63 protein-coding genes (1 of these 63 only partly in view) are annotated in these 57671 nt (G+C 36.2%); 13 read left to right on the top strand and 50 right to left on the bottom strand.

Translation table 11 applies throughout. From position 1 onward, the window contains the following. The 11 genes from murG to panE form a co-directional block, all read right to left on the bottom strand. On the bottom strand, positions 1 to 18 hold the 5' portion of the coding sequence (gene murG, locus V7S50_RS02290; protein WP_016086554.1) for an undecaprenyldiphospho-muramoylpentapeptide beta-N-acetylglucosaminyltransferase. The gene continues 1077 nt to the left of window position 1, outside the view; 18 of the gene's 1095 nt are visible here — the first part of the coding sequence; it begins with the start codon at positions 16 to 18; the stop codon falls past the left edge of the window. A gap of 104 nt (positions 19 to 122) precedes the next feature. Then, positions 123 to 1214, bottom strand: coding sequence for a stage V sporulation protein E (gene spoVE / locus V7S50_RS02285; protein WP_060632038.1), 1092 nt, complete (start codon positions 1212 to 1214; stop codon positions 123 to 125). A 90-nt stretch (positions 1215 to 1304) separates the two neighbouring features. Next, the gene (murD, locus tag V7S50_RS02280) at positions 1305 to 2657 is read right to left on the bottom strand and encodes a UDP-N-acetylmuramoyl-L-alanine--D-glutamate ligase (protein ID WP_242252045.1); all 1353 of its coding nucleotides are present in this window, start codon (positions 2655 to 2657) and stop codon (positions 1305 to 1307) included. Continuing rightward, entirely contained in the window at positions 2658 to 3632 is a 975-nt protein-coding gene (gene mraY / locus V7S50_RS02275) for a phospho-N-acetylmuramoyl-pentapeptide-transferase (protein ID WP_000893058.1), read from the bottom strand. A gap of 22 nt (positions 3633 to 3654) precedes the next feature. Further along, the gene (gene murE / locus V7S50_RS02270; protein ID WP_242252047.1) at positions 3655 to 5130 is read right to left on the bottom strand and encodes a UDP-N-acetylmuramoyl-L-alanyl-D-glutamate--2,6-diaminopimelate ligase; all 1476 of its coding nucleotides are present in this window, start codon (positions 5128 to 5130) and stop codon (positions 3655 to 3657) included. A gap of 208 nt (positions 5131 to 5338) precedes the next feature. Continuing rightward, positions 5339 to 7255: a stage V sporulation protein D gene (locus V7S50_RS02265; protein ID WP_063221176.1), complete on the bottom strand. Its 1917-nt coding sequence runs from the start codon at positions 7253 to 7255 to the stop codon at positions 5339 to 5341. A gap of 82 nt (positions 7256 to 7337) precedes the next feature. Continuing rightward, positions 7338 to 9488, bottom strand: a complete 2151-nt coding sequence (locus tag V7S50_RS02260; protein ID WP_435817075.1) for a penicillin-binding protein — start codon at positions 9486 to 9488, stop codon at positions 7338 to 7340. Positions 9489 to 9509: 21 nt separating this feature from the next. Then, the gene (gene ftsL / locus V7S50_RS02255; RefSeq protein WP_063221178.1) at positions 9510 to 9872 is read right to left on the bottom strand and encodes a cell division protein FtsL; all 363 of its coding nucleotides are present in this window, start codon (positions 9870 to 9872) and stop codon (positions 9510 to 9512) included. Between the two features lie 15 nt (positions 9873 to 9887). Next, a complete protein-coding gene (gene rsmH, locus V7S50_RS02250) occupies positions 9888 to 10820 on the bottom strand; it encodes a 16S rRNA (cytosine(1402)-N(4))-methyltransferase RsmH (RefSeq protein ID WP_063221179.1) in 933 nt (310 codons plus the stop codon). A gap of 368 nt (positions 10821 to 11188) precedes the next feature. Beyond that, a complete protein-coding gene (gene bshC / locus V7S50_RS02245) occupies positions 11189 to 12805 on the bottom strand; it encodes a bacillithiol biosynthesis cysteine-adding enzyme BshC (RefSeq protein ID WP_098555028.1) in 1617 nt (538 codons plus the stop codon). A 79-nt stretch (positions 12806 to 12884) separates the two neighbouring features. Then, positions 12885 to 13775, bottom strand: a complete 891-nt coding sequence (gene panE / locus V7S50_RS02240) for a 2-dehydropantoate 2-reductase (RefSeq protein WP_242252048.1) — start codon at positions 13773 to 13775, stop codon at positions 12885 to 12887. Positions 13776 to 14150: 375 nt separating this feature from the next. On the opposite strand from panE, the gene V7S50_RS02235 reads away from it, so the two are divergent. Next, positions 14151 to 14624: an N-acetyltransferase gene (locus V7S50_RS02235; protein ID WP_063221181.1), complete on the top strand. Its 474-nt coding sequence runs from the start codon at positions 14151 to 14153 to the stop codon at positions 14622 to 14624. A gap of 34 nt (positions 14625 to 14658) precedes the next feature. On the opposite strand, the gene V7S50_RS02230 is transcribed toward V7S50_RS02235, so the two are convergent. The 3 genes from V7S50_RS02230 to V7S50_RS02220 all read right to left on the bottom strand — a co-directional run bounded on the left by V7S50_RS02230 (position 14659) and on the right by V7S50_RS02220 (position 16030). Then, entirely contained in the window at positions 14659 to 15165 is a 507-nt protein-coding gene (locus tag V7S50_RS02230; RefSeq protein WP_242252049.1) for an RsfA family transcriptional regulator, read from the bottom strand. A 129-nt stretch (positions 15166 to 15294) separates the two neighbouring features. After that, entirely contained in the window at positions 15295 to 15468 is a 174-nt protein-coding gene (rpmF, locus tag V7S50_RS02225) for a 50S ribosomal protein L32 (RefSeq protein WP_001984764.1), read from the bottom strand. A gap of 61 nt (positions 15469 to 15529) precedes the next feature. Next, on the bottom strand, positions 15530 to 16030 hold the full coding sequence (locus tag V7S50_RS02220; RefSeq protein WP_000872144.1) for a YceD family protein: 501 nt from the start codon (positions 16028 to 16030) through the stop codon (positions 15530 to 15532). A 153-nt stretch (positions 16031 to 16183) separates the two neighbouring features. Between V7S50_RS02220 and V7S50_RS02215 the strand changes: the two genes are divergently transcribed. Next, the gene (locus tag V7S50_RS02215) at positions 16184 to 17425 is read left to right on the top strand and encodes a nucleotidyltransferase (protein WP_286676875.1); all 1242 of its coding nucleotides are present in this window, start codon (positions 16184 to 16186) and stop codon (positions 17423 to 17425) included. Positions 17426 to 17450: 25 nt separating this feature from the next. Here V7S50_RS02215 and V7S50_RS02210 read toward each other — a convergent pair whose 3' ends face one another. Together V7S50_RS02210 and V7S50_RS02205 are read right to left on the bottom strand one after the other, a co-directional pair. Next, positions 17451 to 18476, bottom strand: a complete 1026-nt coding sequence (locus V7S50_RS02210) for a SepM family pheromone-processing serine protease (RefSeq protein WP_242252051.1) — start codon at positions 18474 to 18476, stop codon at positions 17451 to 17453. After that, on the bottom strand, positions 18469 to 19260 hold the full coding sequence (locus V7S50_RS02205; protein ID WP_063221185.1) for a patatin-like phospholipase family protein: 792 nt from the start codon (positions 19258 to 19260) through the stop codon (positions 18469 to 18471). Before V7S50_RS02205 ends, V7S50_RS02210 begins: the two co-directional genes overlap by 8 nt. A 113-nt stretch (positions 19261 to 19373) precedes the next feature. Between V7S50_RS02205 and ylbJ the strand changes: the two genes are divergently transcribed. Then, on the top strand, positions 19374 to 20603 hold the full coding sequence (gene ylbJ, locus V7S50_RS02200; RefSeq protein WP_242252052.1) for a sporulation integral membrane protein YlbJ: 1230 nt from the start codon (positions 19374 to 19376) through the stop codon (positions 20601 to 20603). Here ylbJ and coaD read toward each other — a convergent pair. Next, on the bottom strand, positions 20595 to 21086 hold the full coding sequence (gene coaD, locus V7S50_RS02195; protein WP_000200598.1) for a pantetheine-phosphate adenylyltransferase: 492 nt from the start codon (positions 21084 to 21086) through the stop codon (positions 20595 to 20597). The genes ylbJ and coaD overlap by 9 nt on opposite strands. After that, positions 21083 to 21649 carry a 16S rRNA (guanine(966)-N(2))-methyltransferase RsmD gene (gene rsmD, locus V7S50_RS02190; RefSeq protein WP_242252053.1) on the bottom strand — a complete coding sequence of 189 codons (567 nt, stop codon included), beginning with the start codon at positions 21647 to 21649 and terminating at the stop codon, positions 21083 to 21085. Before rsmD ends, coaD begins: the two co-directional genes overlap by 4 nt. Before the next feature lie 586 nt (positions 21650 to 22235). Between rsmD and V7S50_RS02185 the strand changes: the two genes are divergently transcribed. Continuing rightward, complete coding sequence (locus V7S50_RS02185) at positions 22236 to 22625, top strand: DUF7147 family protein (RefSeq protein WP_001972633.1); 390 nt, start codon at positions 22236 to 22238, stop codon at positions 22623 to 22625. Between the two features lie 54 nt (positions 22626 to 22679). Here the strand turns inward: V7S50_RS02185 and V7S50_RS02180 are convergent, their stop codons facing one another. The 6 genes from V7S50_RS02180 to V7S50_RS02155 form a co-directional block, all read right to left on the bottom strand. Further along, complete coding sequence (locus V7S50_RS02180; RefSeq protein WP_002080814.1) at positions 22680 to 22946, bottom strand: YlbG family protein; 267 nt, start codon at positions 22944 to 22946, stop codon at positions 22680 to 22682. 126 nt (positions 22947 to 23072) lie between these two features. Continuing rightward, complete coding sequence (locus V7S50_RS02175; RefSeq protein ID WP_000634353.1) at positions 23073 to 23525, bottom strand: YlbF family regulator; 453 nt, start codon at positions 23523 to 23525, stop codon at positions 23073 to 23075. Positions 23526 to 23641: 116 nt separating this feature from the next. Then, the gene (locus V7S50_RS02170; RefSeq protein ID WP_060633175.1) at positions 23642 to 24214 is read right to left on the bottom strand and encodes a histidine phosphatase family protein; all 573 of its coding nucleotides are present in this window, start codon (positions 24212 to 24214) and stop codon (positions 23642 to 23644) included. 82 nt (positions 24215 to 24296) lie between these two features. After that, positions 24297 to 24542 (bottom strand): YlbE-like family protein, encoded by a 246-nt coding sequence (locus tag V7S50_RS02165; protein ID WP_001200991.1) that lies wholly within the window; start codon positions 24540 to 24542, stop codon positions 24297 to 24299. Positions 24543 to 24553: 11 nt separating this feature from the next. Beyond that, entirely contained in the window at positions 24554 to 25003 is a 450-nt protein-coding gene (locus V7S50_RS02160; protein ID WP_309259263.1) for a YlbD family protein, read from the bottom strand. Positions 25004 to 25189: 186 nt separating this feature from the next. Then, the gene (locus V7S50_RS02155; protein ID WP_242252056.1) at positions 25190 to 26224 is read right to left on the bottom strand and encodes a CAP domain-containing protein; all 1035 of its coding nucleotides are present in this window, start codon (positions 26222 to 26224) and stop codon (positions 25190 to 25192) included. Between the two features lie 206 nt (positions 26225 to 26430). On the opposite strand from V7S50_RS02155, the gene V7S50_RS02150 reads away from it, so the two are divergent. Further along, the gene (locus V7S50_RS02150; RefSeq protein ID WP_063221190.1) at positions 26431 to 26796 is read left to right on the top strand and encodes a YugN family protein; all 366 of its coding nucleotides are present in this window, start codon (positions 26431 to 26433) and stop codon (positions 26794 to 26796) included. 36 nt (positions 26797 to 26832) lie between these two features. Here the strand turns inward: V7S50_RS02150 and ctaG are convergent, their stop codons facing one another. The 6 genes from ctaG to ctaB form a co-directional block, all read right to left on the bottom strand. Beyond that, positions 26833 to 27738, bottom strand: coding sequence for a cytochrome c oxidase assembly factor CtaG (gene ctaG / locus V7S50_RS02145; RefSeq protein WP_242252057.1), 906 nt, complete (start codon positions 27736 to 27738; stop codon positions 26833 to 26835). A gap of 85 nt (positions 27739 to 27823) precedes the next feature. Beyond that, complete coding sequence (ctaF, locus tag V7S50_RS02140; protein ID WP_000985703.1) at positions 27824 to 28156, bottom strand: cytochrome c oxidase subunit IVB; 333 nt, start codon at positions 28154 to 28156, stop codon at positions 27824 to 27826. Between the two features lie 4 nt (positions 28157 to 28160). Beyond that, the gene (gene ctaE / locus V7S50_RS02135) at positions 28161 to 28784 is read right to left on the bottom strand and encodes a cytochrome c oxidase subunit III (RefSeq protein ID WP_242252058.1); all 624 of its coding nucleotides are present in this window, start codon (positions 28782 to 28784) and stop codon (positions 28161 to 28163) included. After that, complete coding sequence (gene ctaD / locus V7S50_RS02130; RefSeq protein WP_179958627.1) at positions 28784 to 30619, bottom strand: cytochrome c oxidase subunit I; 1836 nt, start codon at positions 30617 to 30619, stop codon at positions 28784 to 28786. Before ctaD ends, ctaE begins: the two co-directional genes overlap by 1 nt. 60 nt (positions 30620 to 30679) lie before the next feature. Continuing rightward, positions 30680 to 31729, bottom strand: coding sequence for a cytochrome c oxidase subunit II (gene coxB / locus V7S50_RS02125; protein ID WP_000745271.1), 1050 nt, complete (start codon positions 31727 to 31729; stop codon positions 30680 to 30682). 93 nt (positions 31730 to 31822) lie between these two features. Then, positions 31823 to 32746: a protoheme IX farnesyltransferase gene (gene ctaB / locus V7S50_RS02120; RefSeq protein WP_063221193.1), complete on the bottom strand. Its 924-nt coding sequence runs from the start codon at positions 32744 to 32746 to the stop codon at positions 31823 to 31825. A 498-nt stretch (positions 32747 to 33244) separates the two neighbouring features. Between ctaB and ctaA the strand changes: the two genes are divergently transcribed. Next, a complete protein-coding gene (gene ctaA / locus V7S50_RS02115; RefSeq protein ID WP_063221194.1) occupies positions 33245 to 34180 on the top strand; it encodes a heme A synthase in 936 nt (311 codons plus the stop codon). An 80-nt stretch (positions 34181 to 34260) separates the two neighbouring features. Here ctaA and pyc read toward each other — a convergent pair whose 3' ends face one another. The 3 genes from pyc to V7S50_RS02100 all read right to left on the bottom strand — a co-directional run bounded on the left by pyc (position 34261) and on the right by V7S50_RS02100 (position 39635). Then, positions 34261 to 37707, bottom strand: coding sequence for a pyruvate carboxylase (gene pyc / locus V7S50_RS02110; RefSeq protein WP_098555035.1), 3447 nt, complete (start codon positions 37705 to 37707; stop codon positions 34261 to 34263). Between the two features lie 333 nt (positions 37708 to 38040). Then, entirely contained in the window at positions 38041 to 39222 is a 1182-nt protein-coding gene (gene ftsW / locus V7S50_RS02105; protein ID WP_242252059.1) for a putative lipid II flippase FtsW, read from the bottom strand. A gap of 125 nt (positions 39223 to 39347) precedes the next feature. Beyond that, positions 39348 to 39635, bottom strand: coding sequence for a YlaN family protein (locus V7S50_RS02100; RefSeq protein WP_000135695.1), 288 nt, complete (start codon positions 39633 to 39635; stop codon positions 39348 to 39350). Positions 39636 to 39785: 150 nt separating this feature from the next. Here V7S50_RS02100 and V7S50_RS02095 point away from each other — a divergent pair, with 150 nt between their 5' ends. After that, entirely contained in the window at positions 39786 to 40283 is a 498-nt protein-coding gene (locus V7S50_RS02095; protein ID WP_242252060.1) for a peptidyl-prolyl cis-trans isomerase, read from the top strand. Between the two features lie 47 nt (positions 40284 to 40330). Here the strand turns inward: V7S50_RS02095 and V7S50_RS02090 are convergent, their stop codons facing one another. Together V7S50_RS02090 and V7S50_RS02085 are read right to left on the bottom strand one after the other, a co-directional pair. Next, on the bottom strand, positions 40331 to 41659 hold the full coding sequence (locus V7S50_RS02090; protein WP_336375961.1) for a PhoH family protein: 1329 nt from the start codon (positions 41657 to 41659) through the stop codon (positions 40331 to 40333). Positions 41660 to 41905: 246 nt separating this feature from the next. Further along, positions 41906 to 42361 carry a pyridoxamine 5'-phosphate oxidase family protein gene (locus tag V7S50_RS02085; RefSeq protein WP_063223161.1) on the bottom strand — a complete coding sequence of 152 codons (456 nt, stop codon included), beginning with the start codon at positions 42359 to 42361 and terminating at the stop codon, positions 41906 to 41908. Positions 42362 to 42506: 145 nt separating this feature from the next. Between V7S50_RS02085 and V7S50_RS02080 the strand changes: the two genes are divergently transcribed. After that, positions 42507 to 42707, top strand: a complete 201-nt coding sequence (locus V7S50_RS02080) for a YlaI family protein (protein ID WP_060632065.1) — start codon at positions 42507 to 42509, stop codon at positions 42705 to 42707. A 35-nt stretch (positions 42708 to 42742) separates the two neighbouring features. Here the strand turns inward: V7S50_RS02080 and V7S50_RS02075 are convergent, their stop codons facing one another. The 3 genes from V7S50_RS02075 to typA form a co-directional block, all read right to left on the bottom strand. After that, positions 42743 to 43018 (bottom strand): hypothetical protein, encoded by a 276-nt coding sequence (locus V7S50_RS02075; protein ID WP_063223160.1) that lies wholly within the window; start codon positions 43016 to 43018, stop codon positions 42743 to 42745. A 14-nt stretch (positions 43019 to 43032) separates the two neighbouring features. After that, the gene (locus V7S50_RS02070; protein ID WP_063223159.1) at positions 43033 to 43335 is read right to left on the bottom strand and encodes a YlaH-like family protein; all 303 of its coding nucleotides are present in this window, start codon (positions 43333 to 43335) and stop codon (positions 43033 to 43035) included. Positions 43336 to 43486: 151 nt separating this feature from the next. Continuing rightward, positions 43487 to 45331, bottom strand: coding sequence for a translational GTPase TypA (gene typA, locus V7S50_RS02065; protein ID WP_063223158.1), 1845 nt, complete (start codon positions 45329 to 45331; stop codon positions 43487 to 43489). A gap of 140 nt (positions 45332 to 45471) precedes the next feature. On the opposite strand from typA, the gene V7S50_RS02060 reads away from it, so the two are divergent. Continuing rightward, a complete protein-coding gene (locus V7S50_RS02060; RefSeq protein ID WP_000400129.1) occupies positions 45472 to 45651 on the top strand; it encodes a DUF5325 family protein in 180 nt (59 codons plus the stop codon). A gap of 44 nt (positions 45652 to 45695) precedes the next feature. Here the strand turns inward: V7S50_RS02060 and V7S50_RS02055 are convergent, their stop codons facing one another. Then, positions 45696 to 46487, bottom strand: a complete 792-nt coding sequence (locus V7S50_RS02055) for an inositol monophosphatase family protein (protein WP_242252062.1) — start codon at positions 46485 to 46487, stop codon at positions 45696 to 45698. An 88-nt stretch (positions 46488 to 46575) separates the two neighbouring features. Further along, positions 46576 to 46764, bottom strand: a complete 189-nt coding sequence (locus tag V7S50_RS02050) for a hypothetical protein (RefSeq protein ID WP_001250168.1) — start codon at positions 46762 to 46764, stop codon at positions 46576 to 46578. A 206-nt stretch (positions 46765 to 46970) separates the two neighbouring features. Here V7S50_RS02050 and V7S50_RS02045 point away from each other — a divergent pair, with 206 nt between their 5' ends. Further along, complete coding sequence (locus V7S50_RS02045; RefSeq protein WP_063223156.1) at positions 46971 to 47597, top strand: YktB family protein; 627 nt, start codon at positions 46971 to 46973, stop codon at positions 47595 to 47597. 80 nt (positions 47598 to 47677) lie between these two features. Here the strand turns inward: V7S50_RS02045 and V7S50_RS02040 are convergent, their stop codons facing one another. Beyond that, entirely contained in the window at positions 47678 to 47947 is a 270-nt protein-coding gene (locus V7S50_RS02040; RefSeq protein WP_063223155.1) for a UPF0223 family protein, read from the bottom strand. A gap of 365 nt (positions 47948 to 48312) precedes the next feature. Between V7S50_RS02040 and speA the strand changes: the two genes are divergently transcribed. Together speA and V7S50_RS02030 are read left to right on the top strand one after the other, a co-directional pair. After that, on the top strand, positions 48313 to 49785 hold the full coding sequence (gene speA, locus V7S50_RS02035; RefSeq protein WP_242252064.1) for an arginine decarboxylase: 1473 nt from the start codon (positions 48313 to 48315) through the stop codon (positions 49783 to 49785). A gap of 75 nt (positions 49786 to 49860) precedes the next feature. Next, entirely contained in the window at positions 49861 to 50691 is an 831-nt protein-coding gene (locus V7S50_RS02030; protein ID WP_242252066.1) for a protein-glutamine gamma-glutamyltransferase, read from the top strand. 39 nt (positions 50692 to 50730) lie between these two features. On the opposite strand, the gene V7S50_RS02025 is transcribed toward V7S50_RS02030, so the two are convergent. From V7S50_RS02025 to V7S50_RS02010, 4 genes are all read right to left on the bottom strand, one after another. Next, positions 50731 to 50859, bottom strand: a complete 129-nt coding sequence (locus V7S50_RS02025) for a GapA-binding peptide SR1P (RefSeq protein ID WP_063223152.1) — start codon at positions 50857 to 50859, stop codon at positions 50731 to 50733. A gap of 45 nt (positions 50860 to 50904) precedes the next feature. Continuing rightward, entirely contained in the window at positions 50905 to 51033 is a 129-nt protein-coding gene (locus tag V7S50_RS02020) for a GapA-binding peptide SR1P (RefSeq protein WP_060632074.1), read from the bottom strand. 59 nt (positions 51034 to 51092) lie between these two features. Next, entirely contained in the window at positions 51093 to 51221 is a 129-nt protein-coding gene (locus V7S50_RS02015) for a GapA-binding peptide SR1P (protein WP_060632075.1), read from the bottom strand. Positions 51222 to 51415: 194 nt separating this feature from the next. Continuing rightward, a complete protein-coding gene (locus tag V7S50_RS02010; RefSeq protein ID WP_060632076.1) occupies positions 51416 to 51712 on the bottom strand; it encodes a DUF3055 domain-containing protein in 297 nt (98 codons plus the stop codon). 127 nt (positions 51713 to 51839) lie between these two features. Between V7S50_RS02010 and V7S50_RS02005 the strand changes: the two genes are divergently transcribed. Then, on the top strand, positions 51840 to 52232 hold the full coding sequence (locus tag V7S50_RS02005) for a DUF1885 family protein (protein ID WP_097950712.1): 393 nt from the start codon (positions 51840 to 51842) through the stop codon (positions 52230 to 52232). Position 52233: 1 nt separating this feature from the next. Here the strand turns inward: V7S50_RS02005 and V7S50_RS02000 are convergent, their stop codons facing one another. The 5 genes from V7S50_RS02000 to pdhA all read right to left on the bottom strand — a co-directional run bounded on the left by V7S50_RS02000 (position 52234) and on the right by pdhA (position 57595). Next, a complete protein-coding gene (locus V7S50_RS02000; RefSeq protein ID WP_063223150.1) occupies positions 52234 to 52461 on the bottom strand; it encodes a hypothetical protein in 228 nt (75 codons plus the stop codon). Between the two features lie 236 nt (positions 52462 to 52697). Then, positions 52698 to 54110 carry a dihydrolipoyl dehydrogenase gene (gene lpdA, locus V7S50_RS01995; protein ID WP_063223149.1) on the bottom strand — a complete coding sequence of 471 codons (1413 nt, stop codon included), beginning with the start codon at positions 54108 to 54110 and terminating at the stop codon, positions 52698 to 52700. A gap of 5 nt (positions 54111 to 54115) precedes the next feature. Beyond that, positions 54116 to 55405 carry a pyruvate dehydrogenase complex dihydrolipoyllysine-residue acetyltransferase gene (gene pdhC / locus V7S50_RS01990; RefSeq protein WP_242252069.1) on the bottom strand — a complete coding sequence of 430 codons (1290 nt, stop codon included), beginning with the start codon at positions 55403 to 55405 and terminating at the stop codon, positions 54116 to 54118. Between the two features lie 93 nt (positions 55406 to 55498). Beyond that, complete coding sequence (pdhB, locus tag V7S50_RS01985) at positions 55499 to 56476, bottom strand: pyruvate dehydrogenase complex E1 component subunit beta (protein WP_000068166.1); 978 nt, start codon at positions 56474 to 56476, stop codon at positions 55499 to 55501. A 3-nt stretch (positions 56477 to 56479) separates the two neighbouring features. After that, complete coding sequence (pdhA, locus tag V7S50_RS01980) at positions 56480 to 57595, bottom strand: pyruvate dehydrogenase E1 component subunit alpha (RefSeq protein WP_000536893.1); 1116 nt, start codon at positions 57593 to 57595, stop codon at positions 56480 to 56482. Positions 57596 to 57671 lie beyond the last annotated feature (76 nt).

Genomic DNA, 57671 nt, shown 5'->3' with positions numbered 1-57671 from the left:
ACTTACTAATACTCGCACTACTAACTCCTCCGCTTCTCTTTTCTTATTTCAGTCGTATTTATTTCTATATACATCATGTTTCTTCGCGCACATACGAAAAACCCTGTCTTATAAAACAGGGTTTAGTAGCGAGAATGGCGACTTATATTTAATAATACACCTACTGCCATTAACATTAATGTCAAACTCGATCCACCATAACTTAAAAACGGCAAAGTAATACCCGTAACAGGCATCAATCCTGTTACAACACCCACATTAATCATTACTTGAATCGCAATCATCGCCACAATACCTACTGCTAAAAACGTACCATATAAATCTGGCGCTCCTAAAGCTATACGAATCCCACGCCATAATAATAGACTAAATAATAATAACACAAATGAACCACCAATAAAACCTAATTCCTCGGATAAGATTGCAAATATAAAGTCTGTTTGTGGTTCAGGTAAATAAAGAAACTTTTGTCTACTTTGTCCAAGTCCGAGCCCAAATAATCCACCAGGCCCAATTGCGAGTAACGATTGAATAATTTGAAATCCACTTCCAAGCGGATCTGACCACGGATCTAAATATGATGTAATACGTTTCATTCGATACGGTGCTGATGCAATTAGCCCTACAAATCCTGCTATACCTAGCAAACCAAACATTGCAAAGTGAAAGACCCTTGCTCCCGAGATAAATATCATAATGATACATGTCCCAACCATTACCGTTCCTGTGCCAAGATCTGGCTGTAACATAATCATCCCAAAAGCAAGAAATACAAAACCAAGAGCTGGTAGTAAACCACGTTTAAAAGAGGTAATTAATTTTTGTCGTTCCGCTAAAAATTTTGCTAAGAAAATAATCATCGCAAACTTCATAAATTCTGACGGTTGAATGGAAAATGCCCCGATTCCAATCCAACTTCGCGCTCCTCCTCGGACAAGTCCTACCCCTGGAATAAGAACAAGAATAAGAAGAATGAAGCAAACTAGCAAAATTACTTTTGAATACGTACGCCACACCCAATAATCAATTTTCATGATAAAAAACATAGCCATTACACCAAGACTTGCAAATAACAATTGCCTTTTTGCAAAAAAGAATGAGTCCCCCATTTTATAAGAGGCCCAAACCGCACTCGCACTATACACCATAATCATTCCGATTGTTAACAACGCAAGTGTAACGATGATGAGAATAAAATCAGGCGTTTTCTTCATTACCCATAAACACCACCTCTTTAGGCAGAAACTTTTGCCCTATGTAACAAAACATCAGTAGGTGTTAGCCTACTGATGTTTTGATTTACTTTATATAAGTTTATGCACAGCTTGTATAAAAATGTCTCCTCTTTCTTCAAATGTTTTAAATTGATCCCAGCTTGCACATGCTGGAGAAAGAAGAATTACATCGCCATCTGTAGAATGAGCATAAGCTTTCACTACCGCTTCATCTAAAGTATCGACACTTTCAATTGTACCTAATCCCGCTTTTTCTGCAGCTCTTACTAATTTTGGAGCTGTTTGTCCAAATGTTACAATTGCTTTTACATTTTTGAAATACTGAATTAAATCATCGAATTCATTTCCACGATCAAGCCCACCTGCTAATAACACAATCGGTTGTGTAAACGCAGATAAAGCTTTCTCAGTCGCTAACATATTCGTTGCTTTTGAGTCATTATAAAACTTACGGTTGTTAAGAGTTGTTACATATTCTAAACGATGTTTTACACCTGTAAAACGTTTTAACACCGCCGTAATCGCTTCATTAGAAACACCCAGTAATTTTGCGATACTCATCGCCGCTAAAATATTTTCTAAATTATGCTGACCAGGTAAAACGATATCGCCTACTTCAACAACTTTTTCACCTTTAAAATAAAGAGCATTATCTTTTATACACGCACCATCTTCAATTTCTTTCGTTGTCGAGAATAGTACTTTTTGTCCTTTACTATAAGCAGATAGAGCCATCACATCTGCATCATCTGCATTTATTACACTATAATCATTTTCTGTTTGGTTTTTAAAAATATTTGCTTTCGCTAAACCATATTCCTTCTTCGTCCCATGATAATCTAAGTGGGCCTCAAATAAATTTAAAAACGCAGCAATTTTAGGTTGGAACAATTCTACTCCCATCAATTGGAACGATGAAAGTTCTGTAACTACAACTTCATTTTCTTTTGCATCCTGTGCTACTTCACACGCTACAGTTCCAATGTTCCCTGCAATTACAGGATGCTTTTGTCCTTCTTTTAGCATTTCAAATGTAAGCATTGTCGTCGTCGTTTTACCGTTAGATCCCGTAATCCCAACAAATGGTGCTTCTGCGATACGATATGCTAATTCAACTTCCGTAACAATTGGAATTTGCTTTTCTTTCGCAGCAACTAATATTGGATTAGAATACGGGATTCCTGGATTTTTTACTACAAGAGAAATATTTCTCTCTAATAACTCTAAAGGATGACCACCGCATACAACGTCCATTCCTTTTGCTTGTAATTCTGCAGCAAGTACATTTTCTGCTAAAGGCTTTCCGTCATTTACAATAACATTTGCCCCTAATTTTTGTAACAACGTAGCTGCTGCATAACCACTTTTTGCAATGCCTAATACAAGAATATTTTTATTTTGAAATTCAGTTACAGTTTTCAATTACATCCACACCCCGATATAAATTCCTAACACAGCTAATAAAAATCCTACAGACCAAAACGTCACAACAACACGCCACTCTGACCAACCACATAATTCATAATGATGGTGTAATGGACTCATTTTAAAGACACGTTTTCCTGTTGTTTTAAACGAAATAACCTGAATAATAACAGATAAAGTTTCCATTACGAATACGCCACCAATAATTACAAGTAGCAATTCTTGTTTTAATAAAATTGCTACAGCTGCAATGGCTCCCCCTAAAGCTAAGGAACCTGTATCTCCCATAAACACTTTCGCTGGATTTGCATTAAATACTAAAAATCCAAGTACAGCTCCTACAACTGCCATACAGAATATCGCTACTCCAAACTGCTCTTGTGCTACAGCAATAATACTAAACGCTCCAAATGCAATAGCCGCTGTTCCTGATAATAAACCATCTAAACCGTCAGTTAAGTTAACTGCATTTGATCCACCAATAAGCATAAATAGTACAAGTACAAAATAAGCCCAACCTAATTCAAACTTAACATCCGTTCCCGGAATCATGATGTATGTGTGGAACGCTTGCCCTTTTCCAATTAAAAAGAATGCAATAGCAATAACAAGCTGACCTACTAATTTTTGTTTTGATGTTAAACCAAGGTTTCTCTTCTTAACTACCTTTATGTAGTCATCTAAAAATCCAATTAATCCGTAACCAAATGTCACTAATAATAATAACGAAACCTCTGCACCTAAATGATTAAACTTAATCGCCATAATAAGTGAAGTTACCATCATAGATACATATATGACAATACCACCCATTGTTGGAGTCCCTGATTTTTTTTGATGTGACTTTGGTCCCTCATCACGAATGCTCTGTCCGAACTTTAATTTCCTTAAAAATGGAATAAACAATGGCGAAAGGGCAACAGAAATTAAGAATGCTACCCCAGCCGTTACTAATAAACCTTGCTCAAGCACATGTAGTCCTCCTCTCATGTTGTTACTCTTCGTTGTTTAAACGCTCTGTAATTGCTTCTTTAGCGACTTCACGATCGTCAAAATGATGAACGTCTTTTCCAATAATTTGATACGTTTCATGACCTTTACCAGCAATAATAATGATGTCTTCAGCTTTCGCGTTAGCAATTGCATGGCATATCGCTTCTTTTCTATCAATAATCACTTCATAATTATTCCCATTTGCACCCTGTACCATATCATCTAAAATAGCCCCCGGCTCTTCACTTCTTGGATTATCTGAAGTGTAAATTGCATGAGTTGCATATTTTGTTGCGACACTTGCCATGATTGGTCTCTTTGTACGATCTCTATCACCGCCACAACCGACGATACAATATACGTCACCTTTTGCAAACTGTTTTGCTGTTTTCAATACATTCTCTAAGCTATCTGGCGTATGTGCATAATCAACAATAACTGTATAATTTTGTCCACCATCAACCACTTCAAAACGTCCTGGAACTCCAGCTAGATTCTTTATCACATCAATGACCGTTTCTAAACTTACACCGGAAACAAGTCCTGCCGCTGTTGCCGCTAGTACGTTATATACATTAAATTTCCCAATCAATTTCATCGTAACATTTACACTTTCATACGGTGTTACAAGCGTAAACGTAGTTCCACCACTCGTCATAACGATATCTTTGGCCATAATATCACTTGTTGTATCAATTCCATACGTTACAACAGTTGCTGCAGTACTTCTCATGTACTCCTCTGTTACAGCATCATCGTTATTCAGTACCGCGTACTTTTCACGATTATGGTTATAACTATTGCCAAGTTGTGCAAATAACAACCCTTTGGCATGTTTATATTCTTCCATCGTTTTATGATAGTCTAAATGATCTTGTGTTAAATTTGTAAACACTGCTACATCGTAATCACATCCGTGTACACGACCAAGATCTAAAGCATGCGACGAAACTTCCATTACTGTGCTATCCACACTGTGTTCAACCATTTTTGAAAACGTCTGTTGAAGTGTTAGTGCATCTGGCGTTGTATTTTTCACCTCAAATGTTTCATCACCGATTTTCATATTAATCGTTCCAATTAGCCCTGTTTTATGACCATGTGCGCGCATAATCTCATCCATAATATGCGATGTTGTTGTCTTTCCATTTGTACCTGTAATTCCGATTAAATGTAACTTGTGCGTTGGTTGACCATAAAAATAATCAGCTAAAACCGCTAACGAACGAAAAGTATTTTTCACAAGTACAACTGGAACGTCAACATCAATTGGTCTTTCCGCAACAATAGCAGCCGCTCCTTGTGCCGCTGCTTGCTTAGCAAAATCATGGCTATCAACCGTATACCCTTTCATACATACAAATAAGCTTCCTTCTTTCACTTTACGTGAATCAGCTTCTATAGATGTGATTTCTGGATTTTCTTTTGGAACAACTGGAAAATCATGCAAACATGATACAAGTGTATGCAACTTCATTTCACTAAACCCTCTCTACATTGTGTATTTATCTCTTTTTTTAATAAGCAACACGCTACCTCCTAATTATGTGAAATAGGAGGTAGGTGCTACTGTGTCTAATAAATAGACCTATTTATAACTGAAACCCTTACGGCCTCAAATTAAGTAACTCTTCTATAAAGAACTCACTTCCACCAATTGTACCATAAAACGTACTAGGTTACCTTTAATTCCCGAAGTAAATTCTAATTTTTGAGCCTTCTTTCACTTTAGCTCCTGCTTCTGGGGATTGTTTAATGACTTTCTCTCCATCTCCACTTATATCAAGCTTCAAATCGACGAGTTGCGTCTGTAAGTCTTTCTTTTTCATACCAATTAAATTCGGAACTTCCACAGTTGGTATATCGCCCCATTTATATTCTCTCTCAACTTGTTCTTTTCTCGGTTTCACTCCCATAACAGGAAGTGCATCCCGAAGAATATTCCCAACAATTGGAGCTGCTACTACTCCACCAAATTGCGTTACACCTTTCGGATTATCAACAGCAACATAGACAACAATTTCCGGATCATCTGCTGGAGCAAAGCCGATAAAAGATACTATATAATTATTCTCTAAATATTTACCATCTTTCACCTTTTGAGCCGTACCTGTTTTTCCACCTACACGATACCCATCAATGAAAGCACCTTTACCAGATCCCTTTGCTACAACATTCTCTAATGCATACCGAACTTTTTCTGAAGTTTCCTTGGAAATAACTTTTCTTTTTTCCACAGGTGTCTTTTTACTTACAACTTGATTATTTTTCGGATCAATAAATTCTTTAGCTATATACGGTTGATACAATGTTCCACCATTTACAGCCGCCGCTACTGCTGCTACTTGTTGAATTGGTGTTACAGAAACGCCTTGACCGAATGAAGTGGTTGCTTGTTCGACTGGACCGACTTTATCTAAATTAAATAAAATCCCACTACCTTCACCTTGCAAATCGATTCCGGTTTTCTGCCCAAAACCGAAATTACGAATGTATTTAAACAATCGGTCTTTACCAAGACGATCACCCAGTTCAATAAATCCCGGGTTACAAGAGTTTTGAACTACTTCTAAAAACGTTTGGCTACCATGGCCTCCCGCTTTCCAGCATTTCAATCTAGCTCCACCAACTTCAGCTGCTCCATCATCATAAAACGTATCTTTCTCTAAGTCTACTAAATTTTCATTCAAGGCTGCGGCTAACGTAATGATCTTAAATGTTGAACCAGGCTCATACGTACTCCATACCGGTAAATTTCTATTATACACTTCTGGAGAAACACTTTGAAAATCCGCTGGATCAAAGCTCGGCCGACTCGACATACCTAAAATTTCACCATTTTTCGGATTCATTGCGATCGCAATCATACCATCTGGATTATATGTCGACTCTGCAATATTCATTTCTCTTTCCATAATTCTATTAATACGTGCATCAATTGTTAAACCTAAATTCAAACCAGCTTCTGGTTTTTTGAAATCATCGCCAACATTAGGCATCCTTTGTCCTTTTGCATCCGCAAAAAAACGCACATGACCATCATCACCATTTAGCTCTTTATCATAATATTTTTCTAGTCCCATAAGACCTTGGTTATCACTACCTGCAAACCCTAATACGTGTGATAGAAAGTTTCCAAATGGATAGTACCGGATAGAGTCCTCTGCGATATAAACACCTTTCAAACTTAATCCTCGTACCTCTTTCGCTTTATCATGTGATATTTTCCTTCCGCCTTTATCTAACCTTACAATCGATTCTTTTTTTGTAATTCGCTTATAAACCTCATCTTTTTCCACACCTAATACTGCAGCTAACTTCTCTGCAGTCTCTGCTGGTTTTTCAATTTGCCTCGGTACAACAAAGACAGTTGGGGCACTTTTATTTGTGGCAAGTTCCACACCATTTCGGTCTAAAATTTTCCCACGTTCAGGTTCAAAAGTAATATTACGACTCCATGAATCCTTCGCACGATCCGTTAACATATTGCCAAGAAAAAATTGCACATATCCAAGACGAATATCGATGATAGTGAAAATAAGTATACCTGATATGAGTATAAAAATAAGTCGTTTTCTAACTGTTACATTTGATACACGCATATTGGAACAAGCCTCCCTTACGCCTAGCTTGTTCCAAATATATGCTTGTACTTATTTAATTAGAACTTCTTCTCTTTTACCATTACGGTTTTTCTGCTTCTTGTTGTGGTTCAAGTGGCGGTACAAGTGTTACACCTAACTCTGTACCAGGTTGTAACAATGTTCCTTCTGCCACACTTTGTTCGGTTACATATCCGGTACCAGTAGGTTTTAGGTTAAGCTTTAATGTTTTTGCTAAATTCATAACATCACGCAGTGCCCAGCCTTGTATATTTGGCATTGTAGGTTTATCTCCTACTAAGAAAACTCGGTCACCCTTCAATGTTTGCTCAGTCGCTTTCGGTACTTGTTGCTGTACTTTCCCTTCACCTAATACGATTGGACGAAGTTTTGCCTTTTCAATGGCTTTTTTCGCTTCTTCCATCGTTTTTTCTGTTACATCCGGAACAGCAGTTTGCTGCTCTTTCACATATTTCTTCGGATCTTTCACTTCATTAGGCTTAATCTTTAAATACTCTAAACTATTTTTTGTTACATATTTAAAAATATCAGCTAAAGGCTGTGCGCCATTCTCATCATCTTTCAATTTTGGCTGTTTAACAGCTACATACACAACAAGTTGTGGATCGTCCATAGGTGCCATCCCTAAGAATGAGAATATATAATTCTCTCTTCCTGTCATATAGCCACCTTTTCCATCCGGAATTTGTGCTGTCCCTGTTTTACCACCAACTGAATATCCATCGACTTTATAAGCAGTTCCTGTTCCTTTCGGCGATGTAACAACGCGTTCTAATAACTGTCTTACTTGCGCTGCTGTTTCTTTTGTAACAGGTTTCCCCACTTCTTCTGGCTTATGTTCTAATTTTACTTCTCCTGTTATTGGATCTACAATTTTATCAATTGTATAAGGCTTCATCATTTTCCCATCATTTGCAATAGCAGTTGCAGCTTGTACAAGCTGAATTGGTGTTACAGTAGAACCTTGCCCAAAAGCTGTTGTTACCTGCTGTATTTGCTGATCGAATACAATGGTATTTGAACCTTCACCAGGTAAATCAATATTCGTTTTTTCATCTAATCCAAAGCTATGAATATATTTCCGGAAACGTTCTGGACCAAGTTTTTGATCCCCTAAAATTGCAAACGCTACGTTGGAAGAACGCTCTACCCCTTCATCAAACGTGATAGATCCCCATCCAGCACCGCCGTTATGATCTTTTATTTTTCGGTTCCCGACAGGATATGTACCAGACTGATAATAATCTTGTCCCTTATACACACCTTCATTAATAGCTGCTGCTAGCGTGAAAATTTTCATTGTTGATCCAGGTTCAAATGCATTTGCAATTGCGTCATTGAAGAAATATTCAATTTGACGATCATTTGGATCATAACTAGGTTTACTAGACATCCCTAATATTTTTCCTGTTTTTGGATCCGCAACAATCCCTATTAAATTTTCTGGTTCATAATGTTTACTCGCTTCTTTCATCGCATCTTCTAAATAACTTTGAATACGTTGATCTATCGTTAAATACGCGTTATCTCCGTTTTTAGGTGCCTCTACGTTCACTTTTCCACCATCTAGCGATACACCCTTACGATCCCCTGTATAAGCTACTTTTCCGTTAGAAGCACTTAAATATTTATCCAAACTTTGTTCTAAGCCAAATTGACCTACCGAGGTTCCCTTTTCATTCGGCTTCGCATGACCTATAACGTAAGATGCAAAATCACCGTTTGGATACACTCTTGCATTTTCAGTAATAAAAGATATTCCCGGTAATTTCAATGCTTCTATTTGTTCTTTCTGTTCTTTCGTCAAATCTTTACCTAGCGTTCCAAATTCGACTTGACTTTTATCTTTTTTATTTAATGTAGCTAAAATCTTCTCTTCATCTTTTCCGAGTACTCCCGCAATTTTCTTTGCAGTGTCCTCTTTATTCTCAACCGGCTTCGTACCTTTTAGTTCCGCTACAAGTTTATAAGAGTTTGCATCTTGCGCTAACACATGACCGTTTTGATCATAAATCGTCCCGCGGTTTGCTTCCAGTACTCCTGTTTTACTATGTTTTTGCTTAGCAAGTTCATTCAAATCCTGATTATGCACTGTTCCTGTCGCTTGTATGTAAAAAAATCGGGCTAATAACAGCAAAAAGAGCAGGAGGAATAAAATCATAAAATACCCTGCTCCCTTATTGGTATGAAATTTAGTCATATTTCTATTCATTTTCCCTTCACACCTATTGCCTTATTTGAGGCCTTTCACATTATTCGCATTAATTTCTAGCCCGTGTTTTTTTGCAACTTCAGCGATTCGTTCATAACGACTTAACTTCTCTACTTCAGCCTGTAATTCTTGATTTTCTTTTTGCTGCTGCACAATTTTTTGTTCTATCGTCGCTGCTTCTACATTAACTTGATAAAGGCCTGCTTTATTTCCAATAAACGCTACACAGGCATACAATAAAAAGCCAATAAACGCTACATACAACAGTTTTTCGATTCTTGTAATCTTCGCTTTAGCTTTTGGCTGGGCCATCTGCTGTGGGGGCGTTTGAATCTGTACCTCTTCTTGCGCTTGTTGTTTGTACTTTACAGCTAAGTTACTCATACCTCTCTCCCCTTTTTATCGTTTTTCAGCGATTCTCAATTTCGCAGAACGCGCTCGATTATTTTCTTCTAACTCTATATCAGAAGGTAAAATCGGTTTTCTTGTAATAAGCTTTAATTTCGGTTTAAATTCATCAGGAATAATTGGTAATCCTGGCGGCAATTGTGGCGTTGTACTATTTCTCTTAAACGTTGTTTTACAAATACGATCTTCTAAAGAATGGAATGTTATAACACTAACCCTTCCACCTGGCTTAACCATCTCAATTGCAGATTCCAACGCTTCCTCAAATACTTTCAATTCATCATTTACAGCAATACGGATTGCTTGGAACACTCGCTTCGCAGGATGTCCGCCCGTTCTACGAGCAGGAGCTGGAATCCCCTCTTTAATTAGTTCTACTAATTCCCCTGTCGTTTCAATAGCTTTATTCTCACGATATGCTTCAATTTTTCTTGCTATTTGTTTTGAAAATTTCTCTTCCCCATACTGGAAGAAAATTCTTACAAGTTGTTCATATGACCAGCTATTTACAACATCATATGCTGTTAATGGGGCATCTTGATCCATTCGCATATCTAACGGTGCATCATGATGATAGCTAAAGCCACGCTCTGGTGTATCTAATTGTGGAGATGAAACTCCTAAATCAAATAAAATACCGTCTACTTCTGTTATACCTAATTCGTGTAGTTTTTCAGATAAATAACGAAAATTACTCTTTACTGTTATGAATTGCTCACCGTATGAAGAAAATTTTTCTTTCGCATTTTGAATTGCTATCTCATCTTGATCAAACGCGATTAATTTTCCACCTTCAGTTAATTGGGATAATAAATAAGAACTATGTCCTCCTCCCCCCAGTGTACAATCTACATATGTACCATCTGGCTTTATATCTAAGCCGTCTACTGTTTCCTTCAAAAGCACTGTTACGTGTTTAAACATTGTTGCACCTACTCTTTTTCCAATTAATTATGTTGAATGCATCTCCTCCTCTAAACGCATATTTCACGATTAGAGAACGACATACTATGAAAGAACGACTCATTTAACTTGCCTACAAAGGCAGCATACTATACAAATCGCTATTTTCTTTTATTATATACTAAATTTTATCATCTTTTGCGGGAATTTAAACAAAAAACTGTCGAAAAAGATAATAATACGTTTACATTTTGTGCTATTTTGTCATATATTTAAGTATCCTGCATAATTACGATATTCACCATTTTCAGATTGATAATTCAGAAAAATTTCACTTCACAGTAAATTCAACGAGATAAAAATAAAATCCTGCTCCGAAGAGCAAGATTCTATAGTTTTATCACATGATGTTTTCCATCCCAAGAAAACGTTTTTTCCATTACACGATCAATGAAATCCAAACCGAACTGATTTAAATAGTAACATACATTCCACACTCGCTCTTGCGGCGCTTCTAATGGACGAAGTGCAAATTGTATGCGGCGGAATTTATTTAGCTGTACTTCATGTTTTTTCTCAACATTTCTTTTCAACATTCTTTCCAACAGCTCAATTTGTTCATTAATTTTGAATTCATTTTTCCCTGCAAACCCACTTAACCCCGGATCTATTTTCTTCACAAACTGTTGTAATGACGCATGAATATCCATTATTTCTTTTTTCGCCTCTACAAATCGTTCATCTATCGGTTCCTCTATTTGATTAGATAGCCAGTTTTCACGCAAATTATCTATGTTATTTACAAACGGATCACTCTCTTGCAATTGTAAATCGTGTAAATCTGTCGCTATATCCCTCTCTATATAAGTGATTGTAATACGCGGAACGACAGGTGGCATTCGGAAACCGATAGTATGGAAGACTTGTTGCAATTCACTCCAATAAGCTAATTCCCCCGGACCTCCAATAAACGCCAGCGTAGGGAATACATACTCTTGCATAAGGGGGCGCGTTACAACATTATTACTAAAACGTTCCGGGCTTCTTTCCATCTCTTCAATCAATTCTTCATACGAAAAGGAATACGCTCCATCTTTCCCAACAAACTTCCCTTGATCGTCTTCAAGTAACACTCGCTCGTCATCAATTTCCATGAATATATGCACTGCATTAGACTTCGTTTCAATAATCGGTTTATATCCTAATTCTTTAATTACTTCCTGTTGGTTATGAAGCCCCTCTTGCACTTCTTTATACTTACCTACAATCTGTTTGAAAAACGGCAATTCTAATTTTCTTAATTCTGGATGATGCGAATCGACAAGAATTAAACCAGAATTCACGAACATTTGCATAATAAGATGAGCAAAGAAATCTACATACGTATTCGATTTCCCTAAAGAATCATCAATAAATTGCAGTACATCCTTTGTAAAATTCGTTTCAGGGTATGTTTTGAAAATTTCTTCAATCCACTTTCTACAGTCTTCCAGAGAAAGCTCGGACTCTGAAGCACTCGCTTTTTTCGGATTACGATCATGAAAAATAGTCTTTTTTATTTTTTTATTCTTCGTTACAAAAGTATGATTAATTTCATCCATATCATGGTCTTCACCAGCAATCCAGAAAACAGGAACAACTTTAACACCTAAACTTTCTTCCTTTTCCCTCGCAAGCTGTAAAACTGAAATAATTTTATGAATTGTATAAAGTGGTCCAGTTAATAACCCGGCTTGTTGTCCAGCTATAACAACATATGTATTTTCATCTCCAAGCGCTTTTACATTTTGAATTGTAGCTTCTCCCGCTTGTAATTTTGTATTATATTCTAATAAATGCGCTACTAAATCTTGGCGGAAAAACTCCCTCTCACGCAAATCTTGTACACGTTGTTTAAAAGCATCTTCTGTTAACATATAATCAAAACACGACTGTATCTCTTTTTTACCGTTCATATAGTCCGCTACAACACCTTGTTGCGGAACAGAGATTTCTTTTATCTCCATATAATTCTTCCTTTCGTATCCTGTTCTCTCACCAATCCACATTGTAGTCAATGTTTCACGTAAAAGCAAAGAATTACACTTATACTTTTACTTCTAATCCTTTTATTGCATCGAATAAAAATTGAAGTGTCGGAACGGATTGTTGTTGTTTCTTAGCTTCTTCTAATACATATCCAACAATCGCACCAATTTCCGTTTGTCTATTCGCTCTTACATCCGCTAGCATAGACGATGTATTATGAGACGTTCTTTCACATACGTGACGTACCATTTCCCACACCATTTCTTTTTCTTCTTTAACAAGAAAAACGACTTCCTGAAACACTTGCTCCATCATCCGATGAAAAAATGGGTTCGTAATCAGCTCTCCGTTCTGGACTTGTAATAATGCTGTCAACGGATTGATACATACATTAACTACTAATTTTTTATGCATAACATCCTTCCAATCATCTTCTATTCGAATCGGAAAATGAGAAAAAGGAAAGCAATTAAATATTTTTTCAAAATGTATAGACCGGCCGTGCACGATTCCAAACTTCGTTACACCTATCCCTGTATGATAAACGGTATGTCTTTCTTCTTTTTTTGCACCATGCTCTACAATTCCAACTGCAATATTTTCATTCCCTATTTCCTGCATAGCATGAAGGTGCGACATTCCGTTTTGTAAAAAGATTAATGAGGATTCCCCTCGTACAAAAGGTAGTATGTCAGTTATATGATATTGCTTAACAGCAATAAATATATAATCTAGCTGCTGGTCTAGCATGCTTTCTATTGATAAAACAGGTGGGAATACCGTTTCACGTTTCCCCTCCCTAATACAAGTTATACCCGTTGCATTCAATTCCTCAGCCTGTTTAGCTGTCCTTGTAAACAACGTAACATCTTGATTACTTTTTTGTAAATAAAATGCATACAATAGACCGATAGCTCCTGGTCCCACAACTCCGATTTTCATTTTCACACAAGGAACTCATATGAACACGATATATAAGTCCCTTTCCCTCCCCCTTTTTATCACGCAAACGTCCACTTGGTGCGGAATAATAATTTAACTAAGGACAAACAAATTCCACCTATGAAAGTTTTACTTTATCTTCCTAAATTACATTAACACAGTTTACAACTTCATTGCTCTTTACTAAACAAATGCAATCTCATCTTTCAATATGTATATACTACTTATTAATATGCTTCTACTCTTAGTTTAACAAATCCTCAAAAAAATAATAAAAGAAATATACTATCATCTTCATAAAAATAAAAAAATGAGTTATAATATAATTATAAATATTTTTACTTTTCTGCATTCAACGAGACAAGAAAAGGATGTGATGTTATGGGATTCCCAAAAGTTGAGCGCTTGCTCATCAATTATAAAACATTAGACGAATTTAAAAAATTTAAAGGTTGCGGAGCTCAAGAACTATCCATGTTAGAAGAATTACAAGCAAACATTATCGAAAACGATAGTGAATCTCCATTTTACGGTATTTATTATGGTGGATCACTAATTGCACGTATGAGTTTATATATGAAAAGGAACGGCGGGGAACCATTCGAAATTACAGGTACTTACCTAGAACTCTATAAACTTGAAGTGTTACCAACTTTCCAAAAACAAGGATTCGGAGAAATGCTTGTAAATTATGCGAAGGGGCTACAATTCCCGATTAAAACGATTGCACGTATCCATTCAGCTGGTTTTTGGGATAAATTAAATTTCCAACCTATATCAGTACCTGATGGTGATTTTTATGTTTGGCAACCAGAAACAAATTTGAATGCGGTTACAAATGAAGAATCTGCATAAGAAATAAAAAAACAGCTACATAGCAGCTGTTTTTTTATTTCTTTAACTTCTCTAATTTCCCATTTGACCGAACACTATTTCTTTCTGCTACTATTACACTTCTTTTTTGATCAATATAATCGAGCAATGTTCTATATTCTTCCTCATATACTGATAATCGCTCCAAAAGACGCTCTTTCTCTGTTTGTAACGATTCAATTTGCTGTTGCAACACCATTAAAGAGTTTTCATCTTTATAATTTTGCAAGAAATCAATAACATCATTTAATGTAATTGACGTAGGCTCCAATACCTTCGTCTCTTTCACTTCATAATTTTCTACTTTACGCAGTTGCTTCGCTTCTTCAATACGTTCTTTGTATTGCTTTCTAACATAAGAATTCCACCTAAAGCCACATGCTGCTGGTGTACGAGATAAATGTCTTCCCACTTCTTTAAAGGCAGATAATTGCGTTCCGCCTTCTTGAATATGCCGGAGTACTACTTCTGCCAGAAGCAAATCTTCATCATCAGTCCAAGCATCTTGTCTTGTTGTCGCCATCTCTCTAGTCCTCCCTATGCATTTTTTATTAAGCATATGCAGTTACTAGAAAAGATAGAATACAACAAATAAAGAATAAGACAAAAAAAATAAACGTAGAAGATATCTTCTACGTTTATTTTCCCGCAATTACTTGCTGATTACTTCTTTACCTTTGTAAGTACCGCATGCTTTACATACACGGTGAGCTAATTTCGCTTCACCACAGCTTGGGCACTCTACCATACCAGGTACTGATAATTTGAAATGCGTACGACGCTTTCTTTTTACTGTTTTAGAAGTTCTTCTAAAAGGTACAGCCATTCTTCCCACCTCCTTAAAAGAAATAGTTATTTTCATATGAAGGCCTGAACCAGTCTTCCGATTATTTGTCAAAAAACTTCGCAAGTCCTGCCAATCTTGGATCAACAGTCTTTTCTTTGTTTTCTTCCGAAATCACTTGCCAGTCTTGACCTTGCATCGGTGCTCCACCAGAAACATCATCACTGAAAATTTGCATTGGAATCTCCAAAAGTATATTTTCCTTGATTACGGGCAGTAAGTCAAGTACTTCTCCTTCTAAACAATGAATTTCAGCTTCAGTTTCAAATTCTTCTTGTGAAGTTTGGAACACCTCAGTTGTTTTAATGTCAAATGGTAATGTCACATCTACTAAAGAGCGAGAACATGGTAAAACCATGCTTCCAGTTATATGTAGATGGAACGTAAACTTGCCGGAGCCAAAATCAACTCTTCCTGTTACATGAACAGGATTAATTTCACGAATATCTTTCTCGACCTCTTTTAGCTCACTTACATCTACCATCTCATCCAGTGTCAATCCTTTATTTCTCAATTTATTCAATTGATGGATGGACCATTTCATATCATATCACCTCAAGGCAACAAACAAAATTATAGCTAGCCATTTTATATTTGTCAATGTTTTTTCTTTACACTATAATGAAGTCATCATAGTAAATAATATATAGAGTATCACGTTTTCCAAAAAGATGCTACATCGAAAGGAGAGATTCCCATAAAAGCCAGTGGTATTATTGTTGAATATAACCCTTTTCATAACGGTCATGATTATCATGTGCAACAAACAAAAAAGTTAACACAATCTGATATTACAATCGCTGTTATGAGTGGCCCTTTTTTGCAGCGTGGTGAGCCGGCACTCATATCCAAATGGTATCGCACCAAAATGGCCTTAGCATGCGGTGTAGACCTTGTTGTAGAGCTTCCATATGCCTTTTCAACACAAAAGGCTGAAACCTTTGCAAATGGTGCTATTTCTATTTTAAACGCCCTGCACGTTTCTGAAATTTGTTTCGGTAGTGAAGATGGACAAATCGAAAATTTTTATAACACCATCTCTGTGCAACAAAATGAAGAAGAGACTTTTAATCGTCTTGTAAAGCAATTTATGAACGCAGGTAATAGTTACGCAAAGGCTACTTCTGAAGCTTTTCTACACATTTTACCTTCTGAAAAAAACATAGATATGTCACAACCGAATAATATTTTAGGCTTCCAATACATGAAAGCAATTCTGATGCAAAATAGTTCTATGCAGACACAAACGATAAAAAGATTCGCATCTCATTATCATGATGAAACATTTAACGACCAACATATTGCAAGTGCAACAAGTATTCGCAAACAACTTTTTAGCGAAAATAGTTCCTTTACAGAAATTGAGCCTTTTATCCCAAAAGCGACTGCTTCTCTTTTAGCAAGTTACAAACAAAACTACGGTATATTACATAATTGGGAACAATACTTTTCATTTTTTAAATACAAACTCATGACGATGTCTCCAGGGGACTTACGACATATATATGAAATAGAGGAAGGTTTAGAGCATCGTATTTTATCAAAAATACAAACCAGCTCCTCCTTTCATTCATTTATGGAAGCATTAAAAACGAAACGTTATACGTGGACTAGATTACAAAGAGCTTGTACACACATTTTAACAAATACAACAAAAGAAGAAATACATAGCGCAAATATAGAACAGCATGCACCGTACATTCGTCTACTAGGCATGTCACAAAAAGGACAAACTTACCTTTCAAAAAACAAGAAAAAAATAGGGCTCCCAATCCTTACCCATACAAAAACATTTGATCATCCTACTTTACACATAGAGCGAAAAGCCAATTCTGTATATTTCTCCATCATGCAAGAACCATTACGAACACAACTACTAAAACAAGATGCAACACATCATCCAATTCGTTATGATGAAACAACTGCAAAATTCCTATAAAAAAACCTCTCTTTTTCAGAGAGGTTTATTTTTTCCCACCCATTTTTTCCAAATACTTCAATGCATCATCCAGTGTATCAACTGGCACAACTTTCATTTTTGTTTTAATATCTTTCGCAGCCTCAAGCGCATCTTTATAATTCGATTTCTCCGCACCTTTTTCATTTGGTGCAAAGAACACTTCAGCACCAGCGTCACTTGCGGCAACTACTTTTTGCTGAATACCACCAATTGGGCCAATTTCTCCTTTTTCATTAATCGTACCTGTTCCAGCTATTTCATGCCCTCTTGTTAAATCTTCTTCCACAAGTTGATTATATATTTCTAATGTAAACATTAGGCCTGCCGATGGTCCGCCTATTTCATGAGAATCAATTTTCACTTTCGGATCTACCACTAATTCTCTTTCCGTAACGATAGAAACACCTATACCAACACGTCCATTTCCATTTGGAATGTTCTTTACATTTAAATTTTCTTTTAATTGTTTTCCATTCCTCTTGTACTCAATATTTACTGTGTCTCCTTCCTTTTTCCCTTTCATATATTCAATAAATTGCTCTGTTTTTTCAAATGCTTTTCCGTCAACAGCTATGATAACATCTCCAAGTTTAAGCTTTCCTTCTGACGGCATCCCTTTCGCTACACCAGCAACCAATACACCTTGATTTTCAAAAGAAACAGTACGATTTGCACGTTTATAAGCATTATAGATCGCTGCATTTTGCGAATCTTTCATCGCATAATTTTGGCGGAATTGATATTCTTCATCACTCTCACCTTTTTGCAATATTTCTTCCGCTTTCGAAATATGTGTATATTTATTAAACTGTGCCGCTATTAAATTCACTACATTTGCCGGTCCCATTGAAACCGTAACAAGCATAAAATCACCAGATTCTTTTGTTCCCCCCTCAACTTGAACGTAAGGCTCTAGTTTGGCAGCCATTCCTGGTTTTGTTACATAATACGGCAGGCGTACGTAAACAAGTAACATCGCCAATATAACCCCTATTAAAATTGCATATATAAACCGAAAACGCTTAAACATTATGTTTCTCCTTCCACTGCTCAATTAATAAATAAATATTTGCAACATGTTTTTCTGCTTCTACCTCTCCAACTCGAATAATGTCTTCAATGTTTGTAAAAGCACGTGAACTAAACTGTTCTACAGCTGGTCGCATCATTAAATCAGATGCAATTTGCCGATTCATCACAAGCTCATGTTGCATAATTTCAATACTCTGCATAATCACATCATAAATAGACGTAACCTCTCCATTTACTTCAATTGGGGATACATCAACAGCAATTACAATATCGGCACCTAACTCTTTCACAACCGATACTGGAATGCGATCAATCACTCCGCCATCCACCAATAACCGTCCATCTATTTTCTCTGGTACAAACACTCCAGGTACAGATATGCTAGCTCTCACCGCCTCTGCAACAGGACCACTTGTAAAAACTACTTTTTCCCCCTTCAAGATGTCAGTAGCCACAACAGCCGTCGGGATATCTAACTCTTCTAAATTTTTATTATATGTAAACATTTTAATCATATCTTTGACACGTTTTCCAGCAATAAATCCCATTTTCGGAACCGTAAAGTCTAAATAATATTTCCTCTTAAAAACATTTGCCAGTTTATACAGTCTTTCAACGTTTGAGCTCGCTGCATAAAATGTACCTACTAAAGCCCCCATACTACTTCCTGCAATCATGTGAATCGGTATACCATTTTCTCTTAAAACTTTTATAACACCAATATGAGCAAACCCTTTTGCGCCCCCAGATCCAAGAGCTAAGCCAATTTTCGGTTCTTTCATTTTTCTCACCCTTTAATTTTTTTCATTCCTTTTTCATACTTATGGTCTAAATTCACTACGTATCCACGTATACTGAAATGAACGTTTTTTGGGACAAAGGGGGATTTACTTACATGTATGAAAAATGGAAAACGGCTTTCCTTACCATATCAACATTGTTTTTAACCTTTTCTCTTGTACTCCACCCCCAAGCTGCTTTGCAATCTTCCATTCGAGGGTTAAATATATGGTGGGAAGTTGTATTCCCTTCACTTTTACCTTTTTTCATCATTGCGGAACTTCTAATTAGTATTGGTGTTGTAAAATTTATAGGAGTTATATTAGAACCACTCATGCGACCACTTTTTCGCGTTCCAGGGATAGGTGGATTTGTTTGGGCAATGGGAATGGCTTCAGGATTCCCTGCTGGCGCCAAATTAAGCGCTAGACTGCGTAAAAGCAATCAACTAACACAAATCGAAGCAGAGCGCCTCGTATCTTTTACAAACTCATCTAATCCACTTTTTATTTTTGGAGCTGTTTCTATCGGTTTTTTCAATAATCCAAAATTAGGAATCGTATTAGCTGCTGCACATTATTTAAGTAACTTTGCCGTTGGGTTACTGATGCGTTTTTACGGCAATAACAAAATTTCCAAGAATGATAAACATACTACTAAAAAACGCCCTTTTCAAAACCCTTTTTCAATCCTACACGAGACACGCATGCAAGAAAAAAGGCCAATAGGAAAATTACTTGGGGACGCTATCGTTTCTTCTATTCAAACGCTACTTATGATTGGTGGATTTATTATTTTATTCTCTGTTTTAAATAAAATGATTACTGTATTTCATATTACAGCAGCCCTCTCTTTTATTATGCAACATATTTTATCATTCTTCCAACTAACTACCGAATTTAGTATTCCGATATTATCTGGCATTTTTGAAATGACTCTCGGAAGCCAAATGATTAGTCAAATAAATGAAACACCCCTCCTGCAGCAAGCTATGGTAACAAGCTTTATTTTAGCATTTAGTGGCCTTTCTATTCAGGCACAAGTTGCTAGCATATTAGCTGAAACAGATATCCGATTTAAGCCCTATTTTTTCGCACGAATTATCCAAAGTATTCTTGCCCCTATTTTTACTTTTATATTTTGGAAACCATTTTATGAAAAAGTAAGCTCTTTTTCACCTATTCAAAAAGATATCCCCGTCTTTTTATCGAATCATTCTTCTATACTACATGAAATTTGGACATCTTTTGTACACTATGGACCGATATTTACATTATTTTGTTTATATGTATATGTTATCTTATTATTTTTTCGTAGCCACAAAGAAAAACCCCGTTCACTTTAACGGGGTTTGAAACTTTTCTTTTAAAGCACGTTCTACAACAGGAGGCACAAGATCTACTACGCTTCCTCCATATCTCGCAACTTCTTTCACAATGCTCGAGCTTAAAAATGAATATTGGTTGTTTGTCATAATGAAAAATGTTTCAATGTTTTCATCTAATTTTCGATTCATAGAAGTAATTTGCATCTCATATTCAAAATCAGAAACCGCTCGCAACCCACGTAAAATCGCGTTTGCATTACGCATTTTTGCATACTCCACTAATAGTCCACTATGTGAATCTACTTTTACATTCGGGATATCCTTTGTTGCTTCACGAATTAAATCTAGGCGTTCTTCAACCGAAAAGAACGGTTTTTTTGATGAATTGTTTAAAACGACTACGTACACTTCATCAAACACTTTCGCTCCCCTTTTAATAATATCCAGATGTCCAAGGGTAATTGGATCAAAACTCCCTGAAGAAATAGCTATACTTGTCATTCTGTCTCCTCACCTTCATACTTATAAATCGATATTGCTGTAATCCCATAATTTTCAGCTCTTACTTTTACAAGATCACCTATAGAATCAGGTAAAACCACATCATTACCGTGCTCTGACATAATTAATCCATCTCTATGTAGCAATCCATGTTGATCCATCACACTAATTAAAGATACAATTTTTTGATCTTTATATGGAGGATCTATTAGTATAAGGTCGAATGACATTTCACGCTTTATGAGCGCTTTGACCGCACGCTCTGCATCATTTCGATATACTTCAGCTTGTTCCTGTATTCTGCAACTTTCTAAATTTTGATTAATGACTTTTATCGCTTTATTATCTCGATCAACAAAGATTGCTTTATCAATCCCTCTACTTATCGCTTCGATTCCAAGACCACCACTACCCCCAAATAAATCAAGAGCAGTACCACCATCAAAATAAGGACCTATCATATTAAAAATTGATTCTTTTACTTTATCTGTCGTTGGACGTGTTGTATTACCTGGCACCGCTTTAAGTGGGTGCCCTTTACATTTTCCTGAAACTACTCTCATCTGTTGTCACTACCTTTATTTCAATCTAACGAGCAATTATAGAAAACCCTTCTCCATTCAGTAACCGCTACCAAACCATACTAGTCTGTTCATCTTTCAACGAACACTAAGAGAACTTAGCTTAAAATAACCGCTCTGCATTTTTATGTATTCATCTCACCATTCGCTAACACGAATCCATTATGTATATTCGTTTCACTTTATCCCGCGTTAACGCCCAATTGGTGAAGGCTAATAATCAGCAAGGAATACCCCGTCGATTAAAGTTTCACTTTACCTTTTTTATCCTATCATAAAATAAAAAAAAGAAAAATAAAAAGCCCAACATAAAATTTAATTTGATGATGTATATCTTCATTTAGATTGGACATAAATAATTATAACAACATCACCTTCGATGTTGTTGCCAACCGCGGAGAAGACTTACGTTTCCCCATAAGTTCTTCCTCCGGTTTCTCCTCTCCCTTTGCCTTCTTACTAGTACATGCTAGTATAAGAAGGGCCCTGCTTTGCAGGGTTTTTTTTATTTGTCTACTTTTCATTTAAAAAGCGAGATGATACAGTAAAAGAAAGAGGAGGAAAAAATATGATTCAACGCTTTATAGAACTCGGAGAAGGCTACTCTGATTTATATGAATTACTTGAAATTGCCAAAGCAAATCAAGAACGTATAGCACATATGTTACAATTTGAAACGATTAAAAATGAAAAAAAAGTGTGCTCACTTGTTGTAATATTAAAACCAACTACTACTGGTGATTTCCAACCATTATACATATGTCGTGAAGGCATTCCTGTACTTGAAAATAAAAAAAGTAAACGCGTCATTTTATTTGAAGAAACGGCAGAACAACTAGGGAAAAAAGTAACTACCTTTACGGTAAAACCATCCACAACTTTCCCAGAAAAAGAACTGTTTTTCAACCATTTAATTGGTATTTTACGAATGAATAATTTCATTCCTCCAATGAAATAAAGTGTTATTTCAAGTAAAAAATCCCCCACTAAAATTAGCAGGGGATTTTTTCTATTAGCTATAATCGTATTCCTTTGCCCGATCAGGACGTGAATTTTCAAATTCCGTTTTTAAGTACGGGCGGTACGACTGTTCTATCTTTTTCACAAAAGGAAGTTTATTCAACTTTTGCATCATATGCTCAATTTGTTCCATATCACAATATACTACTGCGTATTTTAAGCGTTTTGATATGTAATGTATGTTACCATATTTCCTTAAAATCTTGGCATGTTTCAATGAATGTAAATAAACAATCATACTTTGTCGTTGCCCGAACATAATCTTCTCCATCTTCTCCTTTTAAAAACATATATTTTATATTTTATGAAAACCAATCAGAAATTTATAACATTACAGGACAAACTCTGTATACGTTTTCTTCTATCTTCTAAAAAACGGGGTAAATTACCCCGTTTTTTTACAGCCGCAACCTCCGCCGGTACCACAACCGCCACCACAGCCACCAGCATCAAAAAATGGATTTCCTGTTGGAACTTTGATGGAAGAAGACACCTCAGAACCGATTGCTACACTAACTTCATCTAACAACTTTTGCAAAGCCGTTTCTACTCGTTTAAAAGCTGCAATCTTATCATGTAAGTCTACAGAACGCTTTAACTCCCTCATTTTCGTCGAAACAAAAGTATAGTCAGGATGGTATTTACCGAAACGTTGCACTTCTTCATATCGTTCTTTCATCGCTGTAAATTGCTGAATTAACGTCTGAACTTCCATATCTTCATGCAATTCTTTATAACACTTACGATAATCTTCTGCTATATCTGAACAGATGATCGCTTTTGCAAGCTGCTCTGCCTTATCTAATATTAATACGCTTTCTAGCGTCGCTACAATCATGAGAGACACCTCCGAGTATTCATCATACCACATTTAGAATAGAACTACTAATTGAAGTGTCTCACTAAATAGAAAGACATCATTCTAACTATTTTTTATATAATGTCAGCACACACTTATACGTTAATATGTTCCGCAATATTATATTTAAGAACATCCCATTTCCCACTATTTTCGTTCACATAACTAATACATGCGTTTTTTAACGGTGTTTTAAACGTAATATCTTCTGGTGCAATTGCATGTAAAATTGCTTTTATCGCATGTGAATGGGCTACAATGATAATACGTTTGCCAGAATGAGTTTCTGCAACATCTTTTACCGCAGCAAAACAACGAGCTACAATCTCTTCATCTTGCTCCATACCTTCTACTTTACCTTCTGCAATTAATTCCCTAACAGTCGCAACCGGCTTCCCAGAAGCTTCACCAAAATTACGTTCAACAAATCGCTCATCTAATAAAATCGATTGTAACCCAGTAGCCCCTGCAATTTCCTTAGCTGTTTCTTGCGCTCTAATTAATGGGCTACTTATAATTATATCCCATGCCTCTGCTTGCAAAGCAGCCGCACTTTGGCTCGCTTGCTTCTTCCCTACTTCATTAAGTGGAATATCTTCACGTCCCTGAATAATCTCTTGAAAATTCCAATCAGTTTGTCCATGTCGTACTAAACAAATTTCCGTCATGCTCATGCTGCAACTCCTTTTTAAATAATCCGCTTCTATTGTATCAAAAGTTCTGCATGACGGACATAGTTTTCCCTTCCAATTATGTTGTATTTTGCTGCTTCATATACTGAAACATATCGATCATAATGGAAGCAACTGCCAATTGATTTTGAAATTTCTCAACTTTATCTGGTATCGTTTTTTTGAAATGTTGCATGGCCGCTAACTCAAATGCCTCTTTTTCTTCAGGGTTTCGCGTTAGTTTTCTATACCAGTACGGTTGCTCCCTAATATAGCGAGATAAATCCTCATCAGCCTTTATAAACTCCATAATTTCTGCTCTCATCCGCTTTCCCCCTAATCCTTCTGAAAGAAAAATGGATTATTTTCGGAAGTACTTTCTTCTTGCTGTGTGCGCTTTCCTTGAAATTGTTGAAAAACTTGTTGCACACTACCAATAGCACTCGTTACATTGGCTAAATGGTGTTGCATTTGTTCTACATCTAGCTTTTTAAAGAAAGAAAGCATTTGTCCCATCACATCAGCAGTTTTTTCCTCTTCAGTTCGATTATCTTTTTCTTTTTCTTTTTCTTTTTTATTTTCTTTTACCGAAGAAAAAGCAGGCGCTCCATCAGGTCTAAAAGTTGCCCATATCGGATCTTCTTCACCAAGTAAGTACCATTCCTCATAAAACTGTTGCCAAGTTTTGTGACCACTTCTAACTTCATGAACCATTTTAGGGTGATGGTTTACAAACTCTTTAAACTGTTGAACCGATGGATGTAACGGTCCTTTTGTTGTTGGCATAATCCTCACCTCTTCATGTATATCTACTATATAGTAAGAAAAAAAAGGCGCATGGTTCGCCTATTTTTAGACGATTCATGCACCTTTTTTTTCTTCTATTTGCATAGGATAAGTTTCGCACCTACAATTCATTGAATACAAAGCAATTATCCGGGAGGTGTCCCAGCCACAACTTACAATTTCACTTTACTTCCGAATAAAGTTTTGTGTATAAAACTTATCGTATACACCAACACCTAATCCTGTAAATTGTTCATTCAATAAATTCTTTCTATGTCCCTCACTATTTAACCAACCTTGCAACGCCGCAATTCCATCACTATGTTGCGCCGCTATGTTCTCACCAGCAAGTTGAAATCCTACTTTCCCGCGCTGCAAACGATCTCCTAACGTACCTAATGTAGGTGAATCGTGTGAAAAGTAATTATTATCCTTCATATCTTTACTATGACCAATTGCCACATCTGCTGTTTGTTGATCCCAAGCTAACAACGGTAACTTATGACGGCTTCGAATAATATTTGTTAAATCAAAAATTTGTTGCATATTCCCATTCTCTATTTGTTTCAGTTTATCTGGAGTCAATGGTTGCTCTGCTAGTAATTCACCTGAATAAACAAGCTGATACGGTCTTTGACGTAATAATGTTTCGTCATCCATATAACGAACACCAACAAGCTCATGTGTAAAATGATCAAAATATAATTGTGCCCAGCCATCTTCTACAGGTATTAATGGTTGTTCCATCACTTCGGTATCAGATAACTCAAATTGATAACTATTTTTCCCTCTTTTTAACGAAATCTCATGAGAGAGTGGATTCTTTTTATACACGTCTTCATACTTTTCATTTATATAATAGGGCGGCACCTTAACTTGCTCACCAGCAACATACGCCGTTACAACTTTACGTTCAGCAACCCCAAATTGAACATACTGAGCTAAATCTTGACTGTATACCCACCATTCATATCCGTAAGCAGATGGCTCTATTCGAGAAGGTTCGCCCCATTTTGCTAATAAATTTTCAGAGTCCCCACCAATCATATTTAAAACAGTATCGGAAGAGTCTTCATTTACTTGTTTTTTCTTTTTCACAATTTTATTTTCTTGCTTTGATTGAGATGGGGTTAATATATATTGTGAAACGAGTAATTTCCCGTATAAATCAACAGCTAAAATTAAAAATGTAATCATTACGATACGCAATAATTTCTTCAATCGATATACCTCCTGCACAAAACATAAAATTGAGATATACACAAATCCTTTTCTTTCCTTTTTTGTGTGTACCGTACTCTTTTCACTATATCATATTTTCGCAAAAAAAGTCTGGATTATCCCTTTTCTCTCAATATGAATTGCACTTTCTTATTATTCATACTATTATAAAAATAATGATGTAACATTAAAAGAGGAGGTATTATATGCAATTTACAAATACGAAATTTAATGGGGCAGTCGTTGATTTAACACTATTAACAGAGATTATGGAAAAGAACCATTTTGTACTTGCTGGACAGTGGGATTATGAACGAGTTACATACGATTATAAATTTGAAATATTAAATGATGTTTATTATTTGCGTGTACAAGGTTTAGCTGTTGAAGGTGACATTGGTAGTAGACACGCTGAAATAAAGCTACTTCCTCCCTTATTAGGTAAACATTATTATCCTCACGGCGTTGAATATGGTGATGGCGAAACTTTCCCAACGAATGTACTTCAAAAAAGTGAACAGCTCCTACAAAATATCGAAAAAGAGTTAAAAGAATTCCAAATCATTGAATAAAATAAAAGTGAGTGCATCAATATGATGCACTCACTTTTATTTCGTTTGTAAATACGGCGGTAATTGCTGCAACTGCTCTTTATCCTTTTCACGCTCTCGACGCGCCCATCGAAAGAATACATAGCCGATAATTGTACCATACACTATTTCCTGGACAATTTTCATGATGATGCCGCCTGTTTGTTGATCTTGTACAACTGGCATCCAGTGTAAAAATTCTGGTCCAGTTATATTTAAATCTGATAAAGTTCCTGCTGGTACACATAATTCCATCGCCTTCATCCAAGCAGCCGGATCCGTATATGTTGCAAACAACGGTGCAGTCGCAAAAATGATTAACGCGCAAGCTGGCGTTAATAATATACCATTAGCAAACATGTAACCAAGTTTCTTTATATCACTTAACGTTTGATATTCTGGTAATGGATTTAGCATCGGCCACCACATCATGATCGCCGTAAAGAACAATATAGCTAGACAAATAGGATGAGCAATTTGACTTTGTTTTACTGCATCAAAAACAACTGGTAAATGATAAAAAGAAAACAGGCCATTAAATACAAACAATGCAATAAGTGGCTTAGCAAATACCTTTAATATAATTTGAACGAACTTAAAGGAAGTAATATAACGATATAACCAAACTGGTATACCAAGCAACAATAACGGCGGAACTGCAATATACATAACTGCCATTTCAAACATATGTGCACTAAATATAATATGACCAATTAAATCAATAGGCCCTCCCTTTACAAAATACAAAAGAACAATACCGGTCGTAAAATAGAAAACTTGCTTCTTACTTACCTTCGTCGCATGTTCAAATCGCATTCTATATGGCCCAATAATTAAAAAATACCCAATAAGGATCGAAAGCATAAATAATAAAAAGATTGGACTCCATAGAGCTTGAAAACCAAATATCCACAAGTTACTCATTGTCACACCTACCTTCTTAAGGTTATCCTTTCACATAATATGAAGAGGGAGCTGTGACAACACAAGCTCCCTTATTCTTCACTTTTCAAATCCACACAATTGTCATAAAAGCTAAAATTGTAATTAACCCGATTAACAGACCAGAATAAAGAAAGAAACTTGCCGCTTCATGTCCTTTATGACTCATATGCATAAAATAATACAATTGAAAAATTACTTGTACCACTGCTAATAGTAAAATAAATGGTACTGAGAAAGTCGGACTAAACGTTTTCGGATATGCTACTGCTACAAACGCAACTAATGTTAAAAAAATCATTAATGCAAATGTAATAACTTGATGCTTCATTTCCTCTGCACTTTTCCTCTTCCGATAAACAAGATCAACTTTAGGATTATTCGTTTGCTTTATCGCCATTTGTTTATCCCACCATTCCCATTAAATATACTACAGTGAAAATAAACACCCAAACTACGTCAATAAAGTGCCAATAAATCGATGCAACATAAAACTTTGGTGCATTGTATAAATTTAGACCCCTCTTCGCATTTCTACAGATTAATGTTAAAATCCAACACAACCCAAACAATACGTGGAGTCCATGTGTACCAACAAGAGCATAAAACGCGGAACCAAAGGCACTACTTCTCATAGTATGCTTAAATTCATGCGTATAATGATAAAACTCATATATCTCAAACCCTAAAAACCCTAAACCTAGCAACACTGTTACTAACAGCCAAAGTTGCATTTTCTTAAAGTTAAAGTTTTTCATATGATACATCGCATATACGCTCGTTAAGCTACTCGTTAATAAAAGCATCGTCATAATGAAAACAAGTGGCATTTGGAACATCTCTTGAGATGTTGGTCCACCATTTGTAGAATTCTTTAACGCTAAATATGTGCCAAATAAGGAAGCGAACAATACTGTTTCGCCTCCAAGAAATAACCAAAAACCGACAAACTTATTTTTTCCCTCAAGGGTTGCTTTTTCAGGCTCTGCTGGAAATGTTTCATTCGTTAATTTTTCATCTACATGCATTATGCCTTGCCCCCCTTATCTTCTAAATCTTCCTTATGAATATGATATCCATGATCATCGATTACTGAACGTAGGAACATTGCGCCAAATGTGATAATTAAACCAATAATTGCTACTAATAACCAAAACTTATCTTTTCCACCCTGCATATACATTGCACCGAATGCCGCTATAAACAATCCTAAAGAAATGATAAATGGTGAAAATGATGGATTTGGCATATGAATATCACCAACTGGTTCCGCCGCTGTCATCTCTTTATTCCCTTCACGTTTTTCAATCCAAAACGGATCTAACCCGCGAACAAATGGTAATTGTTTAAAGTTATATTCTGGTGTAGGTGCTGGCATCGTCCATTCTAACGTTCGTGCATCCCATGGATCACGACCAGCCTTTTCTTTTGATACTGTTGTTTTAATTACATTGAATAGAAGAACAATCGTTCCAAGAGCCATAAACACCGCTCCAATAGAACTAATCATATTCCCCATTTCCAACCCTTGACCTTCAAGGTATGTGTAGTAACGACGCGGCATACCGATCAACCCAAGGAAATGCTGAATGAAGAACGTTAAATGGAAACCGATAAAGAATAGCCAAAATGTTATCTTTCCTAACGTTTCATTTAATACTTTATTAAACATGAGTGGCCAATAATAATGAGCTCCTGCAAGTAAACCAAATACAACACCGCCGACGATTACATAATGAAAATGAGCTACTACGAAATAGTTATCATGAAATTGATAATCAGCTGGTGCAGATGCTAGCATAACACCTGTAACTCCCCCCATTACGAATGATGGAATGAAAGCTACTGCCCACATCATCGGTGTCGTAAAACGTATACTTCCGCCCCACATTGTAAAGAGCCAGTTGAATATTTTAATACCGGTCGGAACCGCAATCGCCATTGTTGCAACTGAGAAAATAGCATTCGCAACTGGACCCAGCCCAACAGTAAACATATGATGCGCCCATACCATAAATCCTAAGAATCCAATTAATACTGTCGCAAACACCATTGACGAATAACCAAATAATCGTTTTTTCGAAAATGTGGCAAATATTTCTGAGAATATTCCGAAAGCTGGGAGTATAAGAATGTATACTTCTGGATGACCGAAAATCCAGAATAAATGCTCCCATATAATTGTATTCCCGCCCAGTGCTGGATTAAAGAAACTTGTTCCAAATAAACGATCTAACATTAAAAGTCCTAATCCTACAGTTAACGGCGGAAAAGCGAATAATATTAGTGAAGATGTTACAAATGTCGTCCATGTAAACATCGGCATACGCATATATGTCATCCCTGGCGCACGCATATTAATAATGGTTACAAGGAAGTTAATACCTCCAATTAATGTACCTATACCGGAGATTTGCAAGCCGAGTACATAAAAATCAACACCATGGCCTTTAGAGGCTAAAGCTAAAGATGCATAAGATGTCCATCCTGCATCAGGTGCTCCACCTAAAAACCAACTTAAATTTAAAAATACTCCACCAAAGAAAAATAACCAAAATCCGAGTGAATTCAAAAACGGGAACGCTACATCACGTGCACCAATTTGAAGTGGTACAGCGGCGTTCATAAATGCAAACACGAGTGGCATAGCTGCGAGGAAAATCATTGTTGTACCGTGCATGGTTAATACTTGATTATAAGCATCCCCAACAAGAAAAGCGTTGTTAGGAATCGCTAATTGAAGGCGAATAAATAAAGCTTCTATTCCGCCTATTATAAAAAACAATCCACCTGCAATTAAATAGAGAATGGCAATCTTTTTATGGTCTACTGTCGTTAAATAATCCCATATGACAGCACCCATCCCCTGTTTTTTTGCTACAGAACTCACGTTTTCAACCTCCCCTTCGCGAATAATCCCTCTTTACTTTTCAACTTTTAACGTTTGTAAGTATGCATTTAATGCATCAATTTGATCATCCGTTAAGTTGCCATATTTACCAGTCATTTTATTTCCTGGTTTCATATTTTCAGGATCTTTCAGCCATTTTTTTAAGTTTTCTTCATTGTTTTCGGCAATGCCGGCAACTGTATCGCGATCCGCAAAGTTTGCTAAGTTTGGTGCGATACGAGCGGAAGGTGGTCTACTATCATTAGATCCTACTGCGTGACAACCAATACAGCTTTTATTAAATATTTCTTGGCCCTCTTGCGCCTTTGTTGAAGCTACTTCTTTCTTCCCATCAATCTTCTTCATATCAGCAAGCCACTTTTTGTACTCGCTTTCATCTAAAGCTTTCACTTTGAATTGCATTAAAGAATGTGATGGGCCGCAAAATTCTGTACAAAAACCATTATAAGTGCCCGATTTATCTGCCTTTAACCACATTTTGTTCACATTGTCTGTATTTGTATCCATTTTTCCAGCTAAAGACGGAACCCAAAATGAGTGTTTAATATCGGCACCCTTCAAATTCAAATACACTTTCTTACCTGTGGGGATGACTAAATCTTGAGAAGTTACTATTTTTTCTGATTTATAAGAAAATTCCCACCAATAAAGATTCGCTGTTACATCAACAACGATAGTATCTTTATCAATATTCTTTTTCTCCATCGCACTTACATCAGCAAGTTTGAATGTATATGTAACCGTCGGAACAGCTAAGATTAGTAAAAGAATAATCGGAATAACTGTCCATATAATTTCTAGCTTGTGATTCCCTTCAACTTGCTCTGGAATATAATCTTCCTGACCTTTCTTTTGTCGGAAACGCACAATTACATACAAGAAAATAATAGTAACTACTAGTACTACTCCTACCATGATTGCACTCGCTAATAAGAGCAAATCATATTGCATTTTTGCTACTTCTCCTTGCGGAATTAAAGTAGATTGAAAGGCTTTACCGCATCCCCCTAACAGTAAAGCCAGCAGTGAAACGAACGAAAGCAGTCGCCACTGTTTCTTCATACAAACAACCCCCACTTTCCTTGTGAATTAGATTGTACTTTATAGTTAAGTAAAGTAAATCTCAACGTAAAGAAATCCAATTATGTCGTTGTCTTAGAAGAATGTAACTACAATCATTAATACAAATAAGATTGTTAAATAATTTAGGGAATAAACAAACATTTGTACAGACCATTTGATGTCATCTTGCTTACGGAAGCCATAAAATCCTAAAACGATCCAACCGATGTTAAGCAATGTTGCAATTACCATAAATGTTATCCCTAGTCCACTCATATAAAATGGTAGTGGTAATAAACATACTGTCCAAATCATAATTTGGCGTTTCGTAATTTCAAATCCATGAACTACAGGAAGCATTGGAATTCCTGCATTTCGATATTCATCAACACGTTTCATCGCTAATGCAAGGAAATGTGGGATTTGCCAAATAAACATAATTAAAAATAGCATCCAAGCAATTGGATGGCCTAAAGATGGATCGATTGCTGCCCATCCAATTAAAGGTGGAACTGCCCCAGATATACTACCTACAACAGTATTTAGTGTATACTTTCTCTTTGTCCATAAAGTATATAGAACAACATATGTGAAAGCACCAATAAATCCCATTAATACTGCCATTGGTGTTGTTAATAATAAAAATACAAACCCAAGAAGTAATATAACTAATCCAAATGTAAGTGCAAATCCTGGTTTATACTTTCCAGTAACCGTTGGACGGGTCTTTGTTCTTTCCATTAATGGATCGATGTCTCGATCAATGTAGTTGTTTAAACAACATACCCCTGCCATAACTAATCCAGAACCAACGATTGTAAAAAATAGCTTATCCAGATTATCCATTACACTTAATCCATTAAAGTGTAACGCCAACCAAAATCCTGTAAATACAGTAAGTGTATTTGAGTTTACAATCCCCATTTTAACGAGTGCTTTTAAATCTTGTAGCCGAGTTGTTTCCGGTACGCTTGTAACAGCAGACTCATCATGCAGCTCAGTTGTTGCATGGTTCATCACTTTAACCCCCTCTTAAAACTTTCATCTTTCTTTTTTGCGTCTATTTCGAATGAAATAATTCGCTTTTATATAGCAATATTATTACAGTAGAAATATTGTTAACCCATTCTACTACTAATCTACGCCCATACTCCAATATATTAAATCATATTTCCCGAACATTTTGTGAAGAAAACATGAACTTTTTGTGTCGAATATAAAAAACTGAATTCTGACTTATCCTTATCATAACATGATGTTACCTTCTATAATAAACTTTTTTGTCATATTTAACACGTATTCTCCCCATTTCTTTTCAAAATAGCCTGTTTTTCAACCAAAAATTCCCTTATACATTCTATTTCCACACCGATTTTCTCTCCCCTGTCTACACCCGCCATTTCTTTGCTATTTTATTATTTTTTATATATCATAGGAACTAGCGCGTTTTATTCTATACATAATGGAATGAAAATATTTCGCAATAACTTCATAGCAGAAAGATGGTGAAAGAGATTGCAACGCTTTATTAAATGGTTAGCAGTCATTACAAGTCTTGATTTATTAATAGTTTTATTAGGAGGCGCTTTAGTTACAAAAACAGGTTCCGGCCAAGGCTGCGGTAAATCATGGCCACTTTGTAACGGTGAATTTGTTCCATCTAATTTATCAATGGAAACTATTATTGAACTAAGTCACCGCCTTACATCAGGATCAGCAGGAATTCTTGTCACTCTCCTTTGTATTTTGTCCTGGAAATATTATAAACATGTGCGCGAAACAAAAACGTTAGCAATTTTATCCTTCGTATTTTTAGTTGCACAAGCATTAATGGGAGCCGCTGCAGTTGTCTGGGGGCAAATGCCAGCTGTACTTGCTATCCATTTTGGTATTTCCTTAATTTCATTTGCTTCTGTCATTTTATTAACGTGTCTCATCTTTGAAATTGACCAGAAATTTGATGCACGTTCACTTATTATGGACAAAAAAATGAAATTTCATATTTATGGTGTAACAATTTACTGTTATCTCGTTGTCTACACAGGAGCTTTAGTACGTCACGAACGAGCTAGCTTAGCCTGTCCAGACTTCCCTTTATGTAGCAAAAATAGACCTATGCCGACTCAACTACATGAGTGGGTTCAAATGGGACATAGATTGGCAGCCATGTTAATCTTTGTTTGGATACTATACGCGATGATTCTCGCTATTCGCCATTACAAGCAGCAGCCTGTCGTATACTGGGGATGGATCATTTCATTTATCCTTGTTACACTTCAAGCCATAGTAGGAATTTTAGTCGTATTTACAAATGCTAGTTTAGCAATGGCATTATTACATTCCCTATTCATTTCTTGCTTGTTTGCTGTACTATGCTATTTAGTTATGTTAGGAACAAGAAGTAAAGTGAATGCAAAAGAAGCTGAATCAACTTCTAAACAAACAAAATAAATTAAAATACCTTGCCGAATTGGCAAGGTATTTTTTTACAATAAAGAAAAAGAGCTGCATTTCCACAGCTCTTTTCTATTTTAGTGATCTAATTCAATGAGTAAGTCACCCGTTTGAATTGCATCTCCATCGTTAACATATACTTTTTTCACTTTACCATTGAACGGCGCTTGAACTGTCGTTTCCATTTTCATCGCTTCAGTAATTGCCATAGAATCGCCTTTTTTCACTTCATCGCCTTCTTTTACAACGACTTTAATAACCGTTCCTGGCATTGTTGCACTAATGTGGTTTGGATTTTCACGGTTTCCTTTCACACGTTGTGCAACTGTTGCTTTCACACTTTCGTCTTTCACAACAATCTCACGTGGTTGACCATTAAACTCCAAGTAAAGAATACGATTTCCATCTGCCTGAGGCTCTCCGATTGACACTAGTTTAACCATCAATGTTTTACCTTGCTCAATTTCCACATCGATTTCTTCACCAAGTCTCATACCATAGAAGAATGTCGGTGTATCAAGCACAGATACACTTCCATAAAGCTCAGCAACTTTTTCGTAATCCATAAATACTTTTGGATATAATGCATATGCAACGACATCAAAAATCGTCACTTCGCGCCCAAGTTTATGGAATAGCTCTTCTTTTAACGCATCGAAATCTACTGGCTCTAATAATTCACCTGGTCTTACTGTTAATGGTTCTTTCCCTTTTAAAATAATTTCTTGTAACTTTTTCGGGAAACCACCGTATGGCTGCCCCAAATCTCCTGAGAACATTTCAACGACAGACCCTGGGAAGTCCATAGAATGCCCACGCTCTAAAACATCTTGTTCTGTTAAGTGATTTTGAACCATAAATAATGCCATATCACCGACAACTTTAGATGATGGCGTTACTTTAACAATATCACCAAACATGTCATTCACACGGCGGTACATTACTTTCACTTCATCGAATCGATCTCCTAAGCCAACCGCTTTCGCTTGTTGTTGTAAATTACTATACTGTCCGCCTGGCATTTCGTGCATATATACCTCTGTATGAGGAGCATTCATACCACTTTCAAACGGTGCGTAGTATTTACGTACATCTTCCCAGTAATGAGATAGTTTTTCTAATGAATCTATATTAACATCTGGCTGTCTTTCGTTTCCACCTAACGCATAGTATAGCGTGTTCGCACTTGGCTGTGACGTTTGCCCAGCCATAGAACTTACTGCTACATCGACAATGTCAACACCTGCTTCAATTGCTTTCGTATACGTTAATATACCATTTCCACTCGTATCGTGTGTGTGCAGGTGAATCGGAATCGATACCGTCTCTTTTAATGCTGAAACTAAATCATATGCTGCGTTTGGTTTTAGTAAGCCCGCCATATCTTTAATACCTAAAATGTGAGCTCCTGATGCTTCTAATTCTTTTGCTAAATTTTTATAGTAATTTAAATCATATTTACTACGTAACGGATCATGAATATCCCCTGTGTAGCACATCGTTGCTTCTGCAATTTTACCAGTATCTCGTACAGCATCAATTGCAACTCTCATACCTTCTACCCAGTTTAAGCTATCAAAAATACGGAACACATCAATTCCAGCTTGAGCAGAACACTCCACAAACTTTTGAATTAAATTATCCGGATAGTTTTTGTAACCAACTGCGTTTGAAGAACGAAGTAACATTTGGAATAAAACATTTGGCATTTTTTCACGAAGATCTAGTAATCGTTCCCATGGATCTTCTTTTAAGAAACGATATGCAACATCAAACGTTGCACCGCCCCACATTTCCGCTGAGAATAAATTCGGTAACATTCTCGCTGTCGGCTCTGCAATTTGATGTAAATCTTTTGTACGAATACGCGTTGCAAGTAATGACTGATGCGCATCCCGGAATGTTGTATCCGTTAAAAGTACACGTTTTTGATCTTGTACCCATTTTACTAATCCGTCTGCTCCACGCTCATCCAAAATTTGTTTCGTTCCATTTTGGATCGGCTCTGAGTGTAATACATTCGGTATACGAGCATCCGGGAAAATTGGTTTCTCTTTTTTCCCTACTCCTGGGAAGCCATTTACTGTTACTGTCCCGATGTAATTTAACATTTTCGTTCCGCGGTCTTTACGTTTCGGGAACAAGAATAATTCAGGTGACGCATCAATAAATGAAGTGTCATATTCCCCTGATAAGAAGTTTTTATGTTTTACTACATTCTCTAGGAATGGAATATTAGTTTTAATACCACGAATACGGAATTCTTTTAAGTTACGTTCCATTTTTGCAGCAGCTTGTTCAAAAGTAAGCGCCCATGTTGTAACTTTTACAAGTAAAGAATCATAGTACGGTGTAATAACAGCACCTTGGAAACTATTACCTGTATCAAGACGAACTCCAAAGCCACCACCTGATCGATATGCCATAATTTTTCCAGTATCCGGCATGAAATTATTTAGTGGATCCTCAGTCGTTACACGAGATTGTATTGCAAATCCATGTACAACAACTTCCTCTTGCTTTGGAACACCTACCAATTTGCTATGTAATGCATGTCCATCAGCTATTAAAATTTGTGATTGAACGATGTCAACTCCTGTAATCATTTCTGTAATTGTATGCTCTACTTGAACACGCGGATTTACTTCAATGAAATAGAAATTATCATCTTTCACAAGGAATTCAACTGTTCCTGCGTTTAAATAATTTACATTTTTCGTTAACTTAACAGCAGCATCACAAATACGCTGACGTAAATCATCTGAAAGTGATACACTTGGTGCTATTTCTACAACTTTTTGATGACGACGTTGTACAGAACAATCTCGCTCGTATAAATGAACAACATTTCCCTCTTCATCTGCTAAAATTTGAACTTCTATATGTTTAGGTTTTTCAACGAATTTTTCAACGTATACTTCATCATTACCAAAGGCTGCTTTCGCTTCTGACTTCGCTCGATTATACGATTCTCTTAATTCTTCACTAGTACGTACAATACGCATACCACGGCCGCCACCACCAAGGGAAGCTTTAATTATAATCGGGTAATCATACTTTTCAGCAAATTCTTTAACTTCTTCTACCGAATCTACTGGACCATCACTACCAGGAATAACTGGAATTTGTGCTAGCTGCGCTTGTGTTCTTGCTTTTACTTTATCTCCAAACATATCTAAATGCTTACTTTTTGGACCGATAAAGATAATTCCTTCTTCTTCACAACGTTTTGCGAATTGAATATTTTCTGACAAGAAACCATATCCAGGGTGAATTGCATCTACATGATTACTTTTCGCAATCTCAATAATGCCCTCAATATCTAGATAAGCATCAATTGGCTTTTTCCCTTCCCCAACTAAATAGGATTCATCGGCTTTATAACGATGATAAGAACCACTATCCTCTTTAGAATAGATTGCAACTGTTTTTAATCCAAGCTCCGAACAAGCTCGAAACACACGAATTGCAATCTCTCCACGGTTAGCTACCAATACTTTTTGAATACGTTGCAGCTTTGTCATGATTTTCCCCCTCTACTTTCCTACCACTCTAGAGATAAAATATATACACACCCTAAAGAGCGTGAAGTTCTTCACTTTCTACATTATATTATACTTAGAAAGCTTCACTTTATTTTTATCCATCATACCTTATTTTTTAACAAATGATAAGTTTTCTGTGGAATTTGTTTCACAAAAATAGTATAGCATACCTCTTCCTTTTCTAACAACTTAATTGTATATCACATTTGATTTAATGTGATATATTTTTTATTATAAATACCAATTAATGTATCATATTTAATATTTCTAAAAAATAAAAAACACATCGCACTCTAAAGCACAATGTGTTTTTTATTTTACAACTACAAGACGTGGTCCATCTTGTTCTCTTTCTTTCATTTCCTCATTTTGCTGTTTCTCTTTTCGTTTTACATGACTAGCAATATTTAATAATATACCCATCGCGATTAGATTAGCCAATAAAGAACTACCACCATAACTAATAAACGGTAAAGGTACCCCTGTAAGCGGTATTAATCCAGACATACCACCAACATTAACAAATGTTTGTATTCCAATTAAACTTGCAATTCCGATTGCAATTAAACTTCCAAATGGATCTTTACATTTTTGTGCCACTCTAAACGAACGAATGATAATAAGTAGTAAACAGATTAAAATGATAGCTACACCTATAAAACCTAGTTCTTCAGATATAATCGCCATAATAAAATCCGTTTGCGGCTCTGGTAAGTAGCCATACTTTTGTATACTATTTCCTAATCCTCTACCATTTAACCCACCTGAGGCAATTCCAACAAATGAATTTATTAATTGAAATCCATCCTTTTGTGGATCACTAAATGGATCAAGGAAAACTGAAAATCGCGCTTTTTGGTATTGACTCAATTTATAGTTTCCAATAAAATACAACGCTGGAATCCACACGACAGATGTTAATAAAAATCTTTTTATCCACAAGTTAACATTAACTCCTGAACAGAAGAACATAATTAACACTGTTCCACCTATTAATATGTCAGTCCCTAAGTCATTTTGTAATAAAATTAATACCATCGATCCACCGACAACAAATAAGGGAGGTATTATCCCTTGAAAAAAAGGGGTTTGCCTCTCTTGTTTCTTAGCAAAAAAACTTGCTAGCGTAATAATAACTGCTATTTTTACAAACTCAGCTGGCTGTATACCTAGTATCCATCCTTTTGCACCATTGATTACCTTACCGAAAAGGAAAGCTGCTGTTAGTAAACCAATACTTCCTAACCCCATCGCTGCAAGAACTATTTTTTTCCTCCACAATTTGTAAGGGATTATAACTACAATCACAAGTATTACCGTTCCAATAGCAAGAGCAACTAATTGTTTTTTAAAAAAGTGATCTGCTGGCCAGTTATTTTTCGACGAAATCGCGACAATGGAACTAGAACTATATACCATTATAACTCCCAACACACATAAGATAACAAGAGGAAGTAATAATGAATAATCCATTGATTTCCATACTCTTTTCATTTCATTTCCTCTCTCTGTTTCAATTTAATTATTGTTGTATTCCATATGTACATTGATTCTTCCTGCTTTATTATACAAATAAAAAGCCCAAACTTTTTCAGTTTGAGCCCCCTTATTTGAACCCGTTATTGTTGTTTGTTTGTAAATGCTTCATGAAGTGCAGATAACTCACGTTCAAGCTCTCCTAACATTGCTTTCCCTTGTTCTTCTGCAATAAGACCAAGGCGAACTGCAAAATCGACTTCGCGGGATAGTCCAAACATTTGTGTGTCTAACACTTCTTCATATAATGGACATTGCGGCATTGTAAGATGGTCCATTTGCACCTTAATAAGTCTTAAAATCTTCTCCGCATCCGCTTGTAGAAGGGCTAGTGCCTTTTCCTGATGATTTGATACTGTCTCAGACGCCAAATTGATTCCCTCCGTTTCCGTCCTACTCTCTCCTATCTATTAATATTAGCGATAGTTTTAATAAATTGCAATAGAAACATTTTTTGTGACAATAGTGTCTAATACTATTATACTGAAAAGTGGGAGTATAACACAAATGGGGGAACAACAATGAGCGAAATTTTATTTATCAATGGAAAAGTTCGTTTTCCAATCACTATCGATCCAACCGTTTGGATCTTTGATGATCGAAAAGTAGATTTGACAACTTACTTTGATGAAACGAGAGAAAACACTTCAGAACTAGAAGCTTATTTAAAAAACACTTCAGAACATTGGGATCGCGAAATCCGTGATGGTGCTGCCTTCCCGCCGATACAACAAAGTGTAAAGAAATATAAAAAAGAACAGTTAATTACTGGAACGTTCGGTATACCATTCCATCCTTTTCTTGCTAACGCCGAAATTTCAGATGACGCTACGCAAGTCGAGATTGAAACAGCAGATCATACAATAACGCTTCCACTAGAAACTGTCAAAGATGCTATTCTTGGTTTTTCAAAAGAAGGAAAACCATTAAAAGAAGATGGACCTGTTCATTTATATTACAATGATGGATCTAATAGACAAAATCCAATCCGTAACATCCGTACATTTACAATTATTTAAAGTGTATACTTGAAAGAAAAAAGGAGTGAGCCTCGGCTCACTCCTTTTTATAATAAATCTGCAGCTAGTTGAGCTAAATTAGATCGCTCCCCTTTAACAAACTTTACATGACCACTAATACGTTGCTCTTTAAACTTCTCTACAACATATGTTAAACCGTTATTATATTCATCCAAATACGGATGATCAATTTGCTGAGGGTCTCCCATTAGTACGATCTTACTTTTTTCTCCTACCCTTGTTAATATCGTTTTCACTTCATGCTTCGTTAAATTTTGCGCTTCGTCAATTATTATGAACTGATCTGGAATACTTCTTCCGCGTATATACGTAAGAGCTTCTACTTCAATCGAACCCATTCCAGCTAAAATAGCATCTAACTCTCCTGGCTTTTTCGTATTAAATAAATACTCTAGATTATCAAAAATCGGTTGCATCCACGGTCTTAACTTTTCTTCTTTTTCTCCTGGTAAATAACCGATATCTTTTCCGACTGGAACAATTGGCCTTGCAACGAGTAGTTTTTTGTATAGTCCTAAATCTTCCGTTTGCATAAGCCCTGAAGCTAACGCTAGTAATGTTTTTCCTGTACCTGCTTTCCCTGTTAATGTTACTAGCGGAATATCTTCACGAAGTAATAATTCTAATCCCATAATTTGCTGCACATTTCGTGGTCGTATCCCCCATACTTGTTCATTGTGAAAAATAAGTTTCTTTACCTTCTTACCTAAGTGATCCACAATGCCAAGTGCTGAACTAGATCCGCCTAATGCATCTTTCATTACTACAAACTGATTTGGATAAAAAGGATGATTTGCAATTTCAGATAAAGGCAATTCACCTTTTTCATAAAAATAATCCAATTGCTCTTTTGATATATACCCTTCTAAAAATCCTGAATATATATTATCTATTTCAATTACACGATCACTTAAATAATCTTCCGCCTTCAAACCAATTGCATCAGCTTTTACCCTTACGAGCACGTCTTTACTTACTAAAATAACAGACTTCCCGTCCTCTTTTTCTTGTTCTTCTAAAGATAAATTTTTTGCTACAGCTAAAATTCGATTATCATTTGTTTTTTCTACAAAAATATCTTGTAGTTGAACAAATGAACGATGATTTAATTCAATACGAAATGTACCGCCGTTTTCTAGCGGAATACTTTCATGCAGCTTTCCTATTTCACGAAATTTGTCTATTAACTTAGATACATAACGAGCGTTTCGTCCTACTTCATCCATATAACGTTTTTTCGAATCAACCTCTTCTAATACAACTGCTGGAATCACTACTTCATTGGTTTCAAATGAAAAAATAGATAAAGGATCCTGCAAAAGTACATTCGTATCTAACACATAAATTTTATCCAACCTGTTACCCCCTGACTCCACTTTTAAATTTGTAGAACAAGGGTTTCATCCAAAAAATATGGACGAACCATTGTTATAATTATATGTACCGTATAAACGAGGTAGAATCGAAAATTATAGCCATTAAACCTTTTATTTATTTTTTATTCATTTCTATTCAATATATTACTTTTAATTATAATTATTAACATAAAATCACAATAACTAATTACAAAAGTTACTAACTGGCTTTCTTATTTATCACATTTATAATTCTTTCATTCCTACTAACACTTGGTTATCGAGCTTTTTTGCTGCCCGAAGATCATATGTTTTTTCATATGTTGGTTCAGTTGCAAGTTTTGCACCATAAAACATAACATCACGTACTTCTTGTACATTTACTTCTATTACAGTTAATTTTAGAGGAATGCCTTCCATTCTATCAGTCAAAATTTCACCTGCACCACTTATGGAAAATACGGAATCATTCGCCATTATAGTCAATACCACCCCTGTACTATGCCGCATATTTTCCACAATACGTGAACGTTGATCTACTGCAAATCGAATACTAGTTTTACTCACTGCATACACCCAAGAAATAGCACTTACGTTAGGAACTTGTTTTTCAAAATCTGTTGTTGCTACCATAACAATACACTCTTTACGTAACGATTGTACTAAATCATCTGTTAATGTAGGCTCTACTACATTCGCCATATTTCCACCTCCAAATATACTTAATATATCCTTATCATAACTTATTTTTCGAATTGCGAAAATATTATTTTTTCCCGCTATTATTCAAAAATATTACACTTCCATGATATACTTATACTGATAGAATTCGTATTGAGGTGACGACATGAGAGTCAAATGTATGATTTGTGATAAAAAAGATATGTTAGATGATGAAAATCCTATGGCAAAAAAACTGCGTAATCGCCCTATTCATACATATATGTGCATGGAATGTTCGGAACGAATTGCAGAACGTACGATGGAACGTCATGCAAGTGGTAGTTTCCGATTATACCGTGATAAAAAAGTCGAAGACGATTGGTAAAATATAAATAAGTCCTTAATCATATAGATAAGGACTTATTTATATTTTTCAGGCTCACGATTCATCTGATCCAAGAAACAATCAATAGCTTCTAACGGAAACCTTGCAGATTTTCTTTCTCCATTCATTTCATATGTAATCAAATACATTTCCTCGTTCTTTTTAACTTCCACATTCCTCAATTTGTGTTCTTCATATATCATATTTTGAAATAACAAATACGTTTCTTTTGCAGCACTATCATCCGGACGTGCTTCTGCAACTGTTTTAATTGTTAACCAATTATATAATGCATCTTGTACTGAACGCATAAAATTTTGCCTCCTCATCCTGCTTTTTGTTGTCTTGCTTGATGTAAACGCAACCTATAAATCCCAAGTACAATTGCCGCTACAACAAGCCCCTCCCCAACAGGTAAAAAAACTGCAAAGAAAGTTAACACTGTACATCCTATCGCTAACGATATATATATCACTATATTTTTTATTATTGATAGTTTTCTTGCAAAACCTAAATTATACACAAGTGCACTTAATATAATAATGATGCCATACAGTAACCACATCCCTAGTTCTGGGTTTTCATCAACTTTACATAATTTCGCAAAAAATGACATTCTTTCTAACACTATTTATCCCCCTTCTCATAAAAACAAAATTTCTTTATGTACTTAATACAAGAGTAACCCGCGAAAAAAATACTGTCCACTAAAAAGAGTAAATATTCTAAAAATAAATACAAAAAACAGCTACCTTAATTTAAGGTAGCTGTTCTATTCTTTACGCTTCTACAGATTTCTTTTTCTTAGCAGCTCTTTCACGCTCGCTCTTATCAAGAATCTTTTTACGTAAACGAATTGATTCTGGAGTTACTTCACAGAACTCGTCATCGTTTAAGTACTCTAATGACTCTTCTAAAGTCATTAAGCGTGGTTTTTTCATTGTTGAAGTTTGATCTTTCGTTGCAGAACGAATGTTAGTTTGTTGTTTCATTTTCACAACGTTAACTGTTAAGTCGTTCTCACGAGTGTGTTCTCCTACGATCATACCAGCATATACTTCTGTACCTGGTTCAACGAAGATTACACCACGGTCTTCAACTTGCATAATACCGTATTGTGATGCTTTTCCTGTTTCAAGTGAAACTAGAACACCTTGGCGACGTCCACCAACTTGTCCAGCGTGTACTGGTTGGTAGCAATCGAATGTATGGTTTAAAATACCGTAACCACGAGTTAATGTTAAGAATTCTGTTGTGTAACCAATTAAACCACGTGCTGGAACCATGAAAGTAAGGCGAACTTGACCGTTTCCGTTATTCACCATATCTAACATTTCACCTTTACGTGCACCCATAGATTCCATAATAGAACCAGTGTATTCTTCAGGTACATCGATTTGTACGCGCTCTACAGGCTCACATCTTACGCCATCAACTTCTTTAATGATTACTTCTGGTTTAGATACTTGTAACTCATAACCTTCACGACGCATGTTTTCAATTAAGATAGATAAATGTAGTTCCCCACGTCCAGATACGATCCATGCATCAGGAGAATCTGTATTATCTACACGTAAACTTACATCTGTTTCTAACTGTGAACGAAGGCGCTCTTCAATTTTACGAGATGTAATGAATTTACCTTCACGACCTGCAAATGGGCTGTTATTTACAAGGAATGTCATTTGTAGTGTTGGCTCATCAATACGTAATAATGGTAAAGCCTCTTCATGCTCAACCGGACATACCGTTTCACCTACGTTAATGTCTTCCATACCTGAAACAGCTACTAAATCTCCAGCTTTTGCTTCTTCAATTTCTTGACGTTTTAATCCAATGTAACCAAATAATTTCGTTACGCGGAATTGTTTTACACTTCCGTCAACTTTCATTAATGCAACTTGTTGTCCTACTTTCATTGTACCACGGAATACGCGGCCAACCCCGATACGACCAACATAATCATTGTAATCAAGAAGTGCTACTTGGAATTGAAGTGGCTCTTCGCTGTTATCAACTGGTGCTGGAATATGTTCAATAATTGTGTCAAACAATGATTTCATATTCTCTTCTTGATTTGCTGGATTTGAATCTAAGCTTGCTGTTCCGTTCATTGCTGATGCAAATACAACTGGGAACTCTAATTGATCTTCGTTTGCACCAAGTTCGATGAATAAGTCAACTACTTCATCAACTACTTCATCAGGGCGAGCGAAGTCACGGTCAATTTTGTTTACAACAACGATTGGAGTTAAGTTTTGCTCAAGAGCTTTCTTTAAAACAAATCGTGTTTGTGGCATACAGCCTTCATATGCATCAACAACAAGTAGAACACCATCAACCATTTTCATGATACGTTCTACTTCTCCACCGAAGTCAGCGTGACCAGGTGTATCTAAAATGTTAATTCGTTTATCTTCATAGTGAATCGCAGTATTCTTCGCTAAAATTGTAATACCACGTTCTCTTTCTAGATCGTTTGAGTCCATTGCGCGTTCTTCAATATGTTCGTTCGCACGGAAAGTCCCCGCTTGACGTAATAACTGGTCAACAAGTGTTGTTTTACCATGGTCAACGTGGGCAATAATTGCTATATTACGTAAATCTTGTCGTTTTTTCAACATGTCCAACTCCTAATGTCTTTTTAATCCTTCTCTATTATAAGAGCGAAGGGGATACAATAGCAATTAAAATAAAATCAAGAATGAAAATATAGTTGTATTCTTACTTTTGTGAAAGTAAAATGAGATTGGAGGGTGAAGAAATGGAACACATTCAATATCGCTTTTTATTAACTGCAATTATCGGTGTTATTTTCTTAATCGGTATCGGCATTATGGTTGCTGAAAATAGTCCCATCGGTATTATTATTTGCATTATCGGCACATTTGTTACAGTTGGATACGGTTTTGTAACAAAAAGAAAAATGCGTAAATCGCAATAACGTCAAAAAGTAAGAAGCGTGTATACAGCCTCTTACTTTTTTTGTTACTTAGATATAAATCGTAACACCTCTTCATACACCCCTGGTTTTGCAACTAATACGCTGCTTTTCTCTACGATAGAAAGCGGGGCTCCAGAAAATGTTGTCACCTTGCCCCCAACTTCCTCTACAATTATCTGTCCCCCGCCAAAATCCCACGGTGATAATCTCGGCGTTACATATGCATCTATTCTTCCTGTTGCAACGTATACCATCTCTAACGCTGCACAGCCATATGATCTCGTGCCTCTTGCTTTCTTAACAAGTGCCATCATACTTTCCATATTAAGCAATGGATTGTCGGTAAGCCATATCGCATTTAAAGCTACAATACCTTGCTCTACAGTCCCTTTTTCCAATAAAGTTATTGGTACTTCATTACAAAATGCTCCAGTCCCCTTTAACGCATGATATAATTCATCATGAACTGGATCATAAATAAGTCCAATCTTTCCGATACCGTTCTCATAAATTCCAATTGAAATTGCAAAATTTCTCTTTTGATGAACAAAGTTCATTGTGCCATCAATTGGATCAATTAACCAAACAACCCCATCAGAAGAAGTTACCTCATCTCCATAACCTTCTTCCCCTAAAATACTATGATTCGGGAATGTTTCTTTAATTTTCCCAATTAAAAACTGTTCTATTTCTCGATCCATATTTGTTACTAAATCAGCTGCATTGGATTTCGTTTCTATAATAAGTGCTTTTTTCATTGATGCCATTAAACGCTCTCCCGCATCTCGAATCCACTGCTTGGCGTGTGCATCGATGTCTTTCCATACTTCTTGCATGTTTAAACACTCCGATCTATACTGTTCACAGAAAAAACGAACCCTTTATAAGGTTCGCACCAACTAATTTTTTATACATATACTATTATTACGCTTCTAAACGAATCATTTCAAGTCTTAACACTTCTAACTTTTGTACACACTCTTCTTTTTTCTGTTTATCATTTTCCATCATCGCATCGTATAAAGTCGCTAATTCATAATCTAGCTCCAAACGTAGCACCGGTATTCTCTTTTCAGCATCTGTTCTCTTTAACGCATTAATCACCTGTCTCATATTATTTGCCTCCTCCCAATATTCGTCTGCCCTCGGACTAGAATTAATTTAATTTTCTGATTTTTTGTTTTATACTATACTATGTTGGAGAAATCATCTATGCAACAAAATTATATTTTTTTATTTAAATTTTTTTGTGCTGTTCTTTTTATGAATAGTACAAGCTATGCTAAAATAAAAGCAAAATAGGAGTTGGAGGAACAATCATGACACTAGAAACATTCAAATCAACTGATTTTGAGGTCTTTACAGTTGATGGTCTCGAAGAACGAATGAGTGCAATTAAAACGAACATTCATCCTAAGCTAGAAGCTTTAGGGGAACAGTTTGCAACGTATTTATCCAAACAAACTGATGAGAACTTTTTTTATCATGTAGCAAAACATGCACGTCGCAAAGTCAATCCACCAAACGATACTTGGGTTGCTTTTTCAACAAATAAACGCGGATATAAAATGCTACCACATTTCCAAATTGGACTATGGGGTACTCATGCCTTCATATACTTTGGTTTAATCTATGAGTGTCCACAAAAAGTGGAGACGGCTCACGCCTTCTTAGAACATTTAAATGATTTAAAAACAAATATTCCAAATGACTTCGTTTGGTCCATTGACCATACTAAACCAAGTGTAAAATTACATAAAACACTTGAAACAGAAGACTTACAAAAGATGGTTGAGCGTCTAGCTACTGTGAAAAAAGCAGAATTATTAGTTGGTATTCATATATCACCAGAGGAGTTTTCAGCAATGACCAACGAACAATTCCTTGCTAAGATTGAATCTACGATGCAATCACTCCTTCCTTTATATGCACTTTGTAATCGATAGTAGAAAACGGACAATTTATATTGTCCGTTTTTAGTTGTTATCACATTATATCACTTCAGTTTTTATTTTTCAAAATATTTTTACATTTTCACAAGCTTTTGTTCTTCGATTTCTTTAGCCCTTTGAATCGCACGGTATATAGAATACCCACTTACTTCTTGAAACTCTTTATCAATTTTCTTTTCTTCTGCTTTCGATGGAACAATCTCTTTAAAACGACGATATAATCCCATTAACTCTTCTCTTATAATTCCTTTTTCATATGCTTTCTCAATCGCTTCATAAAACTTCACAATTGCAACCATTTCCTCATTTGACCAATCATAATCTAACGGATATTGATATTCCATTTTGCACCTCATTTACCATTTCTTCTTATTTCAATACGCTATTTTAAAGAGATTTTTTCTTCTTCACTATAGCCACTTTGCATTATACACTATTTATTCATTCTAATGGAATTGTCTTCCTCTAGAAGTTAGTAGGGAACAACTATTTAACATACTCACCGTAAAAATATTTTTTGCTATACATCTATAATTATTGGTGATATAATGCTTTTGTTTTATAGAAAATAAAGTGAAGCTCCCATCTCAGAAAAGCTTTTGTGAATGGCAGAAAAACAAGTCTCATTCTAAAAAAGAACTTAACTTTTTTAGAACAAGATTATATAAAACAAACTCTAATAAATATAAAAAAAGAAGGGGTGTATAGATTGTCCCAATACGAAACACCATTGTTTACCGCTTTAGTTGAGCACAGTAAGCGAAATCCAATTCAATTCCATATTCCAGGTCATAAAAAAGGACAGGGCATGGATCCTGAATTTCGCGAATTTATTGGGCATAATGCATTAGCAATTGATTTAATTAATATTGCGCCGCTCGATGATTTACATCATCCAAAAGGTATGATTAAAGAAGCACAAGATTTAGCAGCCGCTGCATTTGGTGCGGATCATACTTTCTTTTCTATTCAAGGTACAAGTGGCGCAATAATGACAATGGTGATGAGCGTTTGCGGTCCTGGTGACAAAATACTAGTGCCACGAAACGTGCATAAATCAGTAATGTCAGCTATTATTTTCTCAGGTGCAAAACCTATTTTCATGCATCCTGAAATCGATCCAAAACTTGGTATTTCACATGGAATCACAATTCAATCTGTCAAAAAGGCACTTGAAGAGCACTCAGATGCGAAAGGCTTACTTGTTATTAATCCAACATACTTTGGCTTTGCTGCAGACTTAGAACAGATTGTACAATTAGCACATTCTTACGATATCCCTGTACTAGTTGATGAGGCACATGGTGTTCACATTCACTTTCACGATAAACTACCGATGTCAGCGATGCAAGCCGGTGCAGATATGGCAGCAACAAGTGTTCATAAATTAGGTGGATCTTTAACTCAAAGTTCTATTCTTAATGTAAAAGAAGGTCTTGTAAACGTAAAACATGTTCAATCTATTATTAGCATGCTTACGACTACATCAACTTCTTACATCTTGTTAGCATCCCTAGATGTTGCTAGAAAACGTCTTGCTACAGAAGGAACGGCACTCATAGAACAAACAATACAATTAGCGGAACAAGTTCGTGATGCTATAAATGCTATTGAGCATCTTTACTGTCCTGGTAAGGAAATGCTAGGTACGGATGCTACTTTTAACTATGATCCTACAAAGATAATTGTATCTGTGAAAGATTTAGGTATCACAGGCCATCAGGCTGAAGTATGGCTTAGAGAGCAATATAACATTGAAGTAGAACTCTCAGATTTATACAACATACTATGTCTTGTCACTTTCGGGGATACAGAAAGTGAGACAAATACACTTATTGCAGCATTACAAGATTTAGCAGCAACATTTAGAAATAAAGCTGATAAAGGTGTTCAAATACAAGTAGAAATTCCAGAAATACCAGTGCTAGCACTTTCTCCTCGAGATGCTTTTTATTCAGAAACAGAAGTCATCCCATTTGAAAATGCAGCAGGTCGTATTATAGCTGATTTCGTTATGGTTTATCCGCCAGGGATTCCAATCTTTACTCCGGGGGAAATTATTACACAAGATAACTTAGAGTATATTCGTAAAAACTTAGAAGCGGGTTTACCTGTACAAGGTCCTGAAGATATGACATTACAAACATTACGTGTGATTAAAGAGTACAAGCCTATCAGTTGATAGGCTTTTCTTTCACCCTTTTTCCCTTTTCTCATACGATATTGAGTAATGTAATGTATAGGTGGGGATACTATTATGATTGTAATAGGCCGTTCTATTGTACATCCTTATATCACAAATGAATATGAGCCATTTGCAGCTGAGAAACAACAAATTTTATCTATAATGGCAGGAAATCAAGAAATTTATTCCTTCCGAACATCTGATGAACTCAGCTTTGACCTAAATTTACGAGTTAATATTATTACTTCTGCATTAGAACTTTTTCAAAGTGGATTTCAGTTTCGCACATTTCAGCAATCCTTTTGCAACCCTCAGTATTGGAAAAGAACGTCCCTTGGAGGATTCGAGCTCCTTCCAAACATACCCCCTTCCATTGCCATACAAGATATTTTCAAAAACGGAAAACTATATGGAACTGAATGCGCCACCGCTATGATCATTATTTTTTACAAAGCTTTACTCTCATTGTATGAGGAAGAAACTTTCAATCGTCTCTTTGCAAATCTTTTACTTTATACGTGGGACTACGACCAAGATTTAAAGCTCATAACAAAAATGGGTGGCGATCTTGTCCCAGGTGATCTCGTTTATTTTAAAAATCCACAAGTGAATCCAGCTACAATTGAGTGGCAAGGAGAAAATACAATTTATTTAGGAAATTTCTTTTTTTACGGACATGGCGTAGGTGTAAAAACAAAAGAGGAAATTATATACTCGTTAAATGAACGACGAGTCCCTTATGCTTTTATTTCGGCTTTCTTGACCGATACTATCACCCGTATTGATAGCCGTCTCATGAGCCACTACACCTCTCCTAGCACTCCACAGACATCCATAGGATTTATTCCGATTAGAGATGATGCAATCGTTGCAACAATAGGTCATACGACTACAATTTATTAAAAAAAGCACCTACACATGTAGGCGCTTTTTTTCTTATTATTAAGCTTTTGTATGTTCTTTATGAGTACAGTCGCAATGAGATCCGCATTTCCCGTATAGCACTGTTGATTTTTCATCTTCAAAATGTCCGATTGTTCCTTCACATACTTGGCATACGATTGTTCCCATTTTTCATTTCCCCCTGAGTTTTTATAGTAATTTACTTATTTATCATTAAGCTTTCGCATTATCTCTATTAGCACAGTCACAATTTGTTCCACATTTTCCGTAAAGTACTGTCGTTTTCTCATCCTCAAAATGTCCGATTGTTCCTTCACATACTTGGCATACGATTGTTCCCATTTTTCATTTCCCCCTAAGTTTATGGTCCTAAAAACTTTTAGCTGTCCATTTCCTATCCATTATTGGGCTTTTGTATGCTCTGTGTGATCACATCCGCAAGATCCACATTTCCCGTAAAGTACCGTTACTTTTTCATCCTCGAAGTGCGCAATTGTACCTTCACATTCTTGACATACGATCGTTCCCATTTTTCATTTCCCCCTAAGTTTATAATCCCAAAAACTTTTGTAACCGCTTAACTTTCTGTCTTTATTTTAATATGTTATACTTTTTACGTCAATAGGTTTTTAGTATAACACATTAAATATTTTATTTTTTAATTAGTATGCGATATTCAAATAAAAAAACAGCCATATTTATACGTACGACTGTTTTACATTAATTATTCTTCATATTCCGCATGCAAAGAAGTAGATGGAACTAGGAATGAGAAAAACTGAGCTAATTCCGCCGCTTCACCTTCTGATCCTAATTTGAAAATTTCCTGCAAATATTGAACATTCTCTACATCATCTCGTCCAAGTAAAGTAGATCTTCCTGTTTGCATGCAAACAATGAGTGGCTTTCCAAAAAACATATTTGTATAAATAATACCAAAATCATAACGAGTATCATGTGTCATAAACCCCAAAAATCGTACCTTCACACTTTCATGCTCATCATACAATTTTTCAAACATTGGTTTCCACCTTTCCATATCACCTTTCATTAGTATATTAAACAAAAAAAGGAATACTCCTTTTAATTGTCAAAAAATTCAGTAGGATGTAAAATAATAGTATTCTACTAAGTTAGGGGGAACTTATATGCAACATGCCTTTATTACGCTTGTACCTAAATCCAATCAACAATCTGTTTCAATAGATGATATAAAACAACTTTTTCATTATTATAAAACAGTTACTTCCAAAACTGGTGTTCAAATTAATTACACTTATACAAATACCGCTTTTCCTTATGAAATTTTAGATACATCAGCAACAACATTAAAACTACAATCTACTCACGATCGATATGACTCCATTTATGTTGGTGTTGGTATAGAAAAGGAACAATCTTTTATTCAGATTTCTTTACCACCTAATGCAACATTTGGTGATAAAGGAAAAGCAAATGAATTTTGCCGTTTTCTAGCGAAGAAATTAGAAGGAGAGTTACAACTATTTAATGGAAGAACAATGTATTTCTATAAACGTTAATTTAAAAAATAGAAAATATTATTAAAAAGAGTATACAATTCGAACATGTAAGAAATAAAGCTTGCTTCCTTATGTGTAATACAAAACATGCTATCACATATGCTAAGTAAAGGAATACGAAAAAAAGAATAACTTTATAATGAAACTTATCACCATTCGATAACGTTAATACAACGGAAAAACCACTCCATAATAAAAAATGATAAAATATAACATGTAATATTCTCATGGAACCTTCTCCTTTGACATGCTCTATTTTATTAATATATGGGATTAAGTTTGAATCAATTACATATTATACGAAAGCATATATACAGCTTTTAGATTAATATATGTTCTAACGATTCATTTAAAGTATTATATATTCATTCGACAAGTACATATAAAGACCTTGCAAGCCATTTTATTAAAATAAAAAATAGCCCATCTCTTTAAATAAGAGATGGGCTATTTTCATTACTTAAATTATTTTACAATGTGAATTGGCATTCCAAGAGCAACTTCAGCTGCTTCCATTGTGATTTCACCTAATGTTGGGTGAGCGTGGATTGTTTGAGCGATATCTTCTGCTGTCATTCCAGCTTCGATAGCTAAACCAATCTCAGAAATAATATCAGAAGCGCCTGCACCTGCAACTTGAGCACCTACAAGAAGACCGTCTTCTTTACGTGTTACAAGTTGTAAGAAACCGTCAGTGCTGTTTAATGATAACGCACGACCGTTTGCAGCGAATGGGAACTTAGATACAGATACTGTCATTCCTGCTTCTTCAGCTTGTTTCTTAGTGTAACCAACAGATGCTAATTCTGGATCAGTGAAGCATACTGCAGGAATTCCGATGTAATCGATTGCTGATGCATGGCCACTAATTGCTTCGACAGCTACTTTACCTTCGTAAGAAGCTTTGTGAGCTAATGGTGGTCCAGGAACGATATCACCGATTGCATAGATGTTTGGTACGTTTGTACGACATTGCTCATCGATTTCGATGATGCCGCGGTCAGTCATTTTAACTCCAACTTGCTCAAGACCGATTTCTTGAGTGTTTGGACGACGACCTACAGTTACTAATACGTAATCTGCTTCTACAGTTTGGATTTCACCTTTAACTTCGAAGCTAACTTTTACGCCAGTTTCTGTTTCTTCAACGCCTTTAGCCATAGCTTTTGTATGGATATTTACGTTACCTTTCTTTTGAAGAGCACGTTTAACAACAGAGCTCATAGCTTTTTCGAAACCAGCTAAGATTTCGTCGCCAGCTTCTACTACAGTAACTTCTGTACCGAAGTTAGCATATGCAGTACCTAATTCCATACCGATGTAACCGCCGCCGATTACAACAAGTTTTTTTGGAATTTCAGGTAAGCTTAAAGCGCCTGTAGAGTTGATAACACGTTTAGAGTATTTGAATCCTGGAATTTCGATTGGTGTAGAACCAGTTGCAAGAACAGCATTTTTAAACGTATAAGTTTGAGCTGCATCTTCAGTCATTACGCGTAATGTGTTAGCATCTACGAAGTAAGCTTCACCGCGAATGATTTCAACTTTGTTACCTTTAAGAAGGCCTTCAACACCGCCAGTTAATTTCTTAACTACGCCGTTTTTCCATTCTTGAACTTTTGTAAAGTCAACTTTTACGTTCTCTGCAGTGATACCCATGTCATCAGAATGCATTGCATTCTCATAACGATGACCTGCATTGATTAACGCTTTTGAAGGAATACATCCAACGTTTAAGCATACGCCACCAAGGTTAGCTTTTTCAATGATTGCTACCTTTTGACCTAATTGTGCTGCACGAATTGCCGCAACGTATCCACCAGGACCTGCACCAACAACGACTGTATCTAATTCAATTGGGAAATCTCCTACTACCATTGTTATTACGCCTCCATTACTAATAATTGTGGGTCATTCAATAGACGTTTAATTTGGTTTAATGCTTTTTGAGCAGTTGCGCCGTCAATTAAACGATGGTCAAAGCTTAGAGATAATGCTAATACTGGAGCTGCAACGATCTCACCGTTTTTCACAACTGGTTTCTCAGCAATACGGCCGATACCAAGGATTGCTACTTCTGGGTGGTTGATAACTGGAGTGAACCATTGTCCACCTGCAGAACCAATGTTTGTAATTGTGCAAGAAGCGCCTTTCATTTCAGCAGGAGCTAAACGACCTTCACGTGCTTTACCAGCAAGATCATTGATCTCGTTAGAAATTGTGAAGATAGACTTGCGATCTGTATCTTTAACAACTGGTACTAATAGACCTTTGTCTGTATCAGCTGCGATACCGATGTTGAAGTAATGTTTATGAACTACTTCTTGAGAAGCATCATCTAAAGAAGTGTTTAACATTGGGTATTCACGTAATGCAGATGTTAAAGCTTTAACAACGTATGGAAGGTAAGTTAATTTAATACCTTTGTCAGCTGCAACAGCTTTGAACTTCTTACGGTGAGCAACAAGTTCTGTTACATCTACTTCATCCATTAATGTTACGTGAGGAGCTGTGTGTTTAGAGTTAACCATTGCTTTCGCAATTGCTTTACGGATACCACTCATTTTCTCACGAGTTTCTGGATATTCACCAGCTGGGATTGGTTGTGCTTTTGGTGCTTCTTCTTTCGCTGCTGCTGGAGTAGCTTCTACTGCTGCTGGAGCCTCAGTTGCTGCTACTGCTTGTCCACCATTTGCAAATGCATCGATGTCAGCTTTTACGATACGACCGTTCTTACCAGAACCAGCTACTGTATGAATGTCTACACCTTTTTCACGAGCATATTTACGAACAGATGGCATAGCGATTACGCGCTCATTTACTACTTCTGCAGTTACTGCTGGAGTAGCTTCCGCTGCTGGAGCTTCTACTGCTGCTTCTTCAGCTTTTGGAGCTGCATCATGGTCGTCACCTTTAAATTTAAGGTTTTCGTATCCAGGAGCATCAAATTTAATTAATGTATCTCCTACAATTGCTACTGTTCCTTCTTCTACAAGTACTTCAAGTACTTTACCTTTAACAGGAGAAGGGATTTCTACTACTGCTTTATCATTTTGTACTTCAAGAAGTACATCGTCTTCGTTTACTTCATCGCCTGGTTTAATAAACCATTTTACGATTTCACCTTCGTGGATACCTTCACCGATATCTGGTAGTTTAAATTCAAATGCCACGGAATTCAGCCCCCTGATTCATTTCATTATTATGGAATATGTACAAAAGAAACCAGCATGTGCTGATTTCTTTTGCACATGAAAAGCTAAAAATTAGAAGTTCATTACTTTGTTAACAGCTTCAACAATATCTTTATGGTTTGGTAACCATACACTCTCAGCTTGAGAGAATGGGAATACTGTATCAGCAGCTGCAACACGTACAACTGGAGCTTCTAAGTTTAAGATTGCACGGTCGTTAATTTCCGCTACAACGTTAGCTGCAATACCAGCTTGTTTTTGTGCTTCTTGAACTACAACTACGCGGCCTGTTTTTTCAACAGAAGCGATGATTGTTTCGATATCTAATGGTTGAACTGTACGTAAGTCAACAACCTCTAAAGAGATACCTTCTTTTTCAAGTTCTTCAGCAGCTTTTAATGCAGCGTGAACCATAGCACCGTAAGCGATAACAGATACATCTGTACCTTCACGTTTGATATCAGCTTTGCCTAAATCAATTGTGTATTCGCCTTCTGGTACATCTTGACGGAATGAACGGTACAATTTCATATGCTCTAAGTAGATAACTGGATCGTTGTCACGAATCGCAGAGATTAAAAGACCTTTTGCATCGTATGGAGTTGATGGAATAACAACTTTTAGACCAGGTTGTTGAGCCACTAATCCTTCTAAGCTATCAGCATGTAGTTCAGGAGTATGAACGCCGCCACCGAATGGAGAACGAACTGTTACTGGAGCAGTCCAACGTCCACCAGAACGGTAACGCATACGAGCTAATTGACCAGAAATTGAATCCATTACTTCATAAACGAAACCGAAGAATTGGATTTCTGGAACTGGACGGAATCCTTCAAGTGCAAGTCCAACTGCAAGTCCACCAATACCAGACTCTGCAAGTGGAGTATCCATTACACGATCTTCACCGAATTCAGCTTGTAAACCTTCAGTAGCACGGAATACACCGCCGTTTACACCAACGTCTTCACCAAACACAAGTACGTTAGGATCATTTTTCATTTCAACGCGTAAAGCATCAGTGATTGCTTGAATCATTGTCATTTGAGCCATGGCTTACTTCGACTCCTTTTCTTTGTAAATTTCATATTGTTCAGCTAAGTTGTAAGGCATTTTTTCGTACATGATTTCCATTAAATCAGTAACTTTTTGTTTTGGAGCTTGGTCAGCCTTAGCGATTGCTTGTTTGATATCTTCTTTCGCTTCTTCGATTACTTTCTCTTCAACTTCTTGAGACCATAGGCCTTTGTTTTCTAAGAAAGCACGGAAACGTACGATTGGATCTTTTTGTTCCCATTCGTTTTCGATATCTTTTGTACGGTAACGAGTTGGGTCATCACCAGCCATTGTATGTGGACCGTAACGGAATGTTAAAGTCTCGATTAAAGTAGGACCTTCACCATTTACTGCGCGCTCACGAGCGAAAGCAGTTGCTGCGTATACAGCTAATGGATCCATACCATCTACTTGAATTCCGTAAATACCTGCTGCTACTGCTTTTTGAGCTACAGTTTTAGCTGCAGATTGCTTTTCTACTGGAGTAGAGATTGCATAACGGTTGTTTTGTACAACGAAGATTGCTGGAGCTTTGAATGCACCCGCAAAGTTCATACCTTCGTAGAAGTCACCTTGTGAAGCACCACCGTCACCAGTGTAAGTAATTGCAACAGATTTTTTACCACGTAGTTTCATACCTAACGCAACACCAGCAGTTTGGATGATTTGCGCACCGATAATGATTTGTGGAGCAAGTGCATTTACGTTCTCAGGCATTTGGTTACCCATGAAATGTCCACGAGAGAATAAGAATGCTTGGTATAATGGTAAACCGTGCCATACTAATTGTGGCACATCACGATATCCTGGTAAGATGAAATCTTCTGCTTCAAGTGCGAAATGACTTGCTAATTGAGAAGCCTCTTGTCCAGCTGTTGGTGCGTAGAAACCTAAACGTCCTTGACGGTTTAAAGAAATAGAACGTTGATCTAGTACGCGAGTATACACCATACGGCGCATTAATTCTTTTAATTGATCATCAGATAATTCAGGCATAGCTGCTTCATTCACAACTTCGCCTTTTTCATTTAAAATTTGTAATGTTTCAAATTGAGCTGCGATAGCTTTCATTTGCTCATCAACATTAAATAGGGTCTTTTTTGTTTTAGTACCCATTCCGTTCACCTCTTCCTCTCTTGAACCATATTCTGAAACGCTTTCACTATCTATTAGCTAGACTGAAAACGCAACA

It is taken from the genome of Bacillus sp. CCNWLW194 (assembly GCF_037120585.1).
Lineage (GTDB): Bacteria > Bacillota > Bacilli > Bacillales > Bacillaceae_G > Bacillus_A > Bacillus_A basilensis.
The sequence above is the reverse complement of the archived record's forward strand: the minus strand, read 5'-3'. Positions and strand labels throughout refer to the sequence as shown.

Coding starts and splice junctions, on each gene's coding strand:
- spoVE (WP_060632038.1), bottom strand. CDS start 1,214: ATGAAGAAAACGCCTGATTTTATTCTCATCATCGTTACACTTGCGTTG.
- murE (WP_242252047.1), bottom strand. CDS start 5,130: ATGAAGTTGCATACACTTGTATCATGTTTGCATGATTTTCCAGTTGTT.
- V7S50_RS02265 (WP_063221176.1), bottom strand. CDS start 7,255: ATGCGTGTATCAAATGTAACAGTTAGAAAACGACTTATTTTTATACTC.
- V7S50_RS02260 (WP_435817075.1), bottom strand. CDS start 9,488: ATGAATAGAAATATGACTAAATTTCATACCAATAAGGGAGCAGGGTAT.
- ftsL (WP_063221178.1), bottom strand. CDS start 9,872: ATGAGTAACTTAGCTGTAAAGTACAAACAACAAGCGCAAGAAGAGGTA.
- rsmH (WP_063221179.1), bottom strand. CDS start 10,820: ATGTTTAAACACGTAACAGTGCTTTTGAAGGAAACAGTAGACGGCTTA.
- bshC (WP_098555028.1), bottom strand. CDS start 12,805: ATGGAGATAAAAGAAATCTCTGTTCCGCAACAAGGTGTTGTAGCGGAC.
- V7S50_RS02235 (WP_063221181.1), top strand. CDS start 14,151: ATGGGATTCCCAAAAGTTGAGCGCTTGCTCATCAATTATAAAACATTA.
- V7S50_RS02230 (WP_242252049.1), bottom strand. CDS start 15,165: ATGGCGACAACAAGACAAGATGCTTGGACTGATGATGAAGATTTGCTT.
- rpmF (WP_001984764.1), bottom strand. CDS start 15,468: ATGGCTGTACCTTTTAGAAGAACTTCTAAAACAGTAAAAAGAAAGCGT.
- V7S50_RS02220 (WP_000872144.1), bottom strand. CDS start 16,030: ATGAAATGGTCCATCCATCAATTGAATAAATTGAGAAATAAAGGATTG.
- V7S50_RS02210 (WP_242252051.1), bottom strand. CDS start 18,476: ATGTTTAAGCGTTTTCGGTTTATATATGCAATTTTAATAGGGGTTATA.
- V7S50_RS02205 (WP_063221185.1), bottom strand. CDS start 19,260: ATGAAAGAACCGAAAATTGGCTTAGCTCTTGGATCTGGGGGCGCAAAA.
- ylbJ (WP_242252052.1), top strand. CDS start 19,374: ATGTATGAAAAATGGAAAACGGCTTTCCTTACCATATCAACATTGTTT.
- coaD (WP_000200598.1), bottom strand. CDS start 21,086: ATGACAAGTATAGCTATTTCTTCAGGGAGTTTTGATCCAATTACCCTT.
- rsmD (WP_242252053.1), bottom strand. CDS start 21,649: ATGAGAGTAGTTTCAGGAAAATGTAAAGGGCACCCACTTAAAGCGGTG.
- V7S50_RS02185 (WP_001972633.1), top strand. CDS start 22,236: ATGATTCAACGCTTTATAGAACTCGGAGAAGGCTACTCTGATTTATAT.
- V7S50_RS02180 (WP_002080814.1), bottom strand. CDS start 22,946: ATGTTCGGGCAACGACAAAGTATGATTGTTTATTTACATTCATTGAAA.
- V7S50_RS02175 (WP_000634353.1), bottom strand. CDS start 23,525: ATGATTGTAGCGACGCTAGAAAGCGTATTAATATTAGATAAGGCAGAG.
- V7S50_RS02170 (WP_060633175.1), bottom strand. CDS start 24,214: ATGACGGAAATTTGTTTAGTACGACATGGACAAACTGATTGGAATTTT.
- V7S50_RS02165 (WP_001200991.1), bottom strand. CDS start 24,542: ATGAGAGCAGAAATTATGGAGTTTATAAAGGCTGATGAGGATTTATCT.
- V7S50_RS02160 (WP_309259263.1), bottom strand. CDS start 25,003: ATGCCAACAACAAAAGGACCGTTACATCCATCGGTTCAACAGTTTAAA.
- V7S50_RS02150 (WP_063221190.1), top strand. CDS start 26,431: ATGCAATTTACAAATACGAAATTTAATGGGGCAGTCGTTGATTTAACA.
- ctaG (WP_242252057.1), bottom strand. CDS start 27,738: ATGAGTAACTTGTGGATATTTGGTTTTCAAGCTCTATGGAGTCCAATC.
- ctaF (WP_000985703.1), bottom strand. CDS start 28,156: ATGGCGATAAAGCAAACGAATAATCCTAAAGTTGATCTTGTTTATCGG.
- ctaE (WP_242252058.1), bottom strand. CDS start 28,784: ATGCATGTAGATGAAAAATTAACGAATGAAACATTTCCAGCAGAGCCT.
- ctaD (WP_179958627.1), bottom strand. CDS start 30,619: ATGGGTGCTGTCATATGGGATTATTTAACGACAGTAGACCATAAAAAG.
- coxB (WP_000745271.1), bottom strand. CDS start 31,729: ATGAAGAAACAGTGGCGACTGCTTTCGTTCGTTTCACTGCTGGCTTTA.
- ctaB (WP_063221193.1), bottom strand. CDS start 32,746: ATGAACCATGCAACAACTGAGCTGCATGATGAGTCTGCTGTTACAAGC.
- pyc (WP_098555035.1), bottom strand. CDS start 37,707: ATGACAAAGCTGCAACGTATTCAAAAAGTATTGGTAGCTAACCGTGGA.
- ftsW (WP_242252059.1), bottom strand. CDS start 39,222: ATGAAAAGAGTATGGAAATCAATGGATTATTCATTATTACTTCCTCTT.
- V7S50_RS02095 (WP_242252060.1), top strand. CDS start 39,786: ATGAGCGAAATTTTATTTATCAATGGAAAAGTTCGTTTTCCAATCACT.
- V7S50_RS02085 (WP_063223161.1), bottom strand. CDS start 42,361: ATGGCGAATGTAGTAGAGCCTACATTAACAGATGATTTAGTACAATCG.
- V7S50_RS02080 (WP_060632065.1), top strand. CDS start 42,507: ATGAGAGTCAAATGTATGATTTGTGATAAAAAAGATATGTTAGATGAT.
- V7S50_RS02075 (WP_063223160.1), bottom strand. CDS start 43,018: ATGCGTTCAGTACAAGATGCATTATATAATTGGTTAACAATTAAAACA.
- typA (WP_063223158.1), bottom strand. CDS start 45,331: ATGTTGAAAAAACGACAAGATTTACGTAATATAGCAATTATTGCCCAC.
- V7S50_RS02060 (WP_000400129.1), top strand. CDS start 45,472: ATGGAACACATTCAATATCGCTTTTTATTAACTGCAATTATCGGTGTT.
- V7S50_RS02055 (WP_242252062.1), bottom strand. CDS start 46,487: ATGCAAGAAGTATGGAAAGACATCGATGCACACGCCAAGCAGTGGATT.
- V7S50_RS02050 (WP_001250168.1), bottom strand. CDS start 46,764: ATGAGACAGGTGATTAATGCGTTAAAGAGAACAGATGCTGAAAAGAGA.
- V7S50_RS02045 (WP_063223156.1), top strand. CDS start 46,971: ATGACACTAGAAACATTCAAATCAACTGATTTTGAGGTCTTTACAGTT.
- V7S50_RS02040 (WP_063223155.1), bottom strand. CDS start 47,947: ATGGAATATCAATATCCGTTAGATTATGATTGGTCAAATGAGGAAATG.
- V7S50_RS02030 (WP_242252066.1), top strand. CDS start 49,861: ATGATTGTAATAGGCCGTTCTATTGTACATCCTTATATCACAAATGAA.
- V7S50_RS02025 (WP_063223152.1), bottom strand. CDS start 50,859: ATGGGAACAATCGTATGCCAAGTATGTGAAGGAACAATCGGACATTTT.
- V7S50_RS02020 (WP_060632074.1), bottom strand. CDS start 51,033: ATGGGAACAATCGTATGCCAAGTATGTGAAGGAACAATCGGACATTTT.
- V7S50_RS02015 (WP_060632075.1), bottom strand. CDS start 51,221: ATGGGAACGATCGTATGTCAAGAATGTGAAGGTACAATTGCGCACTTC.
- V7S50_RS02010 (WP_060632076.1), bottom strand. CDS start 51,712: ATGTTTGAAAAATTGTATGATGAGCATGAAAGTGTGAAGGTACGATTT.
- V7S50_RS02005 (WP_097950712.1), top strand. CDS start 51,840: ATGCAACATGCCTTTATTACGCTTGTACCTAAATCCAATCAACAATCT.
- V7S50_RS02000 (WP_063223150.1), bottom strand. CDS start 52,461: ATGAGAATATTACATGTTATATTTTATCATTTTTTATTATGGAGTGGT.
- lpdA (WP_063223149.1), bottom strand. CDS start 54,110: ATGGTAGTAGGAGATTTCCCAATTGAATTAGATACAGTCGTTGTTGGT.
- pdhB (WP_000068166.1), bottom strand. CDS start 56,476: ATGGCTCAAATGACAATGATTCAAGCAATCACTGATGCTTTACGCGTT.
- pdhA (WP_000536893.1), bottom strand. CDS start 57,595: ATGGGTACTAAAACAAAAAAGACCCTATTTAATGTTGATGAGCAAATG.